48 protein-coding genes, 3 pseudogenes and 1 riboswitch (2 of these 52 cut by a window edge) are annotated in these 57,671 nt (G+C 74.9%); of the genes and pseudogenes, 36 read left to right on the forward strand and 15 right to left on the reverse strand.

What is annotated here, in order from left to right:
- Positions 1-382 carry the 5' portion of a PPOX class F420-dependent oxidoreductase gene (locus ACL02T_RS20775; protein ID WP_412832388.1) on the reverse strand. It extends 44 nt beyond the left edge of the window, so only the first 382 of its 426 coding nucleotides appear in the window; its start codon is at positions 380-382; the stop codon falls past the left edge of the window.
- Positions 383-519: 137 nt separating this feature from the next.
- On the opposite strand from ACL02T_RS20775, the gene ACL02T_RS20780 reads away from it, so the two are divergent.
- The 11 genes from ACL02T_RS20780 (at position 520) to dapA (ending at position 12,124) form a co-directional block, all read left to right on the forward strand.
- Positions 520-1,221: a hypothetical protein gene (locus tag ACL02T_RS20780; protein WP_412832389.1), complete on the forward strand. Its 702-nt coding sequence runs from the start codon at positions 520-522 to the stop codon at positions 1,219-1,221.
- A 90-nt stretch (positions 1,222-1,311) separates the two neighbouring features.
- Positions 1,312-3,939, forward strand: a complete 2,628-nt coding sequence (locus ACL02T_RS20785; protein WP_412832390.1) for a valine--tRNA ligase — start codon at positions 1,312-1,314, stop codon at positions 3,937-3,939.
- 43 nt (positions 3,940-3,982) lie between these two features.
- The gene (folC, locus tag ACL02T_RS20790; RefSeq protein ID WP_412832391.1) at positions 3,983-5,476 is read left to right on the forward strand and encodes a bifunctional tetrahydrofolate synthase/dihydrofolate synthase; all 1,494 of its coding nucleotides are present in this window, start codon (positions 3,983-3,985) and stop codon (positions 5,474-5,476) included.
- 124 nt (positions 5,477-5,600) lie between these two features.
- Positions 5,601-5,993 (forward strand): DUF4233 domain-containing protein, encoded by a 393-nt coding sequence (locus ACL02T_RS20795; RefSeq protein WP_412832392.1) that lies wholly within the window; start codon positions 5,601-5,603, stop codon positions 5,991-5,993.
- A gap of 52 nt (positions 5,994-6,045) precedes the next feature.
- Entirely contained in the window at positions 6,046-6,600 is a 555-nt protein-coding gene (locus tag ACL02T_RS20800; protein ID WP_412832393.1) for a DM13 domain-containing protein, read from the forward strand.
- A gap of 56 nt (positions 6,601-6,656) precedes the next feature.
- Positions 6,657-7,067: a nucleoside-diphosphate kinase gene (gene ndk / locus ACL02T_RS20805; protein ID WP_412832394.1), complete on the forward strand. Its 411-nt coding sequence runs from the start codon at positions 6,657-6,659 to the stop codon at positions 7,065-7,067.
- 83 nt (positions 7,068-7,150) lie between these two features.
- Positions 7,151-7,465 carry a hypothetical protein gene (locus tag ACL02T_RS20810; RefSeq protein WP_412832395.1) on the forward strand — a complete coding sequence of 105 codons (315 nt, stop codon included), beginning with the start codon at positions 7,151-7,153 and terminating at the stop codon, positions 7,463-7,465.
- Positions 7,466-7,825: 360 nt separating this feature from the next.
- Positions 7,826-8,749: an ABC transporter ATP-binding protein gene (locus tag ACL02T_RS20815; RefSeq protein ID WP_412832396.1), complete on the forward strand. Its 924-nt coding sequence runs from the start codon at positions 7,826-7,828 to the stop codon at positions 8,747-8,749.
- Positions 8,749-9,603, forward strand: a complete 855-nt coding sequence (locus ACL02T_RS20820) for an ABC transporter permease (RefSeq protein WP_412832397.1) — start codon at positions 8,749-8,751, stop codon at positions 9,601-9,603. Before ACL02T_RS20815 ends, ACL02T_RS20820 begins: the two co-directional genes overlap by 1 nt.
- Entirely contained in the window at positions 9,600-10,430 is an 831-nt protein-coding gene (locus ACL02T_RS20825) for an ABC transporter permease (protein ID WP_412832398.1), read from the forward strand. Before ACL02T_RS20820 ends, ACL02T_RS20825 begins: the two co-directional genes overlap by 4 nt.
- 815 nt (positions 10,431-11,245) lie before the next feature.
- The gene (gene dapA / locus ACL02T_RS20830; protein ID WP_412832399.1) at positions 11,246-12,124 is read left to right on the forward strand and encodes a 4-hydroxy-tetrahydrodipicolinate synthase; all 879 of its coding nucleotides are present in this window, start codon (positions 11,246-11,248) and stop codon (positions 12,122-12,124) included.
- A gap of 126 nt (positions 12,125-12,250) precedes the next feature.
- On the opposite strand, the gene ACL02T_RS20835 is transcribed toward dapA, so the two are convergent.
- Both ACL02T_RS20835 and ACL02T_RS20840 read right to left on the reverse strand, forming a co-directional pair.
- Positions 12,251-13,846, reverse strand: a complete 1,596-nt coding sequence (locus ACL02T_RS20835) for a hypothetical protein (protein WP_412832400.1) — start codon at positions 13,844-13,846, stop codon at positions 12,251-12,253.
- Positions 13,847-13,943: 97 nt separating this feature from the next.
- A complete protein-coding gene (locus ACL02T_RS20840; protein ID WP_412832401.1) occupies positions 13,944-14,765 on the reverse strand; it encodes a class I SAM-dependent methyltransferase in 822 nt (273 codons plus the stop codon).
- Between the two features lie 124 nt (positions 14,766-14,889).
- On the opposite strand from ACL02T_RS20840, the gene ACL02T_RS20845 reads away from it, so the two are divergent.
- The gene (locus ACL02T_RS20845; RefSeq protein WP_412832501.1) at positions 14,890-16,830 is read left to right on the forward strand and encodes a TIGR03960 family B12-binding radical SAM protein; all 1,941 of its coding nucleotides are present in this window, start codon (positions 14,890-14,892) and stop codon (positions 16,828-16,830) included.
- On the forward strand, positions 16,823-17,347 hold the full coding sequence (locus tag ACL02T_RS20850; RefSeq protein WP_412832402.1) for a GNAT family N-acetyltransferase: 525 nt from the start codon (positions 16,823-16,825) through the stop codon (positions 17,345-17,347). The genes ACL02T_RS20845 and ACL02T_RS20850 overlap by 8 nt, the downstream gene beginning before the upstream one ends.
- 9 nt (positions 17,348-17,356) lie before the next feature.
- On the opposite strand, the gene ACL02T_RS20855 is transcribed toward ACL02T_RS20850, so the two are convergent.
- Positions 17,357-19,903: a lysylphosphatidylglycerol synthase domain-containing protein gene (locus tag ACL02T_RS20855; RefSeq protein ID WP_412832403.1), complete on the reverse strand. Its 2,547-nt coding sequence runs from the start codon at positions 19,901-19,903 to the stop codon at positions 17,357-17,359.
- Between the two features lie 265 nt (positions 19,904-20,168).
- On the opposite strand from ACL02T_RS20855, the gene ACL02T_RS20860 reads away from it, so the two are divergent.
- The 7 genes from ACL02T_RS20860 to ACL02T_RS20890 all read left to right on the forward strand — a co-directional run bounded on the left by ACL02T_RS20860 (position 20,169) and on the right by ACL02T_RS20890 (position 29,740).
- On the forward strand, positions 20,169-20,990 hold the full coding sequence (locus ACL02T_RS20860) for a TIGR03936 family radical SAM-associated protein (protein ID WP_412832404.1): 822 nt from the start codon (positions 20,169-20,171) through the stop codon (positions 20,988-20,990).
- A 163-nt stretch (positions 20,991-21,153) separates the two neighbouring features.
- Positions 21,154-24,825, forward strand: coding sequence for a translation initiation factor IF-2 N-terminal domain-containing protein (locus ACL02T_RS20865; RefSeq protein ID WP_412832405.1), 3,672 nt, complete (start codon positions 21,154-21,156; stop codon positions 24,823-24,825).
- A gap of 136 nt (positions 24,826-24,961) precedes the next feature.
- Complete coding sequence (gene rplU / locus ACL02T_RS20870; protein WP_037043344.1) at positions 24,962-25,270, forward strand: 50S ribosomal protein L21; 309 nt, start codon at positions 24,962-24,964, stop codon at positions 25,268-25,270.
- A gap of 13 nt (positions 25,271-25,283) precedes the next feature.
- The gene (gene rpmA, locus ACL02T_RS20875; protein ID WP_037043345.1) at positions 25,284-25,541 is read left to right on the forward strand and encodes a 50S ribosomal protein L27; all 258 of its coding nucleotides are present in this window, start codon (positions 25,284-25,286) and stop codon (positions 25,539-25,541) included.
- Positions 25,542-25,650: 109 nt separating this feature from the next.
- Entirely contained in the window at positions 25,651-27,252 is a 1,602-nt protein-coding gene (gene obgE / locus ACL02T_RS20880) for a GTPase ObgE (protein WP_412832406.1), read from the forward strand.
- Positions 27,253-27,376: 124 nt separating this feature from the next.
- Positions 27,377-28,489 carry a glutamate 5-kinase gene (gene proB, locus ACL02T_RS20885; protein WP_412832407.1) on the forward strand — a complete coding sequence of 371 codons (1,113 nt, stop codon included), beginning with the start codon at positions 27,377-27,379 and terminating at the stop codon, positions 28,487-28,489.
- A gap of 60 nt (positions 28,490-28,549) precedes the next feature.
- On the forward strand, positions 28,550-29,740 hold the full coding sequence (locus ACL02T_RS20890; protein ID WP_412832408.1) for a methyltransferase domain-containing protein: 1,191 nt from the start codon (positions 28,550-28,552) through the stop codon (positions 29,738-29,740).
- Here the strand turns inward: ACL02T_RS20890 and ACL02T_RS20895 are convergent.
- Positions 29,733-29,948 (reverse strand): annotated as a pseudogene (locus ACL02T_RS20895) (nitroreductase/quinone reductase family protein); the annotation flags it as partial. The gene ACL02T_RS20890 and the pseudogene ACL02T_RS20895 sit on opposite strands and share 8 nt — an antisense overlap.
- A gap of 47 nt (positions 29,949-29,995) precedes the next feature.
- Between ACL02T_RS20895 and ACL02T_RS20900 the strand changes: the two are divergent.
- On the forward strand, positions 29,996-30,310 hold the full coding sequence (locus tag ACL02T_RS20900) for a hypothetical protein (protein WP_412832409.1): 315 nt from the start codon (positions 29,996-29,998) through the stop codon (positions 30,308-30,310).
- Between the two features lie 76 nt (positions 30,311-30,386).
- Here ACL02T_RS20900 and ACL02T_RS20905 read toward each other — a convergent pair whose 3' ends face one another.
- A complete protein-coding gene (locus ACL02T_RS20905; protein WP_412832410.1) occupies positions 30,387-30,842 on the reverse strand; it encodes a DUF6918 family protein in 456 nt (151 codons plus the stop codon).
- A 139-nt stretch (positions 30,843-30,981) separates the two neighbouring features.
- Positions 30,982-33,075: a RecQ family ATP-dependent DNA helicase gene (locus ACL02T_RS20910; RefSeq protein ID WP_412832411.1), complete on the reverse strand. Its 2,094-nt coding sequence runs from the start codon at positions 33,073-33,075 to the stop codon at positions 30,982-30,984.
- 151 nt (positions 33,076-33,226) lie between these two features.
- On the opposite strand from ACL02T_RS20910, the gene ACL02T_RS20915 reads away from it, so the two are divergent.
- Both ACL02T_RS20915 and ACL02T_RS20920 read left to right on the forward strand, forming a co-directional pair.
- Positions 33,227-34,111 carry an AAA family ATPase gene (locus ACL02T_RS20915; RefSeq protein WP_412832412.1) on the forward strand — a complete coding sequence of 295 codons (885 nt, stop codon included), beginning with the start codon at positions 33,227-33,229 and terminating at the stop codon, positions 34,109-34,111.
- 23 nt (positions 34,112-34,134) lie between these two features.
- Entirely contained in the window at positions 34,135-35,565 is a 1,431-nt protein-coding gene (locus ACL02T_RS20920) for a vWA domain-containing protein (protein ID WP_412832413.1), read from the forward strand.
- Between the two features lie 45 nt (positions 35,566-35,610).
- Here the strand turns inward: ACL02T_RS20920 and ACL02T_RS20925 are convergent, their stop codons facing one another.
- A complete protein-coding gene (locus tag ACL02T_RS20925) occupies positions 35,611-36,450 on the reverse strand; it encodes a S41 family peptidase (RefSeq protein ID WP_412832414.1) in 840 nt (279 codons plus the stop codon).
- Positions 36,451-36,546: 96 nt separating this feature from the next.
- Between ACL02T_RS20925 and ACL02T_RS20930 the strand changes: the two genes are divergently transcribed.
- Positions 36,547-37,560, forward strand: a complete 1,014-nt coding sequence (locus ACL02T_RS20930) for an iron-siderophore ABC transporter substrate-binding protein (RefSeq protein WP_412832415.1) — start codon at positions 36,547-36,549, stop codon at positions 37,558-37,560.
- 11 nt (positions 37,561-37,571) lie between these two features.
- Here the strand turns inward: ACL02T_RS20930 and ACL02T_RS20935 are convergent, their stop codons facing one another.
- From ACL02T_RS20935 to ACL02T_RS20945, 3 genes and pseudogenes are all read right to left on the reverse strand, one after another.
- Positions 37,572-38,756, reverse strand: coding sequence for an MFS transporter (locus ACL02T_RS20935; RefSeq protein WP_412832416.1), 1,185 nt, complete (start codon positions 38,754-38,756; stop codon positions 37,572-37,574).
- A 60-nt stretch (positions 38,757-38,816) separates the two neighbouring features.
- Positions 38,817-38,981 carry a hypothetical protein gene (locus ACL02T_RS20940; RefSeq protein ID WP_412832417.1) on the reverse strand — a complete coding sequence of 55 codons (165 nt, stop codon included), beginning with the start codon at positions 38,979-38,981 and terminating at the stop codon, positions 38,817-38,819.
- Between the two features lie 24 nt (positions 38,982-39,005).
- A pseudogene (locus ACL02T_RS20945) lies at positions 39,006-39,179 on the reverse strand (hypothetical protein); the annotation flags it as partial.
- 49 nt (positions 39,180-39,228) lie between these two features.
- Here ACL02T_RS20945 and ACL02T_RS20950 point away from each other — a divergent pair.
- From ACL02T_RS20950 to ACL02T_RS20985, 8 genes and pseudogenes are all read left to right on the forward strand, one after another.
- Entirely contained in the window at positions 39,229-39,864 is a 636-nt protein-coding gene (locus ACL02T_RS20950; RefSeq protein ID WP_412832418.1) for an alpha-ketoglutarate-dependent dioxygenase AlkB, read from the forward strand.
- Positions 39,865-40,169: 305 nt separating this feature from the next.
- Positions 40,170-40,784: a nicotinate-nucleotide adenylyltransferase gene (nadD, locus tag ACL02T_RS20955; RefSeq protein ID WP_412832419.1), complete on the forward strand. Its 615-nt coding sequence runs from the start codon at positions 40,170-40,172 to the stop codon at positions 40,782-40,784.
- 75 nt (positions 40,785-40,859) lie between these two features.
- Complete coding sequence (rsfS, locus tag ACL02T_RS20960) at positions 40,860-41,246, forward strand: ribosome silencing factor (RefSeq protein ID WP_412832420.1); 387 nt, start codon at positions 40,860-40,862, stop codon at positions 41,244-41,246.
- Positions 41,243-41,869, forward strand: a complete 627-nt coding sequence (locus ACL02T_RS20965; RefSeq protein WP_412832421.1) for a histidine phosphatase family protein — start codon at positions 41,243-41,245, stop codon at positions 41,867-41,869. Before rsfS ends, ACL02T_RS20965 begins: the two co-directional genes overlap by 4 nt.
- Positions 41,856-42,677 carry a diglucosylglycerate octanoyltransferase gene (gene octT, locus ACL02T_RS20970; RefSeq protein ID WP_412832422.1) on the forward strand — a complete coding sequence of 274 codons (822 nt, stop codon included), beginning with the start codon at positions 41,856-41,858 and terminating at the stop codon, positions 42,675-42,677. The genes ACL02T_RS20965 and octT overlap by 14 nt, the downstream gene beginning before the upstream one ends.
- 224 nt (positions 42,678-42,901) lie before the next feature.
- Entirely contained in the window at positions 42,902-43,735 is an 834-nt protein-coding gene (locus tag ACL02T_RS20975; protein ID WP_412832502.1) for a DegV family protein, read from the forward strand.
- 282 nt (positions 43,736-44,017) lie between these two features.
- Positions 44,018-45,154, forward strand: a complete 1,137-nt coding sequence (locus ACL02T_RS20980; protein WP_412832423.1) for a ComEA family DNA-binding protein — start codon at positions 44,018-44,020, stop codon at positions 45,152-45,154.
- 158 nt (positions 45,155-45,312) lie between these two features.
- Positions 45,313-47,295, forward strand: a pseudogene (locus ACL02T_RS20985) (ComEC/Rec2 family competence protein); the annotation flags it as partial.
- 336 nt (positions 47,296-47,631) lie between these two features.
- Here ACL02T_RS20985 and thrC read toward each other — a convergent pair.
- Entirely contained in the window at positions 47,632-48,897 is a 1,266-nt protein-coding gene (gene thrC / locus ACL02T_RS20990) for a threonine synthase (protein WP_412832424.1), read from the reverse strand.
- 6 nt (positions 48,898-48,903) lie between these two features.
- A riboswitch (SAM riboswitch) is annotated at positions 48,904-49,048 on the reverse strand.
- A 225-nt stretch (positions 49,049-49,273) separates the two neighbouring features.
- On the opposite strand from thrC, the gene holA reads away from it, so the two are divergent.
- Positions 49,274-50,242 (forward strand): DNA polymerase III subunit delta, encoded by a 969-nt coding sequence (gene holA, locus ACL02T_RS20995; RefSeq protein ID WP_412832425.1) that lies wholly within the window; start codon positions 49,274-49,276, stop codon positions 50,240-50,242.
- Positions 50,243-50,637: 395 nt separating this feature from the next.
- Here holA and rpsT read toward each other — a convergent pair whose 3' ends face one another.
- Positions 50,638-50,904, reverse strand: coding sequence for a 30S ribosomal protein S20 (gene rpsT, locus ACL02T_RS21000; protein ID WP_412832426.1), 267 nt, complete (start codon positions 50,902-50,904; stop codon positions 50,638-50,640).
- A gap of 527 nt (positions 50,905-51,431) precedes the next feature.
- On the opposite strand from rpsT, the gene ACL02T_RS21005 reads away from it, so the two are divergent.
- Genes ACL02T_RS21005 through ACL02T_RS21015 form a run of 3 tightly spaced genes read left to right on the forward strand, consistent with a single transcriptional unit; the run spans position 51,432 to position 54,951 of the window.
- Positions 51,432-53,162, forward strand: a complete 1,731-nt coding sequence (locus tag ACL02T_RS21005) for a circularly permuted type 2 ATP-grasp protein (RefSeq protein ID WP_412832427.1) — start codon at positions 51,432-51,434, stop codon at positions 53,160-53,162.
- Positions 53,162-54,106 carry an alpha-E domain-containing protein gene (locus tag ACL02T_RS21010; protein ID WP_412832428.1) on the forward strand — a complete coding sequence of 315 codons (945 nt, stop codon included), beginning with the start codon at positions 53,162-53,164 and terminating at the stop codon, positions 54,104-54,106. Before ACL02T_RS21005 ends, ACL02T_RS21010 begins: the two co-directional genes overlap by 1 nt.
- A gap of 2 nt (positions 54,107-54,108) precedes the next feature.
- The gene (locus ACL02T_RS21015) at positions 54,109-54,951 is read left to right on the forward strand and encodes a transglutaminase family protein (protein ID WP_412832429.1); all 843 of its coding nucleotides are present in this window, start codon (positions 54,109-54,111) and stop codon (positions 54,949-54,951) included.
- A gap of 48 nt (positions 54,952-54,999) precedes the next feature.
- Here the strand turns inward: ACL02T_RS21015 and ACL02T_RS21020 are convergent, their stop codons facing one another.
- Together ACL02T_RS21020 and ACL02T_RS21025 are read right to left on the reverse strand one after the other, a co-directional pair.
- On the reverse strand, positions 55,000-56,439 hold the full coding sequence (locus ACL02T_RS21020) for a DHA2 family efflux MFS transporter permease subunit (RefSeq protein ID WP_412832430.1): 1,440 nt from the start codon (positions 56,437-56,439) through the stop codon (positions 55,000-55,002).
- Positions 56,440-56,705: 266 nt separating this feature from the next.
- Positions 56,706-57,671 carry the 3' portion of a glycosyltransferase family 9 protein gene (locus tag ACL02T_RS21025; RefSeq protein ID WP_412832431.1) on the reverse strand. 108 nt of this gene lie beyond the right edge of the window, so only the last 966 of its 1,074 coding nucleotides appear in the window; its start codon lies beyond the right edge, outside the window; its stop codon occupies positions 56,706-56,708.

The raw sequence follows: 57,671 nt of genomic DNA on the forward strand, positions 1-57,671 counted from the left end.
CCCGGACCAGGAGTTCCCCGGGGACCCCGTTGCGCTTCCCGAACTCCTCCGCGCGGTCGGCGCCCATGTAGCGCCCGCCCAGTGCGGTGGCGGTCCGGAGCAGCTCGGCGGGGTCCTCGCTCGTCTCCGCCACCCCCTGGACCTGCACGAACGCGTAGGGCGGTGCCGGCAGGTCGACCGCCAGCGCGACCCGCGGGTCGCGGGCGAGGGCCCGGCCCTTCGCCGTGTCCCTACCGGTGTTGAAGATCAGCGTGCCGTCCTCGACCAGGAACCAGACCGGGGCGGCCAGCGGGCGGCCGTCCGTCGCCGTCCAGGCGAGCATCCCGGTGCGGGTGCCGTGGTTGAGGAACTCGACGATCTCCGGGGTCAGCTCCGCGCTCATGGCGCCCACGCTAGTTCGGCGGGCGGGGTCTGCAGGCCTCGCCCCGGATGAGCAGCTCAGCGGCGTCGCGGCCACCGGCGCCCCGCGGCGGACCCGTTCGCTCGTCGGGCGGCCCCGCCCCTCGCTACCGTGGCCGCGTGCGGACGGTGTCGGCGATCGGGCGGGCGGCGCAGCGGCTGGTCTCGCGGCCGGTGCCGGTGCCCGTCGCCGCCGTGAAGGTCCTTTCCGGCGAGCGCCGGCCGCTGATCGGCGAGGCGCTGGGGGAGCAGCGCCACGCCGGTGCTCGGCTGGACCAGGTGGACGGCACCACCTGCGGCAGTGCTGTGCTCCTGGCCCTCGCGACCTGGGCCGATCCCGCCGAACTCGAGCGGTTGGAGCTGCGCGGTACGGACGCGAGCGGGGCGGTGCGCGGGTTCGCGGCCCGCTTCGACGACCGGCAGCGCGCGATCCACGCCGCGAGCAACCGGCTCTGGCCGCAGGCCCTGGGCACCACGCCGTGGGGGTTCCTGGGCTGGCTGCACGCCAACGCCCCGGGGGCGGGCCGGTACCGCATCCGGTTCGTCGACGACGCCTCGCCGTCCGACGTCGACACCGCCGTGCGCGAGGTCGAGGCCGCTCTCGCCGCGCGCCGGCCGGTCCCGCTGCTCGTCGGCTCGCTCGTGCCCCGGCACTACTGCCTCGCCCTGCGGATCGCCGACGACGGCACCTGGCGGGTCTACGAGCCCGGCAGCGGCACCGTCCGGGCGCTCGACCCCGGCCTGGTCCGTGACCGCGCGCTCGCACCGGTGCTCGGGTTCGACCACCTGCACGTCGTGTTCCTGCCCGTGCGGGGGCGGTGAGCGGGATCGCGGGCAGGGCACGGCGGCGGCGCCGGCCGGGCGCGCCCCACCCCCGGAAAGGTGTCGTACCCGGCTCGTAGACTTGACGACGTGACCGAGACCCTCCCAGCGCGCACCGCCTCCCTCCCGCCGAAGTGGAACCCGGCGGAGGTGGAGGGCGTCCTGTACCAGCGCTGGGTCGACCGCGGCTACTTCGAGGCGGACCCGGCGTCGGGCAGGCCGCCGTACTGCATCGTCATCCCGCCGCCGAACGTCACGGGCAGCCTGCACCTCGGGCACGCCATGGACCACACGCTGATCGACGTGCTCACCCGGCGCCGCCGCATGCAGGGGCACGACGCGCTGTGGCTGCCGGGCATGGACCACGCGGGGATCGCCACCCAGAGCGTCGTCGAGCGGCGGCTGGCCGAGGCCGGCGAGCCGGGCCGCCGCGACCTGGGCCGCGAGGAGTTCGTCCGGCGCGTCTGGGCGTGGAAGGCCGAGTCGGGCGGCTCGATCCTGGGCCAGATGACGCGCCTGGGGGACGGGGTCGACTGGACCCGCGAGCGGTTCACGCTCGACGAGGGGCTCTCCCGCGCCGTCCGGGCGGTCTTCAAGAAGATGTTCGACGAGGGGCTGATCTACCGCGCCGAGCGCCTGGTCAACTGGTCGCCCGCGCTGCAGAGCGCCATCTCGGACATCGAGGTCGACCACAAGGAGGTCGAGGGCGAGCTCGTCTCCATGCGGTACGGGGACGGGGAGGACTCGATCGTCGTCGCCACCACGCGCGTCGAGACCATGCTGGGCGACACCGCGATCGCCGTCCACCCCGAGGACGAGCGCTACACCCACCTGGTCGGGAAGACCATCCGGATGCCGATCACGGGCCGGGACATCCCGGTCGTCGCGGATCCCTACGTCGACCCCGAGTTCGGTTCCGGCGCCGTCAAGATCACCCCGGCGCACGATCCCAACGACTTCGAGATGGGCCGCCGGCACGACCTGCCGATGCCCACGATCATGGACGAGTCCGGGGTCATCGCGAACTCGGGCACGAGGTTCGACGGGCTGGACCGCTTCGAGGCCCGCCGGGCGATCACCGAGGAGCTGCGCGCGGAGGGGCGGATCGTCGCCGAGAAGCGGCCCTACGTCCATTCCGTCGGACACGACTCGCGCACCGGCGTCGTCGTCGAGCCGCGGCTGTCGCTGCAGTGGTTCGTCCGGGTCGAGACCCTCGCCAAGGCGGCGGGAGACGCCGTCCGTTCCGGCGAGACCCGGATCCACCCGCCGGAGATGTCCTCCCGGTTCTTCGACTGGGTCGACAACATGCACGACTGGTGCATCTCCCGGCAGCTGTGGTGGGGCCACCGGATCCCGGTCTGGTACGGCCCCGCGGGTGAGATGGTGTGCGTCGGGCCGGACGAGGAGCCGCCGACCGGCGAGGGGTGGCGCCAGGACGAGGACGTCCTCGACACCTGGTTCTCCTCGGGCCTGTGGCCGTTCTCCACGCTCGGCTGGCCGGAGGAGACCCCGGACCTCGAGCGCTACTACCCGAACTCCGTCCTGGTCACGGGCTACGACATCCTGTTCTTCTGGGTCGTCCGGATGATGATGTTCGGCACCTACGCCATGGGCCGCGCGCCCTTCGAGCACGTCTACCTGCACGGGCTCATCCGGGACGAGCACGGCAAGAAGATGTCGAAGTCCAAGGGCAACGTCATCGACCCGCTCGAGCTGATCGACGCCTACGGTGCCGATGCGCTGCGCTTCACGATCGCCCGCGGGTCCAACCCGGGCACGGACATGTCGCTGTCCACGGAGTGGGTCGCCGGCTCCCGCAACTTCACCACCAAGCTGTGGAACGCCGTCCGGTTCGCGTCGGCCAACGGCGCCGACCCGGCACTGCCGCTGCCCACCGAGCCGACGGACGCGGACCGCTGGATCCTCGGCCGGCTGCGCGAGGTCCGCGAGCAGACGGACGCGCTGCTCGAGGACTTCCAGTTCGCCAAGGCCACCGAGGGGCTCTACCACTTCACGTGGGACGAGCTGTGCGACTGGTACCTCGAGCTGGCCAAACCACAGCTCGACGACCCGGCCACGGCGGAGGGCACCCGGGCCGTCCTGGGACACCTGTTCGACGCGCTGCTGCGGATGCTGCACCCGATCGTCCCGTTCGTCACCGAGGCCCTGTGGACCGGGCTGACCGGCGGCGAGACGGTCGTGACCGCGGCCTGGCCGGGCGAGGACACCGGGCTGCCGGCCGACGCCGCCGCGGTCGCCCGCGTCGAGGCGCTGCAGAAGCTGATCACGGAGGTCCGCCGGTTCCGGACCGAGCAGGGCCTGCCCGACCGCAGGTCGGTCGCGGCGGCGCTGGCCGGGCTGGAGACCGCGGGGCTGGCCGGGCACGAGAAGGCGGTCCGCTTCCTGACCCGTCTCGACGCGCCCGGGGAGGACTTCGCGCCGACCGCCACGGTCGAGGTCGCCCTCGGTGGGGACTCCGTCCACGTCGAGCTCGACACGTCCGGGGCGATCGACGTCGCCGCCGAGCGGGCCCGGCTCGGGCGCGACCTCGCCGCCGCCCGGAAGGAGCTGGAGCAGGCCGAGAAGAAGCTCGGGAACCCCAAGTTCACCGAGAAGGCCCCGGCGCAGGTCGTCGACGGGATCCGGGCCCGGCGGGAGTCCGCCGTCGCCGAGATCGAGCGGGTCACGGCGCGGCTCGAGGGGCTGCCGGCCTCATGAGCCCGACGAGCCCGGCGGGGCGCGCGAGCGGCACGGAGGAGCGGTGACGGATCCGGAACCCCCCGAGGGCCCCGAAGGCACCGGCGAGGTCCCCGCTCCGGAGGAGCGGGCCCAGGACGCGGTGATCTCGCACGTCCTGGACCAGATCCGGGGGTCGGACACGCCCGACGTGGTTCCCGCGCAGTCGACGGTCGCGGGGTACGCCGAGTTCCTCGCGGTCGAGGCCGAGCTGGACCGGCGGTGGCCGGAGACGGTCATGGAGCCGTCGCTGGACCGGATCCGGGCGCTCGTCGAGGTGCTCGGCGAGCCGCAGACCGGCTACCCGGTCGTGCACCTCACCGGGACGAACGGCAAGACCTCCACGGCGCGCATGGTCGACGCGCTGCTCAGCGAGATCGGGCTGCGCACGGGCCGGTACACCAGCCCGCACCTGCAGCGGGCGACCGAGCGGATCAACCTCGACAACCAGCCGATCTCGCCGGAGCGGTACGTGCGGGCCTACCGGGACGTCGAGCCGTTCGTGGACCTGCTCGACGCGAAGAACGAGATCAGGCTGAGCAAGTTCGAGGTGCTCACGGCGATGGCGTACTCGGCGTTCGCCGACGCGCCGGTCGAGGCGGGGATCGTCGAGGTCGGGCTGGGGGGGCGGTGGGACGCCACCAACGTCGTCGACGCCCGGGTCTCGGTGATCACCCCGGTCGGGCTGGACCACGCCGAGTACCTCGGCACCGACCTCCTCGGCATCGCGCGGGAGAAGGCCGGGATCATCAAGCCGGGTTCGGTCGCGGTGCTCGCCGCGCAGGACAAGGCGGTGGCCGAGGTCCTCGTCGAGCGCTGCGCCGAGGTCGACGCCCAGGTGGCGCGGGAGGGCGCCGAGTTCGGTGTGCGCGAGCGCGAGTTGGCCGTGGGTGGGCAGCGGCTGGAGTTGCAGGGCCTGTCCGGACGCTACGACGAGATCTTCCTGCCGCTGCACGGCGAGCACCAGGCGTCGAACGCCGCGATCGCGCTGGCGGCGGCGGAGGCCCTGGTCGGGGCCGGCCCGCAGCAGCCGCTGGACCCCGACGCGGTGCGGGCGGCCTTCGCGGCGGTGCTCTCGCCCGGGCGGCTGGAGCCGATGCAGGGCGGGCCGGGCCGACCGACGGTACTGGTCGACGCGGCGCACAACCCGCACGGCGCCCGCGCCCTGGCCGCCGCGCTGATGTCCGAGTTCCGGTTCACGCGGCTGGTCGCGGTGCTCGGCGTGATGCGGGACAAGGACGCGAAGGGCCTGCTGGAGGCGCTCGAGCCCGCGGTGCACGAGGTCGTGGTGACCATGAACTCCTCGCCGCGGGCGATGGACCCGGACGAGCTGGCGGCGCTGGCCGTCGAGGTGTTCGGGCGGGAGCGGGTGAGCGTCGAGCCGCAGCTGGCGGCGGCGATCGACCAGGGCGTGGAGCTGGCCGAGGAGGCCGGGGACTCGGGCGTCGGCGTGATCGTCACCGGCTCGGTGGTGACGGCGGGCGAGGCCCGGTCGATCTTCGGGAAGGAGCCGGCGTGAGCGCGGCGACCATGAGCGGAGCGCCGGCGTGAGCGCGGCGACCATGAGCGGAGCGCCGGCGTGAGCGCGGCGACCATGAGCGGAGCGCCGGCGTGAGCGCGGCGACCATGAGCGGAGCGTCGGCGTGAGCGCGGAACCGGTGCGCCCCCCCGCCACGGACCCCATGAAGGGCTTTCGCGGCGTCTGTGCGGGCCTGCTGGTGCTCGAGGCGATCGTGGTGCTGCTGGGGCTGCTCGTCGTCGCCAAGTTCACCGAGGGCACGCTGAACCCCGTCGCGATGGGCGTGGTCGCGGCGCTCGGGGTGCTGATGATCGTGGCGTCGGGCCTGCAGCGGCGATCGTGGGGGCTGGGGTTCGCGCTGGCCCTGCAGGCGGGCCTGCTGGTGACCGGGATCTTCCACGTGTCCCTGCTGGCCATGGGGCTGATCTTCGCCCTGGTGTGGGGCACGCTGCTGTGGATGCGCCGGGACGTCGCCCGGCGGATGGCGCGCGGCGAGCTGCCGTCACAGCAGCAGTAGCGGTGGGCCTTCGGCCCTGGCCTCGGCCCCTTCGCCCGGGCATCCTGCGCACGTGGCCGGACAACCGGGAGTGCGCGGACGGTGGCGACGCCGGTCCGTCGTCGTCCCCGCCGTCGTCGTCCTGACCCTGGTCGTCGCGGCCGGGCTGGCGTGGTTCGAGCCGTGGAAGCTCGTCGTCGACGAGTCGGTGGCGGAGCCTGCTCCGGCGGCGGCCGCGGCACCGGCCGGGGACGGCGCAGCGGGATCGGTGGCGGGTCCGATCGTGCTGGGGTCCGGTGCTCTCGTCGCCCACGAGCACGCGACCACCGGGGAGGCGCAGCATCTCGCGTTGCCCGACGGGTCCCGGGTGCTGCGCCTGGAGGACCTCGTCACGAGCAACGGGCCACGGCTGCGGGTGTGGCTGACCGACGCGCCGGTGCTGCCCGGACGGGAGGGCTGGCACGTGTTCGACGACGGCCGGTACCTCGACCTCGGCCCGTTGAAGGGCAATCTCGGCAGCGCCAACTACCCCGTCCCCGCCGGGGCCGACCTGGCCGGCCTGACGAGCGTGAGCATCTGGTGCGAGCGGTTCTCCGTGTCGTTCGGGGCGGCCACGCTCGCGGCCTGAGCGGCCCTTGACGGCCCTCTGACGAACCCACGGAGCGCGTCGCTACGCTCCGTCGCGTGACTGAACGCACTCTGGTCCTCGTGAAGCCCGACGGCGTCGCCCGGAACCTGATCGGCGAGTGCCTGGCGCGCATCGAGCGCAAGGGCCTCAGGCTGGTGGCGCTCGAGCTGCGCACCGTCGACCGCGAGCTGGCGAGCCAGCACTACGCGGAGCACGACGGCAAGCCCTTCTTCGAGTCGCTCCTCGAGTTCATCACCTCCGGCCCGGTGCTCGCCGGGGTGGCCGAGGGCCCGCGTGCGATCGCGGCGTGGCGACAGATCGCGGGCGGCACCGACCCGGTGGAGAAGGCCGCTCCGGGCAGCATCCGCGGCGACTTCGGTCTGGAGACCCAGTCGAACCTGGTGCACGGCTCGGACTCGCCGGAGTCCGCGGCGCGCGAGATCAAGCTCTGGTTCCCGAACCTCTGAGCGGCCCGGCTCGCGGCGCCCTCGTCGGTCCGGCTCCGCTCGCCGATCCGGACGCGAGGGCGCTCGGCACGCTCTGGACGGCCGTGACCCGTGCGGGCGGGGCGGTCGGCTTCCCGCCCGCGGCGCCGGAGGCCGACATCAGGGACCTCGCCGAGGCGACCGCGGCCGAGGTCCGGGCCGGCACCCTCGACATGCTCGTCCTGCACCTCCCGACCCCGCCGGGCTCGGCTCCGCACCCGTCGGCCCCGCCCGGCTCGGCCCCGCCCGGCTCGGCACGGCACCCGGTCGGCATCGGGGGAGGGGAGCTCGTCGGCACCGTGTTCCTGCAGCCCGGCCGCGGCCCCGTGGTGGCGCACCGGGCCATTGTCCTGCGGCTGATGGTCCGGCCGGACCTGTAGGGCCACGGTCTCGGCGCGCGGCTGCTCGCGGCGGCCGTCGACCGCGCGGCCGACCTCGGCCTGACGCAGCTGATCCTCTCGGCACGCGGCGGCACCGGGCTCCCGGCCTGGTACACCGCGCAGGGTTGGACCGAGGTCGGCCGGTTCCCCGGGGCGTTGCGGCTCGGGCCGGACGACTTCCGCGACGAGCACTGGTTCCAGCACGAGGTCGGCCGGGGCGAGGTCGGCCCGGGCGAGAGCGGTGCGGGCGGGGTCGGTGCGGACGGGACCGAGGCGCCCGGGGTCGGTGCGGGCGGGGCGGGAAGGGCGGGATCCGATATCGACAGGAAAGTGTCGGTCCCGCCGGTTAGCGTTCCGGTCGTGGGGGACGGACTGGTCCAGGCGCGGGACCTGCGCAAGCGCTTCGGGGGGTTCGAGGCCGTGCGCGGCATCGACCTGGACGTGGCGCAGGGCGAGGTCTTCGGCTTCCTCGGGCCCAACGGGGCGGGCAAGTCGTCGACCATGCGGATGATCGCGTGCGTCTCGCCGCGTACCTCCGGATCGCTGCAGGTCCTCGGTTCGGACCCGGACCGGGACGGGCCGCGGATCCGGGCCCGGCTCGGCGTCGTCCCGCAGCTGGACAATCTCGACACCGAGTTGTCGGTCCGGGAGAACCTCGAGATCTACGGTCGGTACTTCGGGCTGCCCCGCCGGCACGTGCGGGCCAAGGCGGTCGAGTTGCTGGAGTTCGCCCGGCTCTCCGAGCGCGCCGAGGACCGGGTGGAGCCGCTGTCCGGCGGCATGAAGCGCCGGCTCACCATCGCCCGCTCGCTGGTCAACGACCCCGAGCTGCTCCTGCTCGACGAGCCGACCACGGGCCTGGACCCGCAGGCCCGGCACCTGCTGTGGGAGCGGCTGTACCAGCTCAAGCGCGAGGGCGTCACCCAGATCATCACCACGCACTACATGGACGAGGCCGAGCAGCTGTGCGACCGGCTCGTCGTGATGGACGGCGGGGTGATCGTGGCCGAGGGCTCGCCCGCCGAGCTGATCGAGCGGTGGTCCACGCGGGAGGTGCTGGAGCTGCGGTTCGCGCCGGAGCAGCGGCCCGCGGGCGCGGACCTGGAGCGGTACGCCGAGCGGGTCGAGCTGTTGCCGGACCGTGTGCTCCTCTACACCGCGGACGGGGAGCGGTCCCAGATCGCGCTGCACGCCACCGGGCTGCGGCCGCTGTCGGCGCTCGTGCGGCGCTCCACGCTGGAGGACGTGTTCCTCCGGCTCACCGGTCGGACACTGGTGGACTGATGGCGATCGAGGAACGCGCGATCGACGAGCGTGCGCCGGGGATCCGGGCGACCCCGCAGGCGGCGCCGGGGTGGGTGCACGGGGTGCTGCTGGTCGTCGAGTCGTTCTGGCGCTGGTACCGGCGCAACTGGCGGGCGACCGCGGTGTCGTCCGTGCTGCAGCCGCTGCTGTTCCTGCTCGCGTTCGGGCTGGGGTTCGGCAGCCTGATCGGCGCGCGTCCCGGGGCGGAGGCGGCCACGGGCGGGGTGCCGTACCTGGTGTGGCTGGCCCCGGCCCTGCTGGCGATGTCGACGGTGCAGAGCGCCGCGTTCGAGATGACCTACCCGGTCCTGTCCGGCTTCAAGTGGCAGCGCGTCTACCTCGGCATGGCCGCCACGCCGCTGACCGGCGCCCAGATCGCCCTCGGCCATCTCTGCTGGGTGGCCGCCAAGATGGTGCTCACCGGCGCGGTCTACCTCGTGCTGATCGTGCTGTTCGGCGGGGCCGCGTCGATCGGGGTGCTGGGCTCGCTCCCCGCCGCGGTGCTGACCGGGGCGGCGGTGGCGGCGCCGGTGATGGCGTTCTCGGCCAGCCGGGAGGACGAGGGCATGGCGTTCAACGCGCTGTTCCGGTTCGTCGTGCTGCCGATGACCCTGTTCTCCGGCACCTTCTTCCCCGTCGCGGCGCTACCCGCGTGGGTGCAACCGCTGGCCTGGGTCTCACCGCTGTGGCACGGCACCGAGCTTGCCCGCGCCGCGGCGCTGGGCACGGGTACGGTCGCGGCGGTCCTCGGGCACCTCGTCTACCTGTCGGCGCTCCTGGCCGTCGGGGCGGCGCTGTCGGTCAGGCTGTTCACCCGGCGGCTCGCGCCGTGACCGCGCTCGACACCGCTGCGCGCACCGCTCCGGGGTGGGCCCGACTGCTGCCCGCCGGGAGCTACGCAGGCCGCTCCCGCATGATGCTCCTGCGCTCCGCCACCGCCGCGCGCCGCACCTGGCCGGCGATCCTGTCCGGCTTCGCCGAGCCGGTGTTCTACCTGCTGGCGATGGGGTCGGGGCTGGGTTCGCTGATCGGCGAGCTGCCGGGCCCGGACGGGCGGCCGATCTCCTACGCCGCCTTCATCGCTCCCGGGCTCCTGGCCGCGTCCGCCATGAACGGCGCGGTGTTCGACGCGACCTTCAACGTCTTCTTCAAGCTGAAGTACAACCGGCTCTACGACGCGATGCTGGCCACCCCGCTCGGGCCGGTCGACATCGCCCTCGGCGAGATCGGGTGGGCGCTGCTCCGCGGCGGGCTCTACGCCACCGGCTTCCTCTCGGTCATGGCCGTCGCCGGCCTGATCACCTCGCCGTGGGCGCTGCTGGCGCTGCCCGCCGCGCTGCTGGTCGCCTTCGCCTTCGCCGCGGTGGGCATGGCGGCCACCTCGTTCATGCGGTCCTGGCAGGACTTCGACCTGGTCACGCTGGCCGTGCTGCCGATGTTCCTGTTCGCCACGACCTTCTATCCGCTCGGGGTCTACCCGCGGCCGCTGCAGATCGTGGTCGAGTGCCTGCCGCTGTTCCACGCGGTCGAGTTGATGCGCGGGCTGACCACCGGTGCCGTCCATCTCGGCATGCTCGGCCACCTGGCCTACTTCCTGGTCATGGCCGTGGTGGGGGTCGTGGTGGCCGCCCGCAGGCTGGAGGCGCTGCTGCTGCGGTGAACCCCGGTCCGGCCGGCGCACCGGTCGTGCGGCGGAGCCGGCCAGCGTCACCAGGCCCAGCATCCCGGTCAGCCACGCGCCCGGGGCGACGAGGCAGTGCAGGAGCGCCTGCACCGCGGCGACCAGCGAGGCGGTGCCGGCGGCCGCCAGCGCCACCCGATGCGGCCAGCAGGGCAGCCGCCCGGAGCGGGCCAGGCCGGCCGTCACCGGGGCGAGCACGGCCAGGCCGAGCAGCAGCAGGACCGGGACGCGGCCCGCCTGCCCGAGTCCCAGCAGCGTGTGCACGCGCCACTCCGCCACGCGGGTGACCGGGACCTGGTGCCACGGGGAGCCCCACCAGCGCAGCCCGAGCGCGGCGACCGCGAGCAGCGCGGCGGCCGTCCCGGCCTCGCGCAGCCGCGGCAGCTCCACGGGGGTGGGCCGGGGCCGCCGGCGGACCGGTGGACCCGGGGAGGACACCGGGTACATCGCTGCTCCTTCGTCACCCCGATCCCGCCGACGGGATCGGTCGGTGGTCCGGAGCGTTGTCCGGGAACGCTAGGCAGTCGCGATGGCCGGGTCACCCGGGTGCACCCCCGGACCGCAGGGCACCCACCCCCGCGCCGGCCGGGGGAGAGCCCCCCAAGCACCCCCCGAGAACCCCGGGCCGTCTCCGGGAGCGCCCCCGGGCGTCTCCGGCCGGACCCCTCCGCGATCGCGCGCGGGCACCGGCCGGGTGACGCCGGGCCCTGCTCGTCCGGGCCGGAACGCCCTGGGCCCCGGCCCTGCGGGCTTGCTACCGTCGCCGTCGCGTCCGCGTCACGAAGGGCAAGATCATGATCACCGGAAGTCTCGTCGCGCTGGTCACCCCCATGCGGGAGGACGGCTCGATCGACCACGAGGCGCTGGAGCGGCTGGTGGAGCGGCAGGTGCTGGCCGGGACCGCGGCGATCGTGTCCGTGGGCACGACCGGCGAGTCCTCCACGCTCTCCGTGGAGGAGCACACGGACGTCATCCGCCGCACGATCGACGTCGTCGGCGGGCGGGTCCCGGTCATCGCAGGCACCGGCGCGAACAACACCGACGAGGCCATCCACCTCACGAAGGCCGCCGCGGCCGCGGGCGCCGACGGGGCCCTGCTCGTCACGCCGTACTACAACAAGCCTCCGCAGGAGGGCCTGTACCGGCACTTCAAGAAGGTCGCCGGGGCCGTCGACATCCCGCAGTACCTGTACAACGTGCCGGGCCGCACCGCCTGCGACATGCTGCCCTCGACCGTCGAGCGGTTGGCCGAGGTGCCGAACATCGTGGGTCTCAAGGAGGCCAAGGGCGACCTGGACCGCGTCCGGGACCTGGTCGCGCTCGGGCTGGGCGACTTCGCGCTCTACTCCGGCGACGACGCGACGGCCCGCGCGAGCATGCTCGCCGGGTTCCACGGCGACATCTCGGTGACCGCGAACGTCGCGCCCGAGCAGATGGCGCGGATGTGCAAGGCCGCCATCGCCGGCGACGACGAGGAGGCGGCGACGATCGACGCCGACCTCGCCGGCCTGCACCGCGCCCTGTTCGCCGAGCCCAACCCGATCCCGGTGAAGTGGGCGCTGGCCGAGATGGGCCTGATGCCGGGCGGCATCCGGCTGCCGCTGGTCCCGCTCGACGAGTGGCACCACGAGGACGTCCGCGCCGCCCTGCGCGCCGCAGGCCTCCTGGACTGACTGCGGGGATGGCGTAGCCGGCCGACTCCCGTTCAGCCGTTGCCCATCCGCCGGGTGTGAGGCTGCGCCGGGACGGCGCCGTGCCCGGGCCGGTGTGCCACCTGGCGAGCGGGCCGTCGGGTGCGGTCAACGGAGGAGGGCGGGGTTGTCGTGCGGCACGGCGCGGGCCCGCGCTTCGGCGGCGGCGTCGGGGTCGCCGAGGCGGGCGCGGTGGCGGGCGGCGCGGACCGCGTACTCCGCCAGCCCGGTGTGCTCGGCGCGCCGGGCGAGGAGGGCGGCCTCGCGGAGCGCCGTGTCCCGGTCGAGGTCGGCGGTGATCCCGCAGAGGGTGTCCCGCATGTGCAGCTCGATCCAGCAGCACACGTCGGCGTCGGCGACGAGGGTGGCGCAGGCGCCGTCGAGCGCCGTCGCGGCCGCGGCCGGGTTCCCGAGCCGGGCCCGGGCGACGGCGAGGCCGCGGCTGGTCAGCGCGATCCAGCAGGCGTCGTCGAGGACCTCGGCGAGGGTGTGGGCGTCGGCCAGCACGGCCTCGGCCTCGGCCACCCGGCCCTCCCGGAGCATGACCTCGCCGTGCAGCACGTCGATCCACGGCCGCATCGACGTCCACCCCAGCTCCGACGCCATCCGGCGGGCCTCGCCCACGTCGGCGGCGGCCGCCTCGTCCTCGCCGCGCTGCAGTCGGGCCCGGGCCCGCATCGCGACCGCGGCGGTGAAGGCGCGCGGCCGGTCCGCGGTCCCCGCGAGGGCCACCGCGGCATCGAGCTCGCGCACCGCCCACTCGGAGAGCCCGGTGTCGATGAGCGCGAACCCGCGCACGTGCGCCACCCCGGCCCGCTGCTCGGGTCGCTCCCCGGCGGCGACGTCGGCGCTCTCGAGCCACCGCAGCGCGGCGGTGGGGTCGCCGGTGGCGGTGGCGACGAAGCCGAGCTCGCGGCGGGCGAGCGAGGCGACGTCGGCCAGGCCCTCGCGCGTCGCGAGCCGGTCGGCCTCGCGCAGTGCGGCGGCCGCGCCGGGGTCGGTGCTGGCGACGGCGTGGACGTACCCGCGCCCGTAGTGCGCCAACGCCTCGGCGAGCACGACGTCGTCGCCCAGCTCCCGGGCCCGCCGGACCGCGCCGGCGAGGATCGCGGTGCCGTCGCGCGCCGCCCCCGAGTCCATCACCTGTTCGCCGACGCGGACGAGCTCCCGCACCGCCGAACGGCTGGCGGGGGAGCTGCCCCGGGGCCGGTGCCGCCGCTGCAGCCGCGCACCCGCCCGGGCGAGGCCGTGCCGGCGGCCGTGCAGCCACGCGGCGAACCCCGGCACGTCCGGCTCGGCACACTCGAGCAGCGGCAGGGTGGCCTCGGCGAGCGGCCAGCCGGCGGGCGCGCGCCCGGCCAGCACGTCGAGGACGTCGACCCGGACGCCCTCGGCGATCTCGCAGGTCAGCGGGTCGCCCTCGACGCGCACCCCGTCCCCCACGGCGCGGCGCACCTGGCTCAGCGTCCAGCGCAGCGCGGCCTGCGGGTCCTCGGCGTCGGGGAACAGCAGCTCCTGGACGCGCCCGCGGGGCACCGGGCCGGTCGTGGTCAGCAGCAGGGCGAGCAGTGCCCACGGCTTGCGGCCCCGCGGGACGGGAGGGCTCGGACCCCGGGTCTCGACGCGCGGCGGCCCGAGGAGCCGGACGACGACGGCGGGCCCCGCCCCGCCGTCATCCCCCCGTCCGCTTCCGTCCGGTCCCATCCGCGCCCTCCCGTCGCTGGGAAGGAGGTCAGGATGGCATCGTCCGATACGTCAGGCGTCATCCGTTCGGCCGGATCCGCCGCCCGTGGGTCCCCGGTCAGGTCCGTTCGGCCGTCACGAGCAGGTACTCCGACTCCCAGACCCCGCCCTTCTCCGTGCGGGTGAGGAAGTCGAGGAAGGCGGCGTCGAGCTCGGCGGTGCGCGCGGGGTCGTCGGCCACGCATCCGTAGACCGCGATCGTCGGGCCGTAGGTGCGCTTCCACCACTCGCGGAAGTCCTGCGGGGAGTCGGTGACGTCGAAGGTGTAGGTGCGCTTCTCGGCGCGGAGGGTGCGTACGCCGTCGCCGAACAGCTCGCGGACGTGCTCCTCGCTGCCCCACAGCGGCGCGGGGCGGGCGCCGGGCGGAGGCGGCGGCGCGAAGGGCTTCATGGTGGCGAAGAGCTGCCCGACGAAGCCCTCGGGCGTCCAGTTGATCATTCCGACGGTGCCGCCGGACCGGCAGACGCGCAGCGTCTCGGCTGCGGTGCGCTCGTGGAACGGCGCGAACATCGAGCCCACACAGGAGATCACGGCGTCGAACTCGCCGGTCTCGAAGGGCAGCGACTGGGCGTCGGCCTCGACCCACTCCAGGTCCAGCCCGCGCGAGCGGGCGATGCGGCGGCCCCGGTCGAGCAGCTCCGGCGTCAGGTCGGAGGCGACGACCTCGGCGCCGGCCGCGGCGGCCGGGATGGAGGCGTTGCCGGTGCCCGCACCGACGTCGAGCACGCGCTGCCCGGGACGGACGCCGACGGCCTCGACGAGGATCGCGCCCAGGCCGGGGATCAGGTCGGAGGCGACGGTGCCGTAGTCGCCGGAGGCCCACAGGGCGCGGTGCTTGGGGCCGATGGTGTGGATCGGGTCGGTGGTCGGGGTGCTCATGCTGGCTCCTCGTGGGTCGCCGTCGCGGTGGTGCCGGTCACGGGGAGCGTGGCGGAGGAGCGTGTGCGCAACCGTGTGCGGAGGAGGAATCGCCGCGGGGCTACCCTGGGTCGGCGTGAGCGTTGTGCTGTCGGGGTCCGTCTTCCCTGCCCTCGAACCGCTGCTGCCGCGGGTGTCCAAGCCCGTGCAGTACGTCGGCGGCGAGCTGAACGCGCAGACCAAGCAGTGGGAGTCCGCCGAGGTCCGCTGGGCGCTGCTGTACCCGGACGCGTACGAGGTCGGCCTGCCCAACCAGGGCGTCATGATCCTCTACGAGGTCCTCAACGAGCGCGCCGACGCCCTCGCCGAACGCTGCTACGCCGTCTGGCCGGACCTCGAGAAGCTCATGCGCGAGCACGGGGTCCCCGCGTTCACCGTCGACACGCACCGTCCCATCGGGGCGTTCGACCTCCTCGGGGTGAGCTTCTCCACCGAGCTGGGCTACACCAACCTGCTGACCACGCTCGACCTCGCCGGCCTCCCGCTGCACGCGGTGGACCGGGACGAGAGCCACCCGGTCGTCGTCGCCGGCGGGCACGCCGCCTTCAACCCGGAGCCGATCGCCGAGTTCGTCGACGTCGCGGTGCTGGGGGACGGCGAGGAGGTGGTCGGCGACATCACGGACGTCGTGCGCGACTGGAAGGCCGAGGGGCGGCCCGGGGGCCGCCGCGAGCTGCTGCGCCGGCTGGCGACCACCGACGGCTGCTACGTCCCCTCGTTCTACGAGGTGGAGTACGACACCGCGATCACCGCCGTCACCCCGACCGGCGGCGCCCCGGCCACCGTCCAGAAGCGCACGACCTCGGACCTCGACGAGTGGCCCCACCCCAAGGCCCCGCTCGTCCCGCTGGCCGAGACCGTGCACGAGCGGGCGAGCGTGGAGATCTTCCGTGGCTGCACCCGCGGCTGCCGCTTCTGCCAGGCGGGCATGATCACCCGCCCGGTGCGGGAGCGGTCGCTGCAGGGGATCGGCGAGATGGTCGACGCCGCCGTCCGGGCCTCCGGGTTCGACGAGGTCGGCCTGCTCAGCCTGTCGAGCGCCGATCACTCCGAGATCGCCGACATCACCAAGGGCCTGGCGGACCGCTACGAGGGCACCAACACCTCCCTGAGCCTGCCGAGCACCCGAGTCGACGCCTTCAACATCGACCTCGCCAACGAGATCAGCCGCAACGGCCGCCGCTCCGGCCTCACCTTCGCGCCCGAGGGCGGGTCCGAGCGGATCCGCCGGGTGATCAACAAGATGGTGTCGGAGGAGGACCTCATCCGCACCGTCTCCGAGGCGTTCGCGCAGGGCTGGCGCCAGGTCAAGCTCTACTTCATGTGCGGGCTGCCCACCGAGGAGGACGAGGACGTCCTGGAGATCGCGGGCATGGCGCACCGGGTCATCCAGGCCGGCCGCGCCGCCTCCGGCCGCAACGACGTGCGCTGCACGATCTCCATCGGCGGGTTCGTCCCGAAGCCGCACACGCCGTTCCAGTGGGCGGCGCAGGCGCACCCGGAGGTCGTCGACGCCCGGCTGCGCAAGCTCCGCGAGGCCGTGAACAGCAACAAGAAGCTCGGCCGCAACATCGGCATGCGCTACCACGACGGGCAGCCCTCGCTGATCGAGGGCCTGCTCGCCCGGGGCGACCGGCGGGTCGGCGCGGTGATCGAGCGGGTGTGGCGCGAGGGCGGCCGGTTCGACGGCTGGTCCGAGCACTTCTCCTACGAGCGCTGGGTCACCGCGGCCGAGGCCGAGCTGGAGCCGCTCGGCGTCTCGCTGGAGTGGTTCACCACCCGGGAGCGGGAGGAGGGCGAGATCCTGCCCTGGGACCACCTCGACTCCGGCCTGGAGCGGGACTGGCTCTGGGCGGACTGGCAGGACGCCCTGGCCGGGCGGGAGCAGGACGACTGCCGCTGGACGCCGTGCTTCGACTGCGGCGTCTGCCCCTCCACGGGCACCGACATCGAGGTCGGGCCCAGCGGCACGGCGCTGCTCCCGCTGACGGTGGTGAACCCCGTCGGACGGGAGCTGGGTGGCTGAGGACCCGCAGCCGGCCGGCCCGGCGTCGGCCGGCACCCGGCAGATCACGGTCCGCGTCGCGGACGAGCGCGACGTCGATGCCCTGGCGAAGCTGCGCCGGGCGTGGACCGAGGAGCGGGCCGGGCGGCCGGTCGCCGACGCGGGCTTCGAGGCGGCGTTCGCGCAGTGGGCGCGCGTCGAGCAGCCTCGGCGGACCTTCTGGCTGGCCGAGATCGGCAGCGACCGGGCCGGCTGGACACCGATCGGCTCGATCAACGTCGTGGAGATCGTGCCGATGCCGCGGCCCGGGACGCGTGCGGGGAAGGTGGGGCAGGTCGGCAACGCCTTCGTGCTCGAGGCCTTCGCCGACCGCGGAGTCCCGCGCGCGCTGCTCCGGGCCGTCGTGGACCACGCCCGCGAGCGGCGGTACCGGCGGCTGATCCTCGCCCCCACCGCGCGCAGCACCACCTTCTACCGGCGCGCGGGCTTCCGCCCGGCGGGGGAGACGCTGCTGGTCCTCGAGCCGGGGGTGGGCTAGGCCGGCCCGTCAGACCACCCCTCGGTGCTGCAGGTAGCGGAACACCCCGATCCCGGGGAGCACCGGCAGCCAGTAGGTCAGCAGCCGCGAGGTGAGGGTGGCCGCCACGGCGGGGGCGGGAGCCACGCCGACGGCGATCATCCCGGCGACGAGCAGCGCCTCGACGGCCCCCAACCCGCCCGGTGTCGGGGCGAGATGGCCGAGGGTCTGGCCCACGACGAAGACCACGAGCACCTCCAGCCACGGGAAGTGCGGGTCGAAGGCGGCCAGGCAGGTGGCCAGGCCGAGCGCGGAGACCACGTGGTACGCCGTGGCGCCCCCGAACAGCTGCACGGCGCGCAGCGGCCGCCGGATCGCGCCCCAGAGCTCGCGGACGACCTGCAGGCCGGGGCGCACGATCCGCCGCCGGCCCATCGGCGACCCGAGCACGAGCCCCGCGAGGACGAGGATCCCGCCCACGGCACCCAGCAGCGGCCAGCCCGTCGGGATCCGGATCCCGCCGAGCGTCCCGGTGATGCCCACCGCGAACACGCCGACGACACAGATCACCGCGGACACCGCGCCGGTGGCCGCCAGGTTCAGCATGGTGACGCCGACGGCCAGCGAGCGCCGCATCCCGAGCTTCTCCATGAAGGCGATGTTGATGGCGAAGAACCCGACACCGCCCGGGGTGGTGCGGCCGGTGAAGGCGGCCGCGACCTGCACCTCGAGTGTGCGCCGGAAGGGGAGGTGGGTGTCGGAGGACCCCAGGAGCGACACGGCCGACATGGCGATCGCGACCATGCCGGTGAACACGGCCAGCCCCAGCCACCACCAGTTGGCGTCCCGGAGCAGCGCGACCGTCTCCGGGATGTCGGCGAGCTGGGGCAGCAGGAGGTAGATCGCCCCGCCGAGGAAGAGCATCGAGACGAGGGCGCGCGGGCGCACCGGCGAGGGATAGCTGGGCAGGGGTCGCCCGATCCGGTCGGCCAGGGCCTCGCGGAGCTCGCTGAACAGGTAGTGGCCGTCGAGGATCTGCTCGCGGACGCCGCGGTGCAGGGCGAGTGGCTGCAGGTAGGCCAGGGCCGCCTCGAGCCGGTCCGCGGACAGGGTCCGGTGGGCCGCCTCCACGGTCCGGTCGACGCCGACCAGCGAGACGAGCGTGATGAGCACGTCGGCGAGGTCCTGGGCCAGGAGGGTCGGCGCGGCCCCGACCTGGCCGAAGGTGAAGTTCAGCAGCCACGGGTTCCCGTCCGCGTCCACCAGGATGTTCTCGGCCTGCAGGTCGTGGTGGGCGAGGTGGGCCCGGCCCAGGATCGCGACCTGCGCGAACACGGCGTCCACGAGGCGGTCGTCGATCTCCCCGGGCCGCAGCTCGGCGAGCCGGCGCCCCTCGACCTGCTGGTGGACCAGCAGCGGCGAGCCGTGCTCGATCATGCAGGCCAGCTCCACGTGCGGGGTCCGGGCCCCCGCGCGCTCGGCCAGCCGGGACACGTACGCCTCGTGCTCGACCTCGTGGTGGGTGCTCGACAGCCGGGGCACGTCCTGGACCTCGACGGTGGCGAGGAGCCGCCGGAGGCGGTACCAGGGACCCGCCCGGCGGTGCAGCCGCGCCACCGTGCGTGCCCGCAGCACCCGGCCGTCCCGCGTCGTGATGGTGAAGTGGTGCGGGGCGAGCAGGTGGCCGCGCTCCTCCTCGATCCGGTCGGGGCACAGGCCGGCGTCCTCCAACGTCCGCCGCACGGCCACGACCGAGGTCCGGCGGCCGGGGGCGCCGCCGACGAGGTGCGACGCCGACCCCGCGCCCCAGCCGACGATCGCGCCCGCGAACACCGCGAGGGGCAGCGCGCCCGAGTAGACCTCGGCGAGCGCGACGGCGACGGTCACCAGCCAGGCGGCGGAGGCCGCCTTGCGCGGCAGGTAGGGGGCCGCGGCGGTGACCAGCGCCGCCGCAACGGCCGTGTGCGTGGCGGGGAAGCCGAAGCCCTCCGGCCCGGGCAGCCGCAGACCGGTCTCGACCGCCAGCTCGGGGGGCACGGGCCGGTCGGGGACGACCTGGTCGATCCCCACCGTCACCAGCCACGCGACCGCCCCGGCGGCGACGAGTTGGAGCGCCGCGCGGATGTGCTTGAGATAGAGGGCGAGGCCCGCGGCCCCGGCGACGCCGGCCCACGTCCCGACCCAGAGCAGCCCGACGGCGACCGGGGCCCAGCCGGCGGGCAGGGCGCCGATCTCCTCGAAGATCGCCGCCTCCACCGGGTTGACCCCGGGGATGCCGGCCAGCAGCGTGCACAGGGTGACGACGACGGCGGCGACGACCACGCGGACGACGTCCCCGGGGCGGCGCCCGACGGAGAACCGCCGGAGCGACCGCACCCGGGCCTCCCCCTTCGCCCCCGACTCGGTGGCCTCGGGTTCGTCGCCCTCAGGGGTGCGCTCCGGCCCGGGATCCGCCGGCCCGCGATCCGCCGCCGCGGCGTCCACCGGGTCGGCGTTCCTCGGTGGGAGCCCGGCCCGCTCCGTGGTCGGCTCCTCGGCCCCGGTCCCGACCCTGCTCTCGACCCTGCCTTCGTCCACGCTCCCGACCTCGCCCTCGACGCGCGCTCGACCCGGCGCCCACGTCGTCGTCCGCCTCGTCCGCCGCCGGACCGTCCCGGCGGCCCGGTCTCCGTGCCGTCCGCGACGAGTGTGTGCCCGGAGGGCGCGGGGCCCAACCGCCGGATCGGGCCTTCTCGGCGCCGGGTCCCGGACCGCCCGCCGGGCCCACCGGCCGCCGTGCGCCGCGGTCGCCGGTTCCGGGGCGGGCCCGTCGGCAGCCGTGGCGGGGCCTACGCTGGCCCGCATGGCACGAGTGCGACCCGGGGAGGCCGCGAACCCCGCCCCGCCGACGGTGCAGCGCATCCGCGTGCGTTTCGCCAAACGCGGGCGGCTGCGCTTCCTGTCGCACCGCGACGTGGCGCGCAGCGTCGAACGCGCGGTGCGCCGCGCCGGCATCCCCGTCTCGCACTCGCACGGCTTCAGCCCGCACCCGCGGATCTCGTGGATCGGTGCGGCGCCGACCGGCACCGCCAGCGAGGCCGAGTTCCTCGAGATCGGGCTGATCCGCGAGGTCGACCCGGAGATCGTCCGGGCGGCACTCGACGCGGCGCTGCCCGCGGGGCTCGACGTCCTCGACGCCGTGGTCGCCGAGCCGCCCGCGCTCGCCGACCGGATCGACGCGAGCCTGTGGCGGATCGTCCTCCCCGGTGTGCCCGAGACCGCTCTGGGGGCAGCGGTCGACGCGCTCCTGGCGCAGGACGTGCTCGTGGTCGAACGGGTCATGCCCTCGGGTCGGCGGGAGATCGACGTCCGGGCCGCGGTCGTGTCCGCGACCGTCGCGACCTGCGACGACGTGGCCGCGGAGCCCTCCCCGGCGGGTGACCCACCGGCCGGAGTCACACCGGAAGCGGACGCCGCGGGCCGGGACTGTGCGATACTGACCGCGGTCGTACGGCAGACGACACCCGCTGTTCGACCCGACGACGTGTTGGGCGCACTCGACGTTGTCGCAGGCCTGAAGCCGCCGGTGCCCGCGAAGGCGACCCGGATGGCGCAGGGCCTGCTCGACGACCGGGGCCGCCTCACCGATCCGCTCGGTCCCGGCCGGGTCACCGCCCGGGCCTGACCGCCGCGGAGCGGTGCCGCCGCCGGCCCGGGGTGGGCCGGCCGGACGCGACGTCGAGCACCGCCGAGCGACCAGGATTGCCCGGCCCGCACCGCGGGACGGGAGAACGCGTGAGGCCCCTGTGCGGCCGCCCTCGAGGGGCGCCCGGGGGCGAAGGAGTTGGATGTCGATCAACGATGCGCCCGCCGGGGGTTCCGGCGGGCAGTTCTCCGTGTCGGAGCTGCCGGAGAAGCTGCGTGTGCACGCGCTCGCCCGGCTGATCGGGCGGACCAGCAAGGAGGTCCTCTCGGCCCTCGCCGAGCTCGGCAACGCCGCGCGGAGCGCCCAGGCCGGCGTCGACCGCAAGACGGCCGAGCAGGTCGTCACCGCCCTGCTGGGCGAGCAGGCCGCCGCCGAACCCGCCGCCGGGACCGCCGCGCAGCCCGCTGCCGACCTCCGGGCGACGGCGCCGGAGTCGGACGCGACCGAGGAGACGGCCGCACCCGAGACGGTGGCGGCCGCCGAGGCCGAGGCCGGCGACGCCGGGGGGCAGGACAGCGCCCCCGCCGCCGGTCGACCCGCCGCCGGTCGACCGGCCGCCGAGCAGCCGCCCGCGGACACCCCGGCCGCGCGGACCGACGGCCTCCTGTCCCCGGTCTTCGCCCCGCCCGCGCCCCTCTTCCAGGCGCCCGCTCCGGAGGTCGCTCCCACCCGCGGCCGCCGCCGCAAGGCCGCCGCGGAGACCACCGAGGCGACTGCCGGGACCACCGAGGCGACCGGGACCGCCGGCGTGCCCGAGGCCGGCCCGCGGGAGGAGGGGGCCGCGAAGCCCCGCCGCACCCGCCGCCGGTCCGGCAAGTCCGAGCCCGAGGCGGCCGAGGACACCCGCGAGGAGGAGACCGACGCCGAGCCCGTCGAGGAGGCCGAGGACGCCGAGGACACGGCCGAGGCGGCCGACTCCGACGAGGGCGACGAGGACGGAGCCGGCCGCCGTCGCCGCCGTCGCGGCCGTCGTGGCCGGGGACGCGGTCGCGGGGACAACGGCGAGGACGGCGAGGGCACGGACGGCACGGACGCCGACGCCGGGACGCCCGACACCGCCGAGGCCGAGACCTCCGAGACCGCCGAGACCTCGAGAGCCCCGGAGACGGACGAGGCGGACGAGGCGGACGAGGATTCGGACGAGGGCGACGCGGACGACGAGGCCGGTGGCGCGCGTCGTCGCCGTCGTCGCCGCCGTCGTCGCGGGTCCGGCGAGTCGGCCGACGATCGGGGCGAGGACGACCCGCCGAACACCGTCACGAAGGTCCGGCAGGGCCGGGACAAGGACCGCGACTCCCGCGACTCCCGGGACTCCGGCGACGACGGGGTGCAGTCCGTCCGCGGCTCCACCCGGCTGGAGGCCAAGCGCCAGCGCCGCCGGGACGGTCGCGACGCCGGCCGCCGGCGCCCGCCGATCCTGTCCGAGGCCGAGTTCCTCGCCCGGCGCGAGTCCGTCGAGCGTTCGATGGTGGTCCGGCAGAGCGGGCCGCGCACCGAGATCGGGGTGCTCGAGGACGACGTGCTCGTGGAGCACTTCGTCGCCGGGGGCGGCAACGGGTCGTCGGGCCAGAATGCGCCCGCCTCGATGGTCGGCAACATCTACCTCGGCCGTGTGCAGAACGTCCTGCCGAGCATGGAGGCCGCGTTCGTCGACATCGGCCGCGGCCGCAACGCCGTGCTCTACGCCGGCGAGGTCGACTGGGACGCCGCCGGGCTCAACGGCAAGGCACGCCGCATCGAGCAGGCGCTGAGCAGCGGCGACAGCGTGCTCGTCCAGGTCACCAAGGACCCGGTGGGACACAAGGGCGCCCGGCTGACCACGCAGATCAGCCTGGCCGGAAGGTTCCTGGTCTACGTGCCCTCCGGCGGTGCGGCCGGAATCTCCCGCAAGCTGCCCGACGTCGAGCGCAAGCGACTCAAGGACATGCTCAAGGAGATCGTCCCGGCCGACGCCGGGGTGATCATCCGGACGGCGTCCGAGGGCGTCAGCCACGAGGCCCTCGAGCGCGACGTCCGCCGGCTGCAGGCTCAGTGGGAGGTCGTCAAGGAGAAGGCCGAGAAGACCGGCCCGAAGGCGCCGAAGGCCCCCGCGCTGCTCTACGAGGAGCCGGACCTGCTGGTCAAGGTCGTCCGGGACCAGTTCAACGAGGACTTCTCCTCGCTGACGGTGTCCGGCGACGAGGCGTGGGAGACCGTCTCGGACTACGTCGCGCACGTCGCCCCGGAGCTGGCCGACCGCCTGCACCGGCACATCGGGCCGAAGGACGTGTTCGCCGAGCACCGGATCGACGAGCAGCTGCTCAAGGCGCTGGACCGCAAGGTCTGGCTGCCCTCCGGCGGCACGCTGGTCATCGACCGGACCGAGGCGATGACGGTCATCGACGTGAACACCGGCAAGTTCACCGGCTCCGGGGGCAACCTCGAGGAGACCGTCACGCGGAACAACCTGGAGGCGGCGGAGGAGATCGTCCGCCAGCTCCGGCTCCGCGACATCGGCGGCATCATCGTGGTCGACTTCATCGACATGGTGCTCGAGGCCAACCGGGACCTGGTGTTGCGCAGGCTCACCGAGTGCCTGGCCCGGGACCGCACCCGGCACCAGGTCGCCGAGGTGACCTCGCTGGGCCTGGTCCAGATGACCCGCAAGCGGGTCGGCGGCGGGCTGCTCGAGCACTTCTCCACGCCCTGCGAGCACTGCCGCGGGCGAGGCGTGATCGTGTCCACGGACGGCGAGCACGTGCACCCCGTGAACGGCGGCGGCAGCGGCGGCGGCGAGAGCGGGGGTCGCAAGCGCGGTCGGCGGCGTGGCGAGGACCGCGACCGCGAGCGGGCCGAGCAGCCGCCCTCGGTGAACGCGCGCAGCGCGGCCGCGGCCGCCGCCGAGATCGCGGCGGCGGCGCGGCAGGCGACGGGTGAGGCCGCGCCGGCCGACGTCGCCGACGTCGCCGACGTCGAGGACACGGACACCCCCGCGGGCCTTGCCGGGACCACCGAGGTGGTCGAGGGCACCGGGGCCCCGGTCACCGAGACCCCCGAAGCACCGGTGGGCATGGACGAGCCGGACACCGGCCGCCCGGCCCGGCGGCGGGGACGGCGTCGGGCCGAGCGGCCGGCGGGCAGCTCCGGCAGCGCCGAGGCCGTCGTCGTCACGACCGACACGACGCCCGGGGCGCCGGCGGCGGAGCCCGCGGACTCCACCACGGAGCCCGCGGCCGAGGCGGCGCCGGAGCCCGCAGCCGAGTCTGGGCCGGAGCCCGCGGCCGAGGCGGCGCCGGAGCCCGCGGGGTCGGCTCCGGAGCCCGCAGCCGAGTCGGGGGCGGAGTCGGCGGCCGAGTCCGCGCCCGAGTCCGCGCCCGGGTCCGCCCCGGAGCCCGGGCCCGCGCCGGGGTCCACGCCGCAGCCGGCCACCGCGACGTCGAACGGGCACGCCCCGGCGGCCCCGGACACGACCGCCGCGGCGACCGAGCCGGGCGGGCCCGGCGACGCTGCCGACGCCCCGGCCCGGCCGGAGAAGCGCCGCCGGGTGACCCGCTCGGCCGGTGCGCCGAGCACCGCGGCCGAGCCGGTCGTCGTCACGGCCCCGCTGCCGGAGGGTCCGGCCGGGACCGCCCCGGCGGCCCCCGCGCAGCCGGAGCCCGTGAACGACACCGGCGTCACCTCCCGTCCGCGCAGGCCGCGGCGGGCGGCGTCGCGGCCGGCGGGTCCGCCGAGCGAGGGGGACGAGGCCGGCACGGTCACCGTCCCGGTGGCCTCGTCCGTGGGGGCCGGCACGCAGGACGGCCCGGACGGATCGGCCGGGGGGGACCCGGTTTGACCCTGCGATTTCCCCTTCCGTACCCTGGGAGTCAAGGAGCCGCGGCCCTGTGCGGCGGCGTGCGCACCGTCCCCCGTTCTTCGGGGGCCGGGTGCCCATGAGTCCCCCCGAGAGTTTCAGGAGTCGTGCGTCAACGATGTACGCGATCGTCAAGACCGGCGGTAAGCAGTACAAGGTGGCCGTCGACGACGTGCTCACCGTCGAGAAGATCGACGGTGAGCCCGGCGCCGAGATCAGCCTGCCCGCCGTGCTGCTCGTGGACGGCGACAAGCTGACCACGGATGTGGATGCGCTGGCCAAGGCCTCGGTGACCGCCACGGTCGTCGAGCACACCAAGGGCCCGAAGATCCGCATTCACAAGTTCAAGAACAAGACCGGGTACCACAAGCGGCAGGGCCACCGGCAGCCGCTGACCAAGGTCCAGGTCACCGGCATCAGCGCGTAAGGAGACCTGCGCCATGGCTCACAAGAAGGGTGCGTCCAGCTCCCGCAACGGGCGCGACTCGAACGCTCAGCGGCTGGGCGTCAAGCGGTTCGGCGGTCAGACCGTCAACGCCGGCGAGATCCTGATCCGCCAGCGCGGTACCAAGTTCCACCCGGGCGACGGTGTCGGCCGCGGCGGCGACGACACGCTGTTCGCGCTCGTCGAGGGCGCCGTCCAGTTCGGCCACAAGCGCGGCCGCAAGGTCGTCAACGTGGTGCCGGTCGAGGCCTGAGGCCGACCACCCACAGGCAGTTCGCGAGCGGCGGGCCCCGGGCTGGGGTCCGCCGCTCGTGCTGTCTCGGCGGTCCGCCGCCGGGGCGCGTGTAGAGGAGTAGCCAGACATGTCGCGGTTCGTCGACCGGGTCGTCGTGCACGCCACCGCGGGGGCGGGCGGCAACGGCTGCGCGTCGATCCATCGCGAGAAGTTCAAGCCGCTCGGCGGCCCCGACGGGGGCAACGGCGGCCGCGGCGGCTCGGTGGTGCTCGTCGTCGACCCGGGTGTGCACACCCTGCTCGACTTCCACCACCGCCCGCACGCCGTCGCCAAGAACGGCAAGCAGGGCCAGGGCGGGTTCCGGGCCGGCGCCAACGCCGAGGACCTCGAACTGCGCGTGCCGGACGGCACGGTGGTCTTCGACCGGCGCGGCCAGATCGTCGCCGACCTGGTCGGCCCGGGTACCCGGTTCGTCGCCGCCGAGGGCGGTCGCGGCGGGCTCGGCAACGCCGCGCTGGCCTCGCAGGCACGGAAGGCACCCGGGTTCGCGCTGCTCGGCGAGCCGGGGGAGGCCCGCGACCTCACCCTCGAGCTTCGCTCCATGGCCGACGTCGGCCTCGTCGGCTTCCCCTCTGCGGGCAAGTCGTCGCTCGTCGCGGCCCTGTCCGCGGCCCGCCCGAAGATCGCGGACTACCCGTTCACCACCCTCGTCCCGCAGCTCGGGGTGGTCACCGCCGGCGGTGGATCCGACAGCGAGGTCTTCACGGTCGCCGACGTCCCCGGCCTCATCCCCGGCGCCTCCGAGGGCCGCGGGCTGGGTCTGGACTTCCTGCGGCACATCGAGCGCTGCTCGGTGCTCGTGCACGTGGTCGACTGCGCCACCTTCGAGCCCGGCCGGGATCCCGTCGCGGACGTGCAGGCCCTCGAGGACGAGCTCGCCCGCTACACCCCGGCGCTCGGCGGCGACCTCGCCGACCGTCCTCGACTGATCGCGCTGAACAAGATCGACGTGCCCGATGCGGCGGACATGGTCGAGATCGTCACGGCGGACCTGCGGGAGCGCTTCGGCTGGCCGATCTTCCCGATCTCCACCGCCAGCCGGAAGGGCCTGCGCGAGCTGTCCTTCGCCATGGGCGAGCAGGTCGCGGCGTACCGGGCCGCGCAGCCGGTGGTCGAGTCCACCCGGATCGTCCTGCGCCCGCAGGCGGTCGACGAGGCCGGGTTCACCGTCGAGCCGGACCCGCAGCTCGAGGGGGGGTTCCTCGTGCGCGGGGCCCGGCCCGAGCGCTGGATCCGGCAGACGAACTTCGACAACGACGAGGCCGTCGGCTACCTCGGCGACCGGCTCGCCCGGCTCGGCGTGGAGGATGCTCTGGCCGAGGCCGGCGCCGTCCCGGGGTGTCCGGTCACCATCGGCGACGTCACCTTCGACTGGCAGCCCAGCACCCCGGCCGGGGTCGCCCGGGTCATGTCCGGCCGCGGCACGGACGCCCGCGTCGAGGGCGGGGGCGTCCGGGTGTCGGCCGCCGAGCGGAAGCTCGCCAAGCTGGCCCGCCGGCGGCACCTCACGGACGCCGAGCTGGCCGCGGGCGCGAGCTACGCCCACGAGGCCCGCTGGACCAACGACGCGGCCGACCCCGACGAGCTCGACGACGAGGAGCTGTTCGAGCTGCCGGACGACGAGCTCGAGGTCTGGGCCGACTCCGACGAGAAGGACGATCCCCGATGACGTCCTCCGCGAGTCGCGGTCTCGGCTTCGGTGAGTCGCGCGCAGGGGGCCACGGCGTGGCGCCGTGCGCGAAGCCCACAGCCCGACTCACCGAAGCCGAGGGCGCGACTCGCGGGAGGGTTCGGTGACCGACACCCGCCGCCTGCTCGGCGACGCCCGCCGGGTCGTCGTCAAGGTCGGGTCGTCGTCGTTGACCAGCCTCGCCGGCGGGCTCGATCCCGCCCGCCTGCACCGGCTGGTCGACGCCCTGGCGGCCCGGCGGGCGGCCGGCTCCCAGGTCGTGCTGGTCAGTTCGGGCGCCATCGCGGCCGGACTCGCCCCCCTCGGACTCGCCCGCCGGCCCCGGGACCTGGCCACGCAGCAGGCCGCGGCGAGCGTGGGACAGCTGCAGCTCGCGCATGCCTACTCGGCCTCGTTCCTGCGCCACGACCAGCGGATCGGGCAGGTCCTGCTCACCGCGGACGACATGATCCGCCGCTCGCACTACCGCAACGCCCAGCGCACCTTCGAGCGGCTGCTGGGTCTCGACGTGATCCCCGTCGTCAACGAGAACGACACGGTCGCCACGGACGAGATCCGCGTGGGCGACAACGACCGGCTCGCCGCCCTGGTCGCGCACATCGTCGGTGCCGACGCACTGGTCCTGCTCTCGGACGTCGACGGGCTCTACGACGGCGATCCCCGCCGCCCGGGCTCCACCCTGCTCGCCGAGGTGGACAGCCCCGCCGACCTCGAGGCCGTCAGCGTGGCGAAGCCCGGCTCGGGCGGCCTCGGCACCGGCGGGATGGGCACGAAGATCACCGCGGCGGCGACGGCCTCGGCCGCCGGCATCCCGGTCCTGCTCGCCGCCGCCGACGAGGTGGCCGACGCCCTCGACACGGACGGACCGAAGGTGGGCACGGCGTTCCGGGCGTCGGGCCGGCGGATGTCCGCGCGGCTGTTCTGGATGAAGCACGCGGCGGACGTCCGGGGCCGCCTGGACCTCGACCCGGGCGCCGTCACCGCCGTCGTCGAGCGGCGCCGGTCGCTGCTCGCGCCGGGGGTGCACGGCCTCGACGGCGACTTCGTCTCGGGTGACGTGGTCGACCTGGTCGGGCCGCAGGGCATCGTGGTCGCCCGGGGCGTGGTGAACTACGACGCCGCCGAGCTGCCCGGCATCATCGGGCGGCGCTCCAGCGACCTGCCCCGCCACTACCGCCGCGAGATCGTGCACGCGGACGACCTCGTCGTCCTGTAGCGCCGGTCCCGCAGGGCCGGGACGGGTGCGTCCGGCCCGCGGCCGGGGCAGACTCACCGGATGACCGACCCGGCGACCGACCCCACGCGCGCCCGCGCGCGGCTGGTGAGGGGGCTGCGGGCCCACGGGTGTGCCATCACGCCGGCGGTCGCCGAGGCCTTCCTGGCCGTACCGCGGCACCTGTTCCTGCCGGACCTCCCGATCGCCGACGCGTACGCCGACGAGGCCGTGCCCACGCAGGTCGTCGACGGGATCGCGACCAGCTCGGCGTCGCAGCCGTCCATGATGGCGATCATGCTCGAGCAGCTCGCGCCGAGGACGGGCGACCGGGTGCTGGAGATCGGGGCCGGCACCGGGTACAACGCCGCCCTGCTCAGCCGGCTCGTCGGGCCGTCCGGGCGGGTGGTGTCCGTCGACATCGACGCGGAGCTGGTCGAGCGGGCCGCGGGGCACCTCGAGCAGGCCGGCGTCACGGGCGTCGACCTGCGCGTCGGCGACGGCGCGCTGGGTGTGCCCGACGCCGCCCCCTACGACCGGATCGTGCTCACCGTCGGCAGCTGGGACGTCCGGCCCGAGTGGGTGGCCCAGCTCGCGCCGGGCGGGCGGCTGCTGCTGCCGCTGACGGTGCGGGGCAGCCAGCTCTCGGTGGCCTTCGACCTGCGGCCCGACGGCGTGCTGGAGAGCCGCTCGGTGCGCAGCTGCGCGTTCATCCGGCTGCGCGGCGCCGGTGCCGGGCCGGAGGCGATCGAACCGGTGGCGCCGGGCTGGGCCGCGCAGGTACCGGAGGGCACGCACCCCGATCTCGACTCGGTCGCCGCGCTGCTCCAGGAGCCCCGCAAGCTGCACCGCTCCCTCGGGACCCTCGACCGCGCGGACGTCTGGGACGGGCTCGGCCTGTGGCTCATGCTCACCGTTCCCGGCGCACTACGGCTGCTGACCGGCGACGCCGAGGACCCGCCCGGGTACTGGCTGGTCCCGACCGGGCAGGGCCGGGCCACCGTGGCGGTCGTGGTGCCGGGCGGGCTCGCCGCGTTGGTCACCGAGCCCGCGGGCGTGCGCGCCTTCGGGCCCGAGGGCGAGTCGGCGGTCCGGCTGTTGCGGGCCGGTGTCGACGCCTGGCAGACGGCCGGCCGCCCGCACGCCGCGGACCTGCGGATCCTCGCCGCGCCCGCCGGGGCGGCGCTGCCCGGCGAGGGCGCGGTCGTCGAGAAGGAGCTCAGCCGGCTGGTGGTGGCACCGGTACCAACCTGAGGAACCAGGCCGGGTGCCGGTCGTCGCCGCCGCGCGAGGCGACCACCACGAGCGTGTCGCCCTCCGCCAGCGGCGCGGTCAGCAGGACCGAGCGTGGTTCGCCGCTGCGCCGCCCGAGCGTGGTCAGTTCCAGGAGGGGCATCCCGCCGGCGTCGTGGCCGACGCGGCCGCCGGTCGCTCTCAGGAGGAGGCGGTGCGCGGCGTTCATGCTTCGCCAGGGGTAACGGCGGCCGGAAGCGGGGCGAGCCCCCGGGCATGGACGTCGGGGACAGCAGTCGGCAGCACGGGGGCGTGGTCCTGGAGCCGCCCACGGACCGGTGGACGACCGGGCCGGTCCGTGCGCGGCGTCCGTGGACCCCGCCTCCCGCGCCCTCGCCGCTCGCCACCGAGGACGTGCTGCGGATCCGGCGGGCGGTGGCGGTGGCCCTGGACCGCTATCCGGGACCGATCGGCCGGCTGATCGCCGCGGAGCTGCTCGACTACGCCGACCAGGGCTGGCGCGGGGACCTGGAGGGACTCTCGGAGCGGCTGGTCGCCGACCTGCTCGGCGGCGCGGAGGCGCAGCACTGAGCCTCGCCGCGCCCGGCACCAGGGAAGGACGGGCCGGGGCGGCGACGTCGGCGCCCCGGGCGCCGACGGGGCCGGCTCAGGCGCCGGCGGACGCGGCGTGCCTGTCGATCAGGGTGCCGAGGCGGGGGAGGGCCTCCTCGACGTTCTTGCGGGCGTTCGGCCGCAGCTTGGCGTAGGCCTTCCTCAGTGCGTCCGAGCTGGAGCTCTCGGCCCGCCGGTCGGTGACGCCGAGGAGTGCATCGGCGGCATCGGGGCGGCCGGCCAGGTAGGCGCCGAAGTCGCTGCCGGCGGCGGCTCTGTAGTCGGCGTAGAAGGGCTGCAGTGCGCCGGCGAACTGGGGGAGCATGCGGTCGACGGCCGCCGGCACGACACCGGGCCGGATCTTCGACACGGTCTGATAGCCGAGCTTCACGGCGGCGCCGGACATGCCGCCCTTCTCCTTCACCTCCTGCCCGACGAGCTCGTTCAGGTCGGCGACGACGGCGGGCCGCCGGGCGGGGTCGGTGAGGATGGTCTCGAGGGTCTGCGTCACAGGGCTCGTCCTCTCTCGCGGGGAGTGCGAGGCCGGAAGGTATTACACCGGTGTCATTCACCCGGACGGGCCCCGTGAGGGAGCGGCCACGGAGGGTGCGGTAGAAGCCGGACAACGCTCTGGGAGCCGGCCCCGCGGGTCAGCCCGCCAGAGCCAGGGCGAGGGGCAGGACGGCGGGCGCCCCGGCCCGGCGGACGGCGCGGACCGCGACGGTCATCGTCCAGCCCGAGTCGACCAGGTCGTCGACCAGCAGGACCGGCCCGTCGAGCCCGGACAGGTCGGGCAGCGCGGCGAAGTCGAAGCCCTCCCACACCGCGGCCAGCCGTTGGGCGGAGTTCTCGTGGGTGCCGGGTCGCTCGCCGGCCGGGGGCAGGGTGCCGACCAGCGGCAGCCGCCCGATCTCGGCGATGCGCCGGGCGAGGTGCTCGAGCTGGTGCGGGCGGGCGCGCGACCCGATCCCGACGACCCCGACCGGCCGCCGGGCCCAATCCCACCCCGCGAGCACGCGCACCACGGCGTCGAGCAGGTCCGACGGCACAGGCTGGTCCGGCCCGGCCAGCAGCTCGCGCAGCCGCGTGCCCCAGCCGATGTCCGACAGCCGCCCGACCGCACGACCGGGCTCGGCCAGCTCGTCGGCCTTCAGTCGCCCGGACGCCGGGATCCCCAGCTCCTTCATCCCGCTCGGCCACATCTTGCGCGGCGCGACCTCCACACCCGGCTTCTGCAGCCGCTCGGCCGCAGCCGCGGACACCTCCGCCGAGACCTCGGGCGACCAGACGGTGCCGCGGCAGACGTCGCAGCGCCCGCACGGGGTGGGATCGGGGTCGTCGAGCTGGCGGCGCAGGAAGACCAGCCGGCATTCGTCCGTCGTGAGGTAGTCGAGCATCGCCTGCTGCTCGGCCTTGCGTGCGGCCGCGATCCGCTGGTGCCGCTCCCGGTCGTACACCCATTCGGCCCCGGTGCCGATCCAGCCCCCCTTCACGCGCCGGGCCGCCCCGTCCGAGTCGAGGACCTTGAGCAGCATCTCCAGCCGGGTGCGGGACAGGTCGACGCGCGTCTCCAGCGCGGCGGTGGAGATCGGCTGGTCCGACAGGGCGGCCAGGGTCTGCCGCACCAGCGGCTCCGGCGGGAAGGCCAACGAGGCGAAGTACGCCCAGATCTCCCGGTCCTCCCGGCCGGGCAGGAGCACCACCTCGGCCCGGTCCAGCGCGCGGCCGGCCCGGCCGATCTGCTGGTAGTAGGCCACGGGGGAGGAGGGGGCGCCGAGGTGCACGACGAACCCCAGGTCCGGCTTGTCGAAGCCCATCCCGAGCGCGGAGGTGGCGATCAGCGCCTTCACCCGGTTGGCCAGCAGGTCGCCCTCGGCGTCGAGCCGCTCCTCCGCATCCGTCTTGCCGGTGTAGGCCCGCACCGCGTACCCGCGCTCGCGCAGGAACTCCGCGACCTCCTCCGCGGCCTGCACCGTGAGGGTGTACACGATGCCTGCGCCGGGCAGCTCCTCGAGCCGCGAGGCGAGCCAGGCCAGCCGCTCGGCCGGCGAGTCGATCGACACGACCGACAGGCGCAGCGACGCGCGGTCGAGCGAACCACGCAGCACCAGCGGACGGCCCGACCCGAGGCCGAGCTGCTCGGTCACGTCCGTGACCACCCGGTCGTTGGCCGTGGCCGTGGTGGCGAGCACCGGGATGCCCTCCGGGAGCTCGGCGATCAGGGCCCGCAGCCGCCGGTAGTCGGGGCGGAAGTCGTGCCCCCAGTCGGACACGCAGTGCGCCTCGTCGACCACGAGCATTCCCGCGGTGCGGGTCAGCTCGGGCAGCACACGGTCCCGGAAGTCCGGGTTGTTCAGCCGTTCGGGGCTGACGAGCAGCACGTCGACCTCACCGGCGGCGATCTCGGCGTAGGTCTGCTCCCACTCGTCGAGGTTCGCCGAGTTGACGGTGACGGCCACGATCCCGGCGCGGGTGGCCGCGTCGATCTGGTTGCGCATGAGCGCGAGGAGCGGCGAGACGATCACCGTGGGCCCCGCGCCCTGCTCCCGCAGCAGCGCCGTCGCCAGGAAGTAGACCGCCGACTTGCCCCAGCCGGTGCGCTGCACGACCAGTGCCCGCCGATGCTCGGCGACGAGGGCGTGGATCGCCCGCCACTGGTCCTCGCGCAGCCGGGCACCCTCGCCGGCGAGGGTCTGCAGCAGCTCCTCGGCGCGGGAGCGGAGATCGGGCTCCGTGGTCGTCATGCCCCCATCGTGGCGGCACCCCCCGACAGAACGGGACGGGCCCCGCGGATCCGGTGCGCGGGACCGGGGGGCGCGGTGTGACGCACCACTCACCCCTACTGAACGTCCGATCGGCGCCACGGCTGGGCGGGGCCCCCACCCACAAGGCAGGATGATCCGGGTGAAGGCCACCCAGTCACCGCTGTTCGGTTCGGTCGACGAGGTCACCGAGCGCCTCGAGGGCGTCGGCTACCTCGCCTCGACGGCCGTCGCGACGACCGTGTACCTCGCCGACCGGCTCGGCAAGCCGCTCCTCGTGGAGGGCCCCGCCGGCGTCGGCAAGACCGAGCTGGCGAAGGCGGTCGCCGCCTCGACCGGCTCCGGACTGGTGCGGCTGCAGTGTTACGAGGGCATCGACGAGGCGCGCGCGCTCTACGAGTGGAACCACGCCAAGCAGCTGCTGCGCATCACCGCCGGCCAGGGACACGAGAGCTGGGACGCCACCCGGGACGACGTGTTCTCCGAGGAGTTCCTGCTCCCGCGGCCGCTGCTCACCGCGATCCGCCGGGAGGACCCGACGGTCCTGCTCATCGACGAGATGGACAAGGCGGACGTCGAGGTCGAGGGCCTGCTGCTGGAGGTCCTGTCGGACTACCAGGTCTCGATCCCCGAGATGGGCACGGTGACCGCGAGCCGCCGGCCGTTCGCCCTGCTGACCTCGAACTCCACCCGCGAGCTGTCCGAGGCGCTCAAGCGCCGCTGCCTGTTCCTGCACCTCGACTTCCCCGACCCGGACCTCGAGCGCCGGATCGTGCTGACCCGGGTGCCGGAGCTGCCGCAGGCGCTGGCCGACACCTTGGTGCGGACCGTCCGGGTGCTGCGGGCGATGGAGCTGCGCAAGGTCCCGTCGGTCGCCGAGACCATCGACTGGGGCCGCACGCTGCTGGCCCTCGGCCTCGACACGCTCGACGACGACGCCGTCCGGCAGACCCTGGGCGTCGTCCTCAAGCACCAGTCCGACCAGGTCAAGGCGAGCGCGGAACTGCGCCTCAACTGAGCGACCGGAGCGAGGAGAGCCCGATGACCGTCACGACGCCCGAGCACGGGCTGCCGGGTCACCTGGTCGACTTCGTGGGCGCGTTGCGCCGGCACGGCGTGGCGGTCGGGCCGGGTGAGACGGTCGACGCGGCCGAGGTCGTCGGCGCGCTCGACCTGCTGCGCCGGCGTGAGCTGCGCGAGGGGCTCGCAGCGGCGCTGCTGCGCCGCTCCGGGCAGCGCGAGGTCTTCGACACCCTCTTCGACCTGTACTTCCCGCCGGCCCTCGGTGTGGGGGCCCAGGACATGGAGGTGCCCCGCGCGGAGACGGACGACGGGTCGCAGGGCCCGGTCGACGTCGACGCCCTGCGCGACCTCCTCGCCGACCTGCTGCTCGCCGGCGACGAGGAGGCACTCCGGGAGCTGGCCCGCGCGGCCGTCGACGCGCTCGGCACCGCCGGGGCCAGCGGCACCGGGGTCCAGGGCGTCAACGGCCAGCCCAGCTGGTCGGCGTACCAGGCCCTGCGGCTGATGTCGCCGGAGACGCTGCTCGCCCGGATCCTCGACGGGATGCGCCAGGACGGCGACCCGACGGACGACTTCACCGACGAGGTCCGCCGCCGCGAGATCCGCGACCGCATCGCCCGGTTCCGCAAGATGGTGCAGGACGAGGTGCGGCGCCGGACCGCGGAGCAGCGCGGCCGCGACCAGGTGGCCAAGACCGCGGTGCCCAAGCAGGCCGAGCAGGTCGAGTTCCTCTCCGCCTACGCCGAGCAGCTCACGCAGCTCCGCCGCACCGTGCACCCACTGGCCCGGCGGCTCGCCAGCCGGCTCGCGGTGCGCCGCAAGCACGCCAGGCGCGGACAGCTGGACATGCGCCGCACCCTGCGCCGGTCCATGTCGACCGGCGGGGTGCCGATGAAACCGGCCTACCGGACCCGCCGGCCGGGGCGCCCGGAGCTGGTGGTCCTCTGCGACGTCTCCGGTTCGGTCGCCGGCTTCTCGCACTTCACGCTGCTGCTGGTGCAGGCGCTGCGCGAGCAGTTCTCGAAGGTCCGGGTGTTCGCCTTCGTCGAGAGGACGGACGAGGTCACGCACTTGTTCGAGCCCGGCGCGGAGCTGTCCGGGGTGATGGCGCGGGTGCTGCGCGAGGCCGACCTCACGGCTTTCGACGGGCACTCGGACTACGGGCACGCGCTCGGCAGCTTCGCCGAGTTCTGGGGCGAGGCGATCACCTCGAAGACCTCGCTGCTGATCCTCGGCGACGCCCGGACCAACTACCGCGACCCCAACCTCGCCGTGCTGCGCCGGCTCACCGGGCAGGCCCGGCACGCGCACTGGCTCAACCCGGAACCGAAGCGGCAGTGGGGGACCGGCGACTCCGCGGCCCACCGCTACGCCGACGTCCTGCCGATGCACGAGTGCCGCACCGTCGGCCAGCTCGCCGACGTCGTCGAGGCCCTCCTGCCCGTCTGACCCCTGCTCGGGAGTGGCGATGGTCGCCCTGGCGACCATCGCCACTCACAGGTCCCAGAGGGCCATGCTGAGCGGGTCGTCGCTCGGGACGTCGGGGGTGACGGGGCCGCCGTAGACCTGGCCGGTGCGATCGGCGAAGCGGCTGGTGGCGACCGTGAGCACCAGCCCGCCGGGCAGCGGCGCGGACTCGACGCCGGTGCTGAAGCCGAGGGTCGGCGCGCCGTAGGAGCGGGCGTCGGGGCGGCCCCGGAAGGCGACGGCCACGGCCTCGCCCGCGTTGGCCGTGTTCCCGTCCGTGAGCACGGAGACCGGCCCGTCCAGCGTCCCGGGCAGGCCTTGGAGCTGCGGGGTCGGGCCCCGGGACACCACGCCGTCGCGCACCGTCCACGGCGTGCGCCCGCCGCGGCGGTCCACGAACGCCCCGACCTCGCCCTCGCCGAGCAGTGGTGCCACGGCGGCGAGCAGCGGCCACGGCGACCCGCCGCCGGTGCCCCGCAGGTCCACGATCCAGCGCTCGGCGGTGCGCCCGTCGAGGGCCGCACGGGCGGCGTCGGCGTAGGCGACGGCGTCCCGCTCGGCGCAGGACGGGAGCACGACGACCGCGGCCTCGCCCTGCTCCTCCACGGTCAGCAGGTCCGGCGCCCCGGACGCCGGCCGGGTCCGGCGGACCCCGCCGTGCGGGCCGCCCGCCTGCCGGACCAGGTGGAACACCGTCAGCTCGAGCTGCTTCGGGTCGTCGAGCACGCCGAGGACCTCGTTCCGGGCGGCCGGCCAGTCGACCCGGTCGGCGTGCAGGGCGCGCCCCTCCATGAGGTCGAGCGCCGCGCTCACCATCTTCTCCGCGTTCTCCCTGGTCCTGCGTTCCCGCCTGCCGCGCCCGATCACCGGCCCAGTATGGCGTGCGCGGCGGGATGTCCGGTTCGGACGGAGGGAAGGTTAGGCTCACCGATGTCCGACCCTCACGAGATCCGGAGTCCGTCAGTGCCTGTACTGTCCCGTCGTTCCCTCGTCCGCTCCGCGGTCGGCCTCGCTGCACTGACCGTCGCCGGATGCGCCTCCGAGGGCGGTGCGGGCGCATCCGCCGCCGGCGGCGAGTTCCCCGTCACGATCTCCCACCGGCTCGGCACCACGACGATCGAGGCCGAGCCCACCCGCGTCGCCACGGTGAGCGCCGCGAACCAGGACGTGGCGATCGCGCTCGGGGTCGTGCCCGTCGCGATGCCGTTCGTCGACTACGGCGGTGACGCCGAGGGCGTGCTCCCGTGGGTCCGCGAGGCCCTGGCCGGCAAGCCGATGCCGCAGGTGGTCGGGCGGTCCCTGGAACCGATCGCGTTCGAGGAGGTCGCGGCCGCGCAGCCCGACCTGATCCTCGCCACCTACTCCGGCCTCACCCAGGACGAGTACGACACGCTCTCCCGGATCGCGCCCGTCGTCGCGTACCCCGACGCGCCGTACGCCACGAGCTGGCAGGAGCAGACCCGGATCGCCGGGCGGGCGCTGGGCCGCAGCACCCGGGCCGAGGAGCTCGTCGTGGTCACGCAGTCCCGGCTGGCGGCCGCCGCCGAGGAGTACCCGCAGCTCGCGGGGGCCACGTTCGCCTACACCGGCGGCATGGACGGCGGGCAGCTCGGCATCTTCCGGCCGACGGACGTCCGGGTCCGGCTGCTGGAGGACCTGGGCATGACCTCCGCACCCTTCGTCGAGCAGCACGCGCCCGCGGGCGACGCCGTGTACTACACGGTCAGCGCCGAGCTGGTCCCGCGGCTGCAGTCCGACCTGCTCGTCGGCTTCTTCGGCACCCCCGACCTCGACGCGGCGTTCCGCGCCGAGCCGGCCGTCCAGGCGATGCCTGCGGTGCAGGCGGGCGGCTACGCCCCGATCGTCGGCGCCGACCGGGTCGCGGCCAGCTCGTCGCCCTCGGTCCTGTCGATCCCGTGGGTGCTCGACGCCTACCTGCCGATCCTCGCCGAGGCGGCCACCCGCAGCCGCCGCTGAGAGCCGACGACTCACCAGCTGGGTTCGGGCTCGTCCCGCACCGGGGTGAGGGCGATCGCGGCGAGTGGTGCCGCCGCGGCGACCACGAACCCGAGCGCGTAGCCCGCGGCCCCGACGACCGCGCCGAGCGCCACCGGGGTCAGCGACGACACCACGTTCTGCCCGGTGTTCTGGATGCCGAGGGCCCGCCCGGACCAGGCCGCCCCGGCGATCTCGGCGACCGCGGTGAAGGCCAGCCCGTTGTCGGCGACGGTGACGACCCCGCCGACGGCCAGGGCGGCGACCGCCAGCCAGGGCGCCATCGCGTCGCCCAGGGCGAAGACCAGCAGGACGAGCATCGCGCCCACCGCGAGCCGGCGCATCGGCCGCAGCCGGGACCCGACCCGGTCCGACCACACGCCCGAGCCGATGCGGGAGAGCGCGCCCGCGATCTGGATCGCCGCCACGAACGCGCCCGCGCCGGTGGCGCTCCAGCCCTGCTGGCGCACCAGGTACTCCGTCGCGAACGCGCTGATCGCGAACTGGGGGACGACCAGCAGCGCGCTCGCGGCGTGCACCCGCCACAGCACCGGCGCCCCGTACGGGGAGCCCTCGCGCACGCCCTCGGGCCGCGGCGGACGCGCCGGGTCCGGTGCGAACGCGACCACCAGCAGCGCCGAGAGCAGGCAGAGCGCGGCGGGGACGATCAGCGCGCCGATCGCGCCGGTCCGCTCCGCCAGGCTCGGCAGGACCAGGCCGGCCAGCGCCACGCCGAGCGGCTGCGCGGTCTGCCGGATGCCCATCGCCAGCCCGCGTTCGGTCCGCGGGAACCAGCCCATGATCATGCGTCCGCTCGCGGCGAACACGCTGGCCGACGCCGCCCCGCCCAGGGCGAGCAGGCCCAGCACGCTCGTGTCCCCGGGGTGGGGCAGCAGTGCCACCGTGCCGACGACGAGGCCCGCCAGCAACAGCCCCGACGCCATCACCCTCCGCTCGCCGAACCGGTCCGCGGCCGCGCCCCATGCGATCAGCGTGAGCAGCAGTCCGGTGGTCGGCGCGGCCACGTAGGTGCCGGCGGCGGCGAGCGACAGGCCCATCGCGTCGCGCAGACCCGGCACCAGGAACGGGACGCCGTAGACGAACGCACAGGCCGAGGTCTGTGCGAGAACGCCGATCACGAGCACCACCCAGCGGCGGCGTGCAGGTGTGGTGGTCACGGGTGGACCGTACGCCGCTGTACCATTGGTTGGGAAACTTGTTCCGGATTATGGGATATCTCAGAGGGTCGCACAGATCTCGTACGGTCGACGCCGTGCGGCGTGGTCGTGCACGGCGGTGGTGAGGGCCGGCTCGTCCGCCCCGGTGTCGTCGACGAGTCGCTGCAGGGCGTCCTGCACGGTCGCCGCGCACGCGACGCCCCGCATCCCGTGGTGCTCGGGCACCCAGTAGCGGCGGTAGCCCAGGCCGTCGGCCAGGCGGGCGAGGTCGAGGGTGCGGTGCAGCGCCTCGGCGGCCGGTGGAGCCGGCGACGATCGGCGAGGTGTCCAGCACGGACAGCGGGACGGGCGGCAGTGCGGTCTCCCTTCGCGTGTCCCGACCCTCGCACGGCGACCTGATCCGGAGCGGGCGGAACGGCCGATCGAGCGACGTCACTCGAACCGATGTTCGACGAACGGTAGGGTCGGTGCCATGGGAGTGGACCTGGTGTGGCAGCCGTCCCTGTTCGGCGGGGGGTTCGAGGCGGGCGCGCCGGCCGTCGAGGTCGACCCGGGCTTCCACGGGCTGGTCCGCCACGAACTGGGCGCCGGGGCCTGGGTGGACCTGGCGCCCGGCTGGCTCCGCGGCGCGGACGAGCTGTTCGCCCGGCTGCTGGGGAGCACGCCGTGGGCGCAGCGGGACATCCGGATGTACGAGCGGGTGCTGCCCGAGCCGCGCCTCACCCACCGCTGGACCGTCGACCAGGGGCTCCCCGAGCCCGTGTTCGTCGAGGCCGCGCGGCTGCTGAGCGAGCGCTACGGCGAGGAGTTCACGCAGGTCGGCGCCAACCTCTACCGCGACGGCGCGGACAGTGTCGCCTGGCACGGCGACCGGGTGGCCCGGGAGAGGGACACCGCGCTCGTCGGGCTGATCTCGTTGGGCGGGGTGCGGCCCTTCCGGCTGCGGCCGCGCGGCGGCGGCGCCTCCGTCGGCTTCCTCCCCGGTCCCGGCGACCTGCTGGTGATGGGCGGGACCTGCCAGCGCACCTGGCAACACGGCGTGCCCAAGGTGCGCGCCGCCGCCGCCCGGATCAGCGTGCAGTTCCGGCACGCCTACGAGCGTCGCTGATCGCCGTCCGGGACCGTGCACGGCCACCTCCGGCCGCGTGCGGTCCGGACCGGCGATCACCAGGCCCTCCACGCGACCGCCCGGACCCGGAGGTCGGCACGATCGCGCGCGAGATCGTGCCGACCTCCGGGGCGGTCTGCAGTTCGACCTGCTCGGCACGGGTGACACGGCGGAGGTCGCCGAGGCGCACTCCACCGCCGCAGGGGCGTACGCCGAGCGGTGCGAGCGCGCCCGCGGCCGGGTGGTCGGCGCCGGGCCCCGCCCGGCGGGCTGAACGGGCCGCCGTGGCGGGATATCCTGCCGCGATGCAGCGCAAGATCGGGGTGATGGGCGGGACGTTCGACCCCATCCACCACGGCCACCTGGTGGCGGCCAGCGAGGTCGCCGACCGGTTCGCGCTCGACGAGGTCCTGTTCGTGCCGACCGGACAGCCGTGGCAGAAGTCGGCGCGGACGGTGAGTCGCGCCGAGGACCGGTACCTCATGACGGTCATCGCCACGGCGTCGAACCCCCGCTTCCACACCAGCCGGGTCGACATCGAGCGCGCGGGCCCGACCTACACCGCCGACACCCTCTCCGACATCCACGCCGCCCTGCCGGACGCCGAGCTGTACTTCATCACCGGGGCCGACGCCCTGTCCCAGATCCTGTCCTGGCGCAAGATCGACGAGCTGTTCACCCTGGCGCACTTCGTCGGCGTCACCCGCCCCGGCTACGAGCTGGCCGACGCGCACCTGCCGAAGGGCGCGGTCACGCTCGTCGAGGTGCCGGCCATGGCGATCTCGTCGACGGACTGCCGGGACCGGGTCGCCGCCGGCCGGCCGGTCTGGTACCTGGTGCCCGACGGGGTGGTCCAGTACATCTCCAAGCGTCGGCTCTACACCCCGGACGCACCCGCCGGGACCGGTATCCCGGCCTGAACCGGACCCGTCCCGCGCGGCCTGCGACACTGGAGCCGGCGAGGCCGACGTCCGGCCGTCGCGGAGGGAGGCCGAGTGACGGCAACGGCAGAGGCGGTGGAGATCGCCCGGGTGGCGGTGGCGGCCGCCGCGGACAAGCTGGCACAGGACATCGTCGTGCTCGACGTGTCCGGGCAGCTCGTCATCACCGACTGCTTCGTCCTCGCCTCGGCGCCCAACGAGCGGCAGGTCCAGGCGATCGTCGACGGGGTGGAGGAGAAACTCCGCGACCACGGCGTGAAGCCGACCCGTCGGGAGGGCACCCGCGAGGGGCGGTGGGTCCTGCTGGACTACACGGACGTCGTCGTGCACGTCCAGCACACCGAGGAGCGCGGGTTCTACGGGCTGGACCGGCTGTGGAAGGACTGCCCGGCCATCGACTTCCCCGAGGCCCGCACCAGCCCGCCCGAGGAGTCGGGGTGACGCTGCGCCGGGTCGTGCTGCTGCGGCACGGGCAGACGGACTACAACGTCGCCGGCCGCATGCAGGGGCACATCGACTCGCAGCTCACCGAGGAGGGGCGGGAGCAGGCGCTGCGGGCCGCCCCGGTGCTCGGCGCGATGCCCTTCGACCGGATCGTCAGCTCCGACCTGTCCCGTGCGGTCGACACCGCGAACACGATCGCGGACGTCCTCGGCCTGCCGGTCAAGCTCGACCCGCGGCTGCGCGAGACGCACCTCGGGGAATGGCAGGGCCGCCGGGTCGACGAGGTCGAGGTGGACTACCCGGGCCAGATCGCCGACTGGCGCGGCGACCCGCGGTGGACCCCGCCGGGCGGTGAGTCCCGGGTGGACGTCGTGCGGCGGTCGCTGCCCGTCGTCGACGAGATCGACGCCGACCTGGCCGAGGAGCCCGGCGCGCAGTCCCTGCTGATCGTGGCGCACGGCGGGATGATCGGCGGCCTGGTCTCCGGGCTGCTGGACCTGCCCGAGACCGTCTGGCCGATCATCGGCGGCATGGGCAACTGCAAGTGGGCCGTCGTCGCGCGGCGTGCGGACCACCCACGCTGGCGGCTGTCCGGCTACAACATCGGTGTCACCACCTGAGCTGCTGGTCCTGGGCGACTCGCTCGCGTTCCACGGCCCCGAGCGGGCCGAGCCCGCCGACCATCCGCGGATCTGGCCGCAGGTGGCGGCGACCGCGCTCGGCGGCCGTGTGGAGCTCGTCGCCGGGATCGGCTGGACCGCGCGGCACGCCTGGCACGCCCTGACCCACGATCCCCGGGTCTGGGCGGCGATGCCGCGGATCGACGCGCTGGTGCTCGGCGTGGGCGGGATGGACGCGCTGCCCTCGCCGCTGCCGACGGCGCTGCGGGAGCTGATCCCGGTCCTGCGGCCGGGTTCCCTGCGCGGTGGGGTGCGCGAGGTCTACCTGCGGGCCCAGCCGGGGCTGTCACGGGTGTTCGCGGCGCTGCCCGGCGGAGGTCCCGTCGCGCTGCCGCCCCGGCTGACGATCTCGTACCTGGAGCGGTGCCGCGTCGCGGTGACGGCGCTGCGGCCCGATGTCCCGGTCGTCGCGATGCTCCCCTCGGTGCACCGGGCCGCGGTCTACGGCGGCGCGCACGCCGGGCGGGCCGCGGCGGAGCGGGCCACCCGGACCTGGGCTGACGCGCACGGGGTGCGGGTGCTCGACGCGCCCACCCTGGTCGCCGGGCACGTCCTGGGCGGGCACGGCAACCCCGACGGGATGCACTGGGGCTGGGAGGCGCACCGGCGGGTGGGGGAGACCCTCGCCGAGCTGCTGCGGGGGGAGTGGGCCCGGCGGGCGCCGGAGGACGTGCCCGCGAGCGGTCCGCCGGTCGTGTCGTCCGGCGGCCACGGGCGGACGACCCGGCCGGCGGGGCTCCGCTCGTGACCGGCGCGGGAGGGCGGACCCGCTCGCGATCCGGCGGGCCGGTTGGAGATCGACTGCCGAGGTTCTAGGTTCGGTCCGTGCCCGACCCCTCGTCCGACACCGGGCTCGATCCGGGCCCCGCACCCGTGAACGAGCGATCCGACCTGGCGATCGCCGCGTCGTCCGCTCCGCCGACGGTCGGGCCTGCGGGGTCCGCGGGGCACCCCGAGGAGCCGGCCGGCCGAGTGGCGGTGGTGACCGACTCGACGGCCGACCTGCCGTCGTCCCTGGCCGGCGACGTCCGTGTCGTCCCCCTCGAGGTGCGGCTGGGCGACCGCGTCGTGCGCGACGGGGTCGACATCGGGCCCGGGGAGCTGAGCGCGGCGATCGCCGACCGGCGGCTCGACGTCCAGACCTCGCGGCCCACGCCCGAGGCGTTCGCCGAGATCTACCGCGAACTGCTCGCCGCGGGCGCGTCCGCGGTCGTCTCGGTGCACCTGTCCCGCGAGCTGTCGGGGACGTGGGACGCGGCCCGGTACGCCGCCGAGCAGGTCGATCCGGGCAGGATCCGGGTCGTCGACTCGCGCGCGATGGGGATGGGCCTGGGGTTCGCGGTCCTCGCCGCCGACCGCGCCGCGGCCGGCGGCGCCGAACCCGCCGAGGTCGAGGCCGCCGCGGCGGCCGTCGCCGCGCGGTGCCGGGTGATCTTCTGCGTGGACGAGCTCGACCGGCTCCGCCGCGGCGGCCGGATCGGGACCGCGGCCGCCGTGCTGGGCACGGTCCTCGCCGTCAAGCCGCTGCTGCACCTGGTCGACGGTCGGATCACGGCCCTCGAGAAGGTCCGCACCTCCGCCCGCGCCCAGCAGCGGCTCGTCGAGCACGCGGTCGCCGCCGCCGGTGCCGAGGCGGATGTCGCGGTACACCACCTCGGCGTCCCCGAGCGGGCGGAGGAGCTGGCGGACCGCCTCGCCGAGCGCCTGCCGGGCTCACCCCGCCCCGTGGTCTCCGAGATCAGTGCGGTCATCGGCGCCCACGTGGGCAACGGAGCGCTCGGGGTCGTGGTCGTGCCACGGGCGTAGGCCCCGGCCGGCGGTGGGCCCGGGCCGAGGTGGCCGGGAGGTACCGCGCCCGGTGGCCGCCCGAGCAGGACACCTGGGAGCGATCCTCGATGCCGCAGGTCGGCCTCGCCGACCGGAACCCGATGCGCACGGCGACAGACCCCGTCCCATTCTGCGCCGCGCGTCCGACGGCCTCGATCTCCACGGCCGCGCGGCCGCCGACCTGTCCCCACCCGGGTCCCGCCGTCCACAGGCGACGAACTCGTCCGGGCAGGCGCGCCCGCCGGACCTAGCGTCGCGGGTGTGACACGGAGCTCCCCGCACACCCGATCCGCGGCGCGGCTGTCCGCGCTGCTGGGGACGCCCGTGGGTCGCCCGTACCCCGCGAGCGGGATCGTCGGCGAGAACACTCGCGCGTCCCACCACCCGCCTCTCCCACCGGTCTCCCGCCCGGCGCTGCCGCGTCGAGCTGCGGCCGACGAGGATCCGCCCACCGTCCCGCTGCCCGTCTCCGCCGGTCCCGTGCCCGCGCCGGGCAGGCACCGCGCGGGTGGGCCCACGGGCAATCCGCACTTCGCCGCGCTGCTCGCCGGGATGGACGAGCCTGCCGTCGTCGGTGCCGCCCCCGGTGCCGCCCCCGGTGCCGCCGTCGGTGCCGCAGTCGATGCCGCAGTCGAGGACGACGCCGGGCCCGCGGACGAGTGGCCCGACGGAGCGCGCGGCTCCCACGACCCGGGCAGCCGGCCGGGCCGGCACGTGCGGGTCGCCGCCCGCTGGGTCCCGGCGGCGTGGCGCGGCTCCCGCCTGGACCCCGGCCGCGCCGGCGCGCTCGCCCTGGTCCTGGTCGCCGCGGTGGCAGCCGTCGTGGCGGCCGTCGGCGTGTGGAGCACCCGCCCGCGTCCCGAGCAGATCCCGCCGCTCCCCGCCGTGTCGCTGGACAGCGCGGCGGAGTCGAGCACGCGCAGCTCGGCGCCGCCGCCGACGGCCACCCCCACCGAGCTGGTCGTCAGCGTGACGGGAAAGGTCCGGCGGCCCGGCCTCGTGCGGGTGCCGGACGGGTCACGTGTGGCCGACGTCCTCGAGGCGGCGGGCGGCGCCCTGCCCGGAACCGATCTCGGCATCGTCAACCTGGCGCGGCGGGTGGCCGACGGGGAACAGGTGGCGGTCGGCGTGCCCGCTGCTCCCGACGCCGGCGGCACGCAGGCGGGCCCGGCACCGGCGGGGGGTGACGCCGGCGCGACCGTCGCGGGCAGGGTCGATCTGAACCGCGCGACGGTCGAGCAGCTCGACGGGCTGCCCGGTGTCGGTCCGGTCACCGCCCAGCGCATCCTCGACTGGCGCACCCGCAACGGCCGCTTCGCGCGGGTCGATCAGTTGCGCGAGGTGGAGGGTATCGGCGAGCGCCGGTTCGCGCAGCTCCGGGACCTGGTGACGGTGTGAGGACGCGGGAGGATCGCCGCGCGGTCGCCGAGGAACCGCGGGCCCGGCCGGACCTGCGACTCGTGCCCGCGGCCCTCGCCGCCTGGACGGCGGTGCTCTGCGCGGTGCTCGGCGGCCCGTTCGCCGCTCTCGCCGCGTGCGGCGTCGCCCTCGCCGCGATGGTCGCGACGACGCGGCGGCGGGTCTCCGGACGCACCCGCTCCGCCGCACTCGCGGCCGCCGGATGTGCCCTGGCGGTGGGCCTGCCCGCCGGCCTGGAGGCACTCCTGGTCCACGACCACCCGCTGCGTGCGGCCGCCGAGCGCGGATCGGCCGCGATCCTGCGCGTCACGCTGACCGACGACCCGCGTCCGCTGCGCGGTCCGGCCTACGGCGCCGACTTCGGCGCCGACCGGCTGCTGGTCGAGGCGGATCTGGAGAACGTGGCGGTCGGTGCGGGGGAGTGGCGGTCGGGCGGTCGCGTGCTGCTGCTGGCGCCCGCGGAGGGCTGGGGCGCCCTCCTCCCGGGGCAGACGGTCACCGTCGAGGGGCTGCTCCTGCCCGCCCAGCGCGCCGACCTCACCCTCGCGGTCCTGCGGGTCCGCGGGGCACCCGTGGCGGCGACCCCGCCGCCATGGTGGCAGACCGCGGCCGGCACGCTCCGGGACGGGCTGCGGCGGGCGGCAGCGGTCCTGCCGGAGGACTCCGCGGGCCTGCTGCCCGGGCTCGCGGTCGGCGACACCCGCGCGCAGACCACGGAGGTCGAGGAGGACTTCCGCGCCGCCGGCCTCACGCACCTCACGGCGGTCTCCGGCGCGAACCTCGCGATCGTCGGTGGTGCCGTGCTCGGGCTGCTCCGGCTGTTGCGGGCGGATCCGCGCCTCGCCGCGGCGCTGGCCGGGGCCGCCGTCCTCGCCTTCGTCGTGCTCGCACGGCCGTCACCCAGTGTCGTACGTGCCGCCGTGATGGGCGGCATCGTGCTGCTCGCGCTCGCCCTCGGGCGCGGCCGGTCCGCGGTCCCGGCCCTGGCGGCGGCGGTGCTCGTGCTGTTGGTGATCGACCCGGCGCTCGCGGTCGACGTCGGCTTCGCCCTGTCCGTCCTCGCGACGGCCGCGCTCGTCCTGGTCGCCCCCGGCTGGGCCGCCGCACTACAGAGGCGCGGTGTCCCCCAGGGCGTCGCGGAGATGCTCGCGGTCCCGGCGGCCGCGTGTGTCGCCACGGCTCCGCTGATCGCCGGTCTGAGCGGCCAGCTCAGCGTCGTCACCGTGCTGGCGAACCTGCTGGTGGTGCCGGCGGTCGCCCCGGCGACGGTCCTGGGGGTGCTCGCCGCCGTGGTCTCACCGCTGGCGCCCGGGGCGGCCACCGCGTGCGCGTGGCTCGCCGGGCCGGCGGTCGCGTGGCTCGTGCTGGTGGCCGACCGCGCCGCGGCCATCCCCGGAGCGGTGCTGCCCTGGCCCGAAGGCGTGGGGGGCGCGCTCCTGCTGGCCGGTGCGCTCCTGGTGCTGGTCGTGCTCCTCCGGTTCCGCCGCTCCCGCCTGTTCGTCCTCGCGGTCGTGATCGGTCTGGCGCTGGTCCTGGTGCCCACCCGCGTGATCCGCCCCGGCTGGCCGCCCCCGGACTGGGTCGTGGTCGCCTGCGACGTCGGCCAGGGCGACGCGCTCGTCCTCGCCACGGGCGTTCCCGGCCAGGCGGTCCTCGTCGACGTCGGTCCCGACGACGGCCCCACGGACGCCTGTCTGCGCCGCCTCGGCGTCGACGCGCTGGCGCTCGTGGTGGTCACGCACCTGCACGCCGACCACATGGGCGGTCTCGCGGGCGCGCTGCGCGGTCGGGCGGCCGGCGGGGTCGCACTGGGGCCGGCGCACGAGCCGGCCGGGGCCCTGCGGCGGATCGCGCAGCAGGCCGCGGAGGCCGGCGCGCCGGTGCTCGAGCTGACCGCGGGCCGGCGCCTCGCCTGGCCCGCGCTCACGCTCGACGTCCTGGCCCCGGAGCGCGCTCCCGAGTACGTCGACGGCGAGGACGGCACCGCCGTGAACAACACGTCCGTGGTGCTCCGCGCGACCACACCGGCCGGGCGCATCCTGCTGACCGGCGACGTGGAGCTCGACGCCCAGGCCGACCTCCTGCACAGCGGCGCGGACCTGCGGGCGGAGGTGCTCAAGGTGCCCCACCACGGCTCCCGCTCGACCAGCCCGGACTTCCTGCGGGCCGTCGCGCCGCGGGTCGCCCTCGTCAGCGTGGGTGCGGGCAACTCCTATCGGCACCCGAACCCGGGCCTGCTGGATCTCCTGACGGCGTCGGGGGCGGTCGTGCGGCGCACGGACCAGTCCGGCGACGTGGCCTTCACGCGCGACGACGAACTGGTCGCCCGCGGGGACCCGCTCCCGGCCCCGCGGCGCTCCCGCGGGGGCCGTCGCACCCGCCGCCGGACCGTCGGGACGACGACGGGCCCGGAGGAACGCGTCCTCCGGGCCCGGTCGTGGTCCTGGCGTGTCGGGTCAGTGGCCCTCGAGCGCCTCGCGGACGGCCGTGCTGGTCGACGGCACGGTCGCGGTCGGGCGGGCGTGGGCGGACACGGCGTCGAGCGTCTTGAGCCCGTCGCCGGTGATCAGCAGGACGGTCTCGGCGTCCGGGTCGATCGCGCCGGCCTCGATCAGCTTCTTCGCCGTCGCGACGGTGACGCCGCCCGCGGTCTCGGCGAACACGCCCTCGGTGCGGGCGAGCAGCCGGATGCCCTCGACGACCTCCTCGTCGGTCACGTGGCCGACGGCGCCGCCGGTGCGGCGCACGGAGTCGAGGACGTACGGGCCGTCGGCGGGATTGCCGATCGCCAGCGAGCGCGCGATGGTGTCCGGCCGGACGGGCTGGATGACGTCGTGGCCCTGCTCGAAGGCCGCGGCGACGGGCGAGCAGCCGGTGGCCTGGGCGCCGAAGATCGTGTAGGGCTTCTCGTCGACCAGGCCGAGCTTCACGAACTCGCCGAAGCCCTTGTCGACCTTGGTCAGCTGCGAGCCGGAGGCGACCGGGACGACGATCTGGTCGGGCAGGCGCCAGCCGAGCTGCTCGGCGACCTCGTAGCCCAGGGTCTTCGAGCCCTCGGCGTAGTACGGGCGGACGTTCACGTTCACGAACGCCCACTCCTCGTGCTCGGCGGCGAGCTCGGTGGCCAGGCGGTTCACGTCGTCGTAGTTGCCGTCGACGGCGAGCAGGGTGCCGCCGTAGACCGCCGTGGTGGTGATCTTCGCCTGCTCCAGGGAGGAGGGGACCAGCACGACCGAGTCCCACCCGGCGCGGGCGGCCGCCGCGGCGACGGCGTTGGCCAGGTTGCCGGTGGAGGGGCAGCAGAGGACGGAGAAACCCAGCTCGCGCGCGGCGGCGAGGGCGACGGCCACGACCCGGTCCTTGAAGGAGTGGGTGGGGTTGCCGGTGTCGTCCTTCACCCAGAGCTTGCGGAGCCCGAGTTCGGCGGCGAGCCGGTCCGCCTGGATCAGGCGGGTGAAGCCGGGCTCGGTGTTCGGGAAGGACCGGACGTTCGACGGGACGGGGAGGAGGTCCTTGTAGCGCCAGATCGACGTGGGGCCGGACTCGATCGACTCCCGCGTGACCTGCGGGAAGTCGTACGCGATCTCGAGCGGACCGAAACACTGCGGACAGGCGAACTCCGCGGCGAGCGGCGTCTGGTGGCCGCACTCGCGACAGGACAGCGCGCGGGCGGAGCCGAGGTCGAGGGTGGTGCTGGCAGGCGTGTCTGCAGTGAGAGTCATCAGATCTCCTCATCTGTCCCGCTGGCGCGGGCCGGAATTGGCACCTGGTCCGTCGACGTGCCCGCACCGGATCGGTGCGCACGCGGATCGTCGTTCGACGCCGGTTGCCGGGGCTTCGCCGGGCCGTTCCCTCTGCCCCTCTGGATGAGCCATATGCGGTTGTGCCGAGCGGGCCCCGTACGGGGAGCGAGCGCGGCGGCCGGATCGATCCGGATGACGTGCACGTTACGGCACCGGGCTCGCACCGTGCCACCAGGCGCCACGATGTGGGAGGCGTGTCACGGATCGTCGGTGCCGTGCGCGACGATGACGGGCGGGCCCGGGCCGACGGGTCCCGGTGCCGCACCGCGGGACGCGTGCGAGAGGAGCTCCGCCCATGCCGGCCACGAAGCCGCCCGGCCCCGTGCAGCTCGTCGTGGGCGAGGAGGAGCTGCTGCTCGAGCGGGCCGTCAGCGAGATCCTCCGGACCGCCCGGGCGGTGGATCCCGAGACGGACATCCGCCGGTTCCGGCCCGCCGAGCTGAGCCCGGGGGAGCTGGTCGGGCACCTGAGCCCCTCGTTGTTCGCGGAGGGCCGGGTCGTGGTGATCCAGGGGGCGCACGAGGCGGGCAAGGACCTCGCGGCGGCCGTCCTGGCGTACGCCGCCGAGCCGGCCGACGGGATCGTGCTCGTCGCGGTGCACGCGGGCGGCGCCCGCGGGAAACAGCTGGCCGACGACCTGCGCAAGGCCGGCGCGGTCGTCACCAGGTGCGACCGGCTCACCCGGGCCGACGAGCGGGCCGACTTCGTGCGCACCGAGGTGCGCCGGGCCGGCGGCACCATCACCGCCGAGGCCGTGGGCGTGCTTCTCGAGGCGGTCGGCTCGGACCTGCGGGAGTTGGCGTCGGCCGCGAACCAGCTGGTCTCCGACACGGGTGGGCAGGTCGACGGCCGCGCCGTACGCCGGTACCACCGCGGACGGGCGGAGTCGTCGGGGTTCGCGGTGGCGGACAAGGCGGTGGCCGGGGAGCGAGCGGGAGCGCTGGAGGCGTTGCGCTGGGCGCTCGTGCTCGGCGTCGCCCCGGTCCTGGTGGCCGACGCGCTGGCCGACGCCGTGCGCACCCTCGCCAAGGTCGGTGCGGCCGGCCGGGGCGACCCCAACCGCCTGGCGGGCAGCCTCGGCATGCCACCCTGGAAGATCCGTAAGGCGCAGGGGCAGGTGCGCGCCTGGCGGCCGGCCGGTATCGCGACCGCGATGGCGGCGGCGGCGCAGGTCAACGCGGACGTGAAGGGCGCGGCCGCCGACCCCGCCTACGCCCTGGAGCGCGCGGTCCTCGCGGTCGTCGACGCGCGCGGCACCGGCTGACCCCGCCGCCGGCGCGGCCAGCACCTCCCGGCCGACCCTCATGGCGCCATGACGCGCTGGGGCGCGGCTTGAAGGTGCGTTATGGAGCCATAATGCGCTCGGCGGGGCCTGGGAAGTGTGTTGTGGAGCCATAACGCGCTCAGGCCGGGGCTCGAAGGTGCGTTATGGAACCATAAGGCGCTCGGGCTGGGCTCGGACGTGCGTGATCAGGCCTTGATGCACCACTGTCCCAGGGCTCCTGCGCCAGTCGGGCCGCCGTGACGCACGTGGTGCACGGCGGCCGTACTGCTGAGAACGCGTCGACGGCGCTGCCTCACGGGAAAAGGCAGCGCCGTCGACGGGATGCTCGACCGGGGAGCCCGGGAGCCTGCGCGGGCGCGGATCGCGCCCGCGGATCACGCGCCGATCTTGGCGACGCGCTTGGCGATGGCCGCCTTGCGGTTGGCGGCCTGGTTCTTGTGGATCACGCCCTTGCCCGCGGCCTTGTCGAGGGCGCGAGCGGCTGCGCGCTGCAGCTCGACGGCCTTCTCGGTCTCGCCGGCCTCGGCGGCCTCGCGGAACTTGCGGATCGCGGTCTTGACCGACGACTTGACCGACTTGTTGCGCTGACGGCGCTTCTCGTTGGTCTTGACCCGCTTGATCTGGGACTTGATGTTCGCCACGCTGGTGTGCCTCGAGTCTTCCTGGTGCTGGTACGTATCGGGGGGCTCAGGCGACCCCGACCGGTTCTCCACCGATGCGAGCGAGCACGCCGAGCACTCGGTCGTCCATGCTACAACCCGGGCCGGACGACGCCTGCACGGGCCCGTGCTCGGCTCTCGTGGTCGACGTCGCGAGCTCCGTCTGCGCGGGCCACGATCCACTCTCGCACGCCCGGGGCACGACGCCGGCCGGACGCGCCGCGCGGCGGGAGGATGGCGCCGCACCGCCTCGCTGACCACCGCGACCAGCCGGTCGGTCCAGGTGTCGCGGTGACGGTGCGCCGGCCCTCCGTGTCCACCAGCAGCGGCTGTGTCGACGAACCGGGGGCCCGGACTCGACGAGCCCCCGAACCGGCGGGCGCGCCGCAGCCCGGCGCGCCCGACGACGCTCCGTAACGCGGACGTAGCACGGCTGAAGTTGGCCCGGCCCAGGGGGAACGGTCAAGATGACCCCCGTGAGCCGAGCAGTGGACCGGAGACCAGTACGGATGGGCGAACGACCCGCACAGGACGACGAGACCGCTGCCACGGACGGGTCCGGCTCGAACGGGACGGGCCGGGCCGGGGGTTCCGCCCTGTTCGACGGCTACCTCGAGCCCGACCGGCCGAACCCGGACGCGTTCGACGAGATGTTCAACGCCGACGGCAGCGTCCGTGCGCCGTACCGGCACCTGCACGACGCGATCGCCCCCACCGCCGCCGCCGACCTGGCCGCGCGTTCGGAGGCGCTCGACCGGGCATACATGGACCAGGGCATCACGTTCAGCCTGTCCGGCAAGGAGCGCCCGTTCCCGCTGGACATCGTGCCGCGGGTGATCAGCGCGAGCGAGTGGAGCCGGCTCCAGCGCGGGATCGTGCAGCGGGTGAAGGCCCTCGAGGCGTTCCTCGCCGACGTCTACAACGACGCCCAGATCGTGCGCGACGGCGTGCTCCCGCGCCGGCTGATCACCAGCTGCGAGCACTTCAAGCGGGCGGCCCACCTGCTCAACCCGCCCAACGGCGTGCGTATCCACGTCGCGGGCATCGACCTGGTCCGCGACCAGGAGGGCACGTTCCGGGTGCTGGAGGACAACCTGCGCAACCCCTCCGGCGTGTCCTACGTGATGGAGAACCGCCGCACGATGGCGCGGGTCTTCCCCGACCTGTTCACCCGCCAGCGGGTGCGCGCGGTCGGCGACTACTCGACCCACCTCCTGTTCGCCCTGCGCGCGGCCGCGGCACCCAACGTCGCGGACCCGACCGTCGTCGTGCTGACCCCGGGCGTCTACAACTCCGCCTACTTCGAGCACTCGCTGCTGGCCCGGCAGATGGGTGTCGAGCTCGTCGAGGGCCGGGACCTGTTCTGCCGCGACAACGTGGTCTACATGCGCACGACCGAGGGCGAGCAGCAGGTCGACGTCGTCTACCGGCGCATCGACGACGACTTCCTGGACCCGTTGCAGTTCACGCCGACGAGCGTGCTGGGCGTCGCGGGGATCATGAACGCCGCTCGCGCGGGCAACGTCGTGATCGCCAACGCCGTCGGCAACGGGGTGGGCGACGACAAGCTCGTCTACACCTACGTCCCGCAGATGATCAAGTACTACCTCGACGAGAAGCCGGTCATCCCGAACGTCAGCACCTTCCGCTGCTGGCTGGACGAGGAGCGCGGGCACGTCCTCGACACGCTCGACGAGCTGGTGCTCAAGCCGGTCGAGGGCTCCGGCGGCTACGGGATCCTGTTCGGGCCGAACGCGACCGCCGAGGAGCTGAAGACGGCGCGCAAGGCGATCGTGGACGATCCGCGTGGCTGGATCGCCCAGCCCGTCGTCCAGCTGTCGACCGTGCCCACGAAGGTGGAGGACCGGCTCGTGCCGCGGCACGTCGACCTGCGACCGTTCGCGGTCAACGACGGCGAGGACGTCTTCGTGCTGCCCGGCGGCCTGACCCGGGTGGCCCTGCCCAAGGGCAGCCTCGTGGTGAACTCCAGCCAGGGCGGCGGCTCGAAGGACACCTGGGTGCTCGCGGCGAGCCGCTCGAGCGAGGCCGAGCGGGAGCTGGGCGAGCGGGGGATCGCGGCGAAGGCCCCCGCCCGCGGCCCGGCCGCCGAGCAGGGCCCGGAGCTCACCCTCGGCCAACAGCAACAGCAACAGCAGCAGCAACAACAGGGCCGCCAGGTCCAGGAGCTCGGCGGAATGCGCCAGGAGCAGGTGCTGCGTCGGGCGGAGGTGCTGGGCTGATGCTCGCCCGCAACGCCGAGTCCCTCTACTGGATCGGCCGCTACGTCGAGCGCGCCGACGACACCGCCCGCATCCTCGACGTCTCCGTCCACCAGCTGCTCGAGGACGCCACCATCGACGTCGACGTGGCCGCCCGCCGGCTGCTGGGCGTGATGGGCGTCGACCCCGGCACGGACGAGCCGCTCGACGCCTTCTCGCTGACCGAGGTGCTCGGCTACTCCGCCGACACCCCCGGCTCGATCGTCTCCTCGATCTCCAGCGCCCGGGAGAACGCCCGCGGCGCGCGCGAGGTCGTGTCGTCGGAGATGTTCGAGTGCCTCAACGCCACGTGGAACGCGCTGCCGGAGCGGCAGCGGTACGCCCGCTGGGTGGGGCCGCACGCCTTCTTCAGCTACATCGAGGACCGGGCGGCGATGTTCTCCGGGCTCGCCGCCTCGACCATGAGCAGGGACGACTCGTGGCGCTTCTACCTGCTCGGCCGCTCCGTGGAGCGGGTCGACATGGTGGTGCGGCTGCTGCTGTCCCGGGTCTCGGACCGGATGGGCTCGCCGGGCTGGTTGTCGGTGCTGCGCTCAGCCGGCGCCCAGGACACCTACCTGCGCACCTACCGCGGCGCCGTCGACGCCGTGCGGGTCGCGCAGTTCATGCTGATGGATCGGCTGTTCCCGCGGTCGGTGTTCTCCTCGCTGCGGGAGGCCGAGACCTGCCTGCAGCAACTGGACCAGCGGCCGACGGCCCGGGTCGGTGCGCAGGCCGAGGCGCTGCGGCTGCTCGGGCGGGCCCGCAGCGAGCTGGAGTTCCTCCGCCCCGAGGAACTGCTCGACGACCTGCCGGCCCAGCTGCTGTCGCTGCAGGAGACGATCCAGAAGGTCGGCGAGGCCGTCTCGCTGCAGTTCTTCCACGCCGCCCCCTGGGTCGCGTGGACCGCGCCGGAGGTGGTCTGACGATGGGCTGGCGGGTGAGGGTCGTGCACGAGACGGGCTACAAGTACAGCTCGCCGGTGCACGAGACCTACAACGAGGTGCGGCTGACCCCGCGCAGCGACTCGCACCAGAACGTGATCGTGAGCCGGGTGGAGACGGTGCCGGCGACCCGTGCCTACCGCTACGAGGACTACTGGGGTACGACGGTCACGGCGTTCGACCTGCACGCGCCGCACACCGAGCTGCTGGTGACCGGCACGTCGGTGGTCGAGACCGGCGACGCGACCGAGCCGGTCCGCGACGCGACCTGGGAGGACCTGGCGTCGGAGGCCGTCCGCGACCGGTACACCGAGATGCTCGAGTTCACCGAGTACGTCGGGCGCGACGCGGAGCTGGCCCGGGTCGCGACGACCCTGAGGAAGGGCCGGGAGCCGGCCGACGCCGTGCTCGCCGCGTGCGAGCGGGTCCGCGACACCATGACCTACCAGGCCGGGACGACGGGCGTGCACACCTCGGCCACCGAGGCCTGGCAGGCGGGCAAGGGGGTCTGCCAGGACTACGCGCACCTCACCCTGGTGCTGTTGCGCGAGATGGGGATCCCGGCCCGGTACGTGTCCGGGTACCTGCTGCCGCGGCAGGAGGTCGCGGTCGGCGAGACGGTGTCCGGGCAGTCACACGCATGGATCGAGGCCCGCACGGGCGGCTGGTGGGGCTTCGACCCGACCAACGGCATCCCGATCGGGCACCGGCACGTGTGGGTCGCCGTCGGCCGCGACTACGCCGACGTCTCGCCGCTCAAGGGCATCTACTCCGGCGGCTCGGCCGAGGCGCTCGACGTCGCGGTGCACATGACCCGCCTGGCCTGACCCGGGCGAACGGCGCTCCCGTTTGGCAGGTCCGGGCGGGAACGCCGGTCACCCCGGTGGTCGGGCCCCGGCGGGTGCCGGCTTCTTCCCGCCGACCAGCAGCGACACCGGCACGGCGATCGTGGCGATGATCGCGGCGCAGAGGAAGGCCGCCCGGGCGCCGGTGAGGTCGGCCGCCACGTCCGGCGTGGTGGCGAAGACGACCATCAGCGTGACGAAGAGCGCCGTGCCCGCCGCCCCGGCGACCTGCTGCAGCGTGGCCAGGATGGCGCTGCCGTAGGAATCCAGCTCGCCGGGCAGCTTGCCCAGCGCGTCCGTCATCAACGGCGTGAACATGAAGGACAGCCCGACGACCAGCACGACGTGCAGCCCGACCAGCATGAGCACCGGCGTCGTCCCGCCGACGGTGGTGAAGCCCCACAACGACAGCGCGAGCACCACGGCCCCGGGCAGCACCAGCGGCCGGGCGCCCACCCTGTCGTAGAGCCGCCCGACGAACGGGCCGAGCAGTCCCATGACCAGGCCACCCGGCAGCACGGCGAGGCCGGTCACGAAGGCCGACACCCCGAGCACGTCCTGCATGAACAGCGGCAGCAGGATCAGCACGCCGAACAGCGACATCATGCCGAGGATCACGAGCACCAGCGGCACCGTGAACGAGCGGTGGGCGAGCGGCCGCAGGTCGAGCAGCGCCGTCCCGGTGGGCTGCAGGCGGAGCTGACGCACCACGAACAGGGCCAGCGCGACCACGCCGACGACGATCGGCAGCCACGGCGGAACGTGGGCCTCGCCGCGGGCCGACTCGCCGATCGTCGACAGGCCGAAGACCAGCCCGCCGAACGCGAGCGCGGACAGCACCACCGACAGCCAGTCCAGCGGGATCGCCCGGGTCTCGCCGTCGAGCCTCAGCCACGCCGCCCCGGCCGCCAGCGCGAGCAGGGCGATCGGCAGCACGATCAGGAACATCCACCGCCAGCTCAGCGCGGACAGGATGATCCCGGAGAGGGTCGGGCCGATGGCCGGCGCGACGGCGATGACCAGGCTGATCGAGCCCATCTTCGCGCCGCGGCTCTCGGCCGGGACGAGGCGGATCACCGAGGTCATCAGCAGGGGCAGCATCACCGCCGTGCCGAGCGCCTGGACCACCCGTCCGGTCAGCAGCAGGCCGAACCCGGGCGCGACCGCGGAGATCAGGGTGCCGAGGCTGAACAGCGACATCGAGGTGAGGTAGACGGTCCGCGGCGTCAGCCGCTGCAGCAGGTACCCGGTGATCGGGATGACGACCGACATGGTCAGCAGGAATCCGCTGGTCAGCCACTGTGCCGTGCCGACGCTGACGTCGAGGTCGACCACCAGGACGGGCAGGGCCACGCTCATGATCGTCTCGTTGAGGATCATGACGAACGCCGAGCCGACCAGCAGCCAGATGACCGTGGAGGCGGAGCGGGGCACCTCGACGGGACTCGGGGGTGCGTCGGGCGCGGTCATGCGGGGTTCTCCGATCGAGGGGCGCACGTGGATCTCACGTACGTGGTGACGCTATCCGGACGCAAAGGTCATCGGCCACGGGGTTTCACGCTCCGCGGAAGGGCCCGCGGCTCACCGGACGTCGTCGGTGGCCGCTCGTCGGTCCCCGCATGACCGTCGTCCTGTGCACGGCAGCCCCGGGACGCCCCGCCGTGATCCTGCTCGTGATCCCGCGAGTGCGGTGCGCCGGTGCCGAACCGCTCCCGGGCCTGTCCGGGAAGCAGGGCCTATTCGGGAAGCAGGGCGCGGGCGGCGTCGACGACCTCGGGCACCTCGACGCCGGCGAGCACCGTGGCGTCGTGCCCGCAGGTGCGACCCAGGTAGGGGTCGCCGCAGACCGCGCACCGGCTCTCCCAGTCGACGACGACCCGGTGCCGGGCGCGGAACAGCGGGCTGACGTCGATCAGGTTGGCCCGGGTGAACACACCGACGGTCGGGGTGCCGACCGCCTCGGCGATGTGCCGCGGCCCGGAGTCGTTGCCGACCAGCAGGTCCGCCCGGGCGAGCACGCCGACCAGGCCGTTCAGGTCGAGCGCGCCGACCAGGTCGAGCATCGGGGCGTCGCCGAGCCCGGCCCGGACCTGCTCGCCGAGCTCCAGGTCGCCCTTCCCGCCGACGACCGCGACCACGGCGCCCCGCTGCTCGGCCAGCGCCCGGCCGACCTGTCCGAGCCGCTCCGACGGCCACTGCCGGCTGACGTCGGTGGCGCCGGGGTGCAGCACGACGAGCGGGCCGTGCAGGGCGGGCAGCGCGGTGTCGGCGGCGGCGCGGTCGGCGTCGACGACCGTGAGTGCGGGCCGCAGCGCGACCGGGCGCGCCCCGACGAGGTCGACGACCTCGAGCCAGCGCATCACGTCGTGCTGGAACGGCGTCCACGGGATCGTCCGGGTCAGTGCCGGCGCGTCCTCGGCCCGGCTGCCCGCGGTCACGCGGGCGCCGAAGCGGAGCAGCAGCGGGTTGGCGTTGGCCCCGCCGCCGTGCAGCTGGAGGGCGAGGTCGAACTCCCGCGCCCGCATCGTCGCGCAGAACTCCTCCACGACCTCGGGTGGATCGTCCGGTGGCCCGCCGACCTCGCCCCGCACGCCGGGTACCCGCGGCGCCTCCAGCACCTCGTCCACCGGGAACGGGCGCCCGCGCAGCAGCTCCGCCACCGGCGGTGAGGTCGCGAGCGTGATCGAGGCGTCGGGGTAGGC

This window comes from Pseudonocardia oceanicola (assembly GCF_047200735.1).
GTDB lineage: Bacteria > Actinomycetota > Actinomycetes > Mycobacteriales > Pseudonocardiaceae > Pseudonocardia.

Bases quoted from the DNA above. Each gene is read 5' to 3' on its own strand.
- ACL02T_RS20820 (WP_412832397.1), top strand. From the start codon at position 8,749: ATGGCGATCGAGGAACGCGCGATCGACGAGCGTGCGCCGGGGATCCGG.
- dapA (WP_412832399.1), top strand. From the start codon at position 11,246: ATGATCACCGGAAGTCTCGTCGCGCTGGTCACCCCCATGCGGGAGGAC.
- ACL02T_RS20835 (WP_412832400.1), bottom strand. From the start codon at position 13,846: ATGGGACCGGACGGAAGCGGACGGGGGGATGACGGCGGGGCGGGGCCC.
- ACL02T_RS20840 (WP_412832401.1), bottom strand. From the start codon at position 14,765: ATGAGCACCCCGACCACCGACCCGATCCACACCATCGGCCCCAAGCAC.
- ACL02T_RS20860 (WP_412832404.1), top strand. From the start codon at position 20,169: ATGGCACGAGTGCGACCCGGGGAGGCCGCGAACCCCGCCCCGCCGACG.
- ACL02T_RS20865 (WP_412832405.1), top strand. From the start codon at position 21,154: ATGTCGATCAACGATGCGCCCGCCGGGGGTTCCGGCGGGCAGTTCTCC.
- rplU (WP_037043344.1), top strand. From the start codon at position 24,962: ATGTACGCGATCGTCAAGACCGGCGGTAAGCAGTACAAGGTGGCCGTC.
- rpmA (WP_037043345.1), top strand. From the start codon at position 25,284: ATGGCTCACAAGAAGGGTGCGTCCAGCTCCCGCAACGGGCGCGACTCG.
- obgE (WP_412832406.1), top strand. From the start codon at position 25,651: ATGTCGCGGTTCGTCGACCGGGTCGTCGTGCACGCCACCGCGGGGGCG.
- ACL02T_RS20890 (WP_412832408.1), top strand. From the start codon at position 28,550: ATGACCGACCCGGCGACCGACCCCACGCGCGCCCGCGCGCGGCTGGTG.
- ACL02T_RS20900 (WP_412832409.1), top strand. From the start codon at position 29,996: ATGGACGTCGGGGACAGCAGTCGGCAGCACGGGGGCGTGGTCCTGGAG.
- ACL02T_RS20910 (WP_412832411.1), bottom strand. From the start codon at position 33,075: ATGACGACCACGGAGCCCGATCTCCGCTCCCGCGCCGAGGAGCTGCTG.
- ACL02T_RS20915 (WP_412832412.1), top strand. From the start codon at position 33,227: ATGATCCGGGTGAAGGCCACCCAGTCACCGCTGTTCGGTTCGGTCGAC.
- ACL02T_RS20920 (WP_412832413.1), top strand. From the start codon at position 34,135: ATGACCGTCACGACGCCCGAGCACGGGCTGCCGGGTCACCTGGTCGAC.
- ACL02T_RS20950 (WP_412832418.1), top strand. From the start codon at position 39,229: ATGGGAGTGGACCTGGTGTGGCAGCCGTCCCTGTTCGGCGGGGGGTTC.
- nadD (WP_412832419.1), top strand. From the start codon at position 40,170: ATGCAGCGCAAGATCGGGGTGATGGGCGGGACGTTCGACCCCATCCAC.
- thrC (WP_412832424.1), bottom strand. From the start codon at position 48,897: ATGACTCTCACTGCAGACACGCCTGCCAGCACCACCCTCGACCTCGGC.
- holA (WP_412832425.1), top strand. From the start codon at position 49,274: ATGCCGGCCACGAAGCCGCCCGGCCCCGTGCAGCTCGTCGTGGGCGAG.
- ACL02T_RS21005 (WP_412832427.1), top strand. From the start codon at position 51,432: ATGGGCGAACGACCCGCACAGGACGACGAGACCGCTGCCACGGACGGG.
- ACL02T_RS21010 (WP_412832428.1), top strand. From the start codon at position 53,162: ATGCTCGCCCGCAACGCCGAGTCCCTCTACTGGATCGGCCGCTACGTC.
- ACL02T_RS21015 (WP_412832429.1), top strand. From the start codon at position 54,109: ATGGGCTGGCGGGTGAGGGTCGTGCACGAGACGGGCTACAAGTACAGC.
- ACL02T_RS21020 (WP_412832430.1), bottom strand. From the start codon at position 56,439: ATGACCGCGCCCGACGCACCCCCGAGTCCCGTCGAGGTGCCCCGCTCC.